The 57,671-nt window shown below is 41.1% G+C and carries 50 protein-coding genes and 1 pseudogene (2 of these 51 running past the window's edge); 15 read left to right on the top strand and 36 right to left on the bottom strand.

Features of this window, described 5'->3' with window-relative positions; translation table 11 throughout:
* The 11 genes from ACQQ5U_RS12080 to ACQQ5U_RS12030 form a co-directional block, all read right to left on the bottom strand.
* On the bottom strand, positions 1-458 hold the 5' end (the start) of the coding sequence (locus ACQQ5U_RS12080; RefSeq protein ID WP_437397836.1) for a YdcF family protein. 778 nt of this gene lie to the left of the window's left edge; the window shows 458 of its 1,236 coding nt (coding positions 1-458); its start codon is at positions 456-458; its stop codon lies beyond the left edge, outside the window.
* Positions 459-522: 64 nt separating this feature from the next.
* Positions 523-2,199 (bottom strand): RagB/SusD family nutrient uptake outer membrane protein, encoded by a 1,677-nt coding sequence (locus tag ACQQ5U_RS12075; RefSeq protein ID WP_437397834.1) that lies wholly within the window; start codon positions 2,197-2,199, stop codon positions 523-525.
* A 7-nt stretch (positions 2,200-2,206) separates the two neighbouring features.
* Entirely contained in the window at positions 2,207-5,575 is a 3,369-nt protein-coding gene (locus tag ACQQ5U_RS12070; protein ID WP_437397832.1) for a SusC/RagA family TonB-linked outer membrane protein, read from the bottom strand.
* Positions 5,576-5,675: 100 nt separating this feature from the next.
* A complete protein-coding gene (locus ACQQ5U_RS12065; protein WP_437397830.1) occupies positions 5,676-6,266 on the bottom strand; it encodes an RNA polymerase sigma-70 factor in 591 nt (196 codons plus the stop codon).
* Complete coding sequence (locus ACQQ5U_RS12060; RefSeq protein ID WP_437397828.1) at positions 6,256-7,242, bottom strand: FecR family protein; 987 nt, start codon at positions 7,240-7,242, stop codon at positions 6,256-6,258. Before ACQQ5U_RS12060 ends, ACQQ5U_RS12065 begins: the two co-directional genes overlap by 11 nt.
* A 924-nt stretch (positions 7,243-8,166) precedes the next feature.
* The gene (locus ACQQ5U_RS12055; protein ID WP_437397826.1) at positions 8,167-9,387 is read right to left on the bottom strand and encodes an MFS transporter; all 1,221 of its coding nucleotides are present in this window, start codon (positions 9,385-9,387) and stop codon (positions 8,167-8,169) included.
* 48 nt (positions 9,388-9,435) lie between these two features.
* Positions 9,436-10,437 carry an aldo/keto reductase gene (locus ACQQ5U_RS12050; RefSeq protein WP_437397825.1) on the bottom strand — a complete coding sequence of 334 codons (1,002 nt, stop codon included), beginning with the start codon at positions 10,435-10,437 and terminating at the stop codon, positions 9,436-9,438.
* Positions 10,438-10,514: 77 nt separating this feature from the next.
* The gene (locus ACQQ5U_RS12045; RefSeq protein WP_437397823.1) at positions 10,515-11,423 is read right to left on the bottom strand and encodes a helix-turn-helix domain-containing protein; all 909 of its coding nucleotides are present in this window, start codon (positions 11,421-11,423) and stop codon (positions 10,515-10,517) included.
* Between the two features lie 84 nt (positions 11,424-11,507).
* Positions 11,508-11,795, bottom strand: coding sequence for a putative quinol monooxygenase (locus tag ACQQ5U_RS12040; protein WP_437397821.1), 288 nt, complete (start codon positions 11,793-11,795; stop codon positions 11,508-11,510).
* A 20-nt stretch (positions 11,796-11,815) separates the two neighbouring features.
* Complete coding sequence (locus ACQQ5U_RS12035; protein WP_437397819.1) at positions 11,816-12,409, bottom strand: NAD(P)H-dependent oxidoreductase; 594 nt, start codon at positions 12,407-12,409, stop codon at positions 11,816-11,818.
* 77 nt (positions 12,410-12,486) lie between these two features.
* Positions 12,487-13,086, bottom strand: a complete 600-nt coding sequence (locus ACQQ5U_RS12030; RefSeq protein WP_437397817.1) for a nitroreductase family protein — start codon at positions 13,084-13,086, stop codon at positions 12,487-12,489.
* A gap of 106 nt (positions 13,087-13,192) precedes the next feature.
* Between ACQQ5U_RS12030 and ACQQ5U_RS12025 the strand changes: the two genes are divergently transcribed.
* The 3 genes from ACQQ5U_RS12025 (at position 13,193) to ACQQ5U_RS12015 (ending at position 15,412) form a co-directional block, all read left to right on the top strand.
* Positions 13,193-13,540 carry a winged helix-turn-helix transcriptional regulator gene (locus tag ACQQ5U_RS12025; RefSeq protein WP_437397815.1) on the top strand — a complete coding sequence of 116 codons (348 nt, stop codon included), beginning with the start codon at positions 13,193-13,195 and terminating at the stop codon, positions 13,538-13,540.
* A gap of 337 nt (positions 13,541-13,877) precedes the next feature.
* The gene (locus ACQQ5U_RS12020) at positions 13,878-14,144 is read left to right on the top strand and encodes a helix-turn-helix domain-containing protein (RefSeq protein ID WP_437397813.1); all 267 of its coding nucleotides are present in this window, start codon (positions 13,878-13,880) and stop codon (positions 14,142-14,144) included.
* Entirely contained in the window at positions 14,144-15,412 is a 1,269-nt protein-coding gene (locus tag ACQQ5U_RS12015) for a type II toxin-antitoxin system HipA family toxin (RefSeq protein ID WP_437397811.1), read from the top strand. Before ACQQ5U_RS12020 ends, ACQQ5U_RS12015 begins: the two co-directional genes overlap by 1 nt.
* A gap of 187 nt (positions 15,413-15,599) precedes the next feature.
* On the opposite strand, the gene ACQQ5U_RS12010 is transcribed toward ACQQ5U_RS12015, so the two are convergent.
* The gene (locus tag ACQQ5U_RS12010; protein WP_437397809.1) at positions 15,600-16,061 is read right to left on the bottom strand and encodes a mobile mystery protein A; all 462 of its coding nucleotides are present in this window, start codon (positions 16,059-16,061) and stop codon (positions 15,600-15,602) included.
* A 160-nt stretch (positions 16,062-16,221) separates the two neighbouring features.
* Complete coding sequence (locus ACQQ5U_RS12005) at positions 16,222-17,550, bottom strand: site-specific integrase (RefSeq protein WP_437397807.1); 1,329 nt, start codon at positions 17,548-17,550, stop codon at positions 16,222-16,224.
* 1,046 nt (positions 17,551-18,596) lie between these two features.
* On the opposite strand from ACQQ5U_RS12005, the gene ACQQ5U_RS12000 reads away from it, so the two are divergent.
* The 5 genes from ACQQ5U_RS12000 (at position 18,597) to ACQQ5U_RS11980 (ending at position 21,310) form a co-directional block, all read left to right on the top strand.
* Complete coding sequence (locus tag ACQQ5U_RS12000) at positions 18,597-19,502, top strand: SAM-dependent methyltransferase (protein WP_437397805.1); 906 nt, start codon at positions 18,597-18,599, stop codon at positions 19,500-19,502.
* 106 nt (positions 19,503-19,608) lie between these two features.
* Positions 19,609-19,965: a hypothetical protein gene (locus tag ACQQ5U_RS11995; RefSeq protein ID WP_437397803.1), complete on the top strand. Its 357-nt coding sequence runs from the start codon at positions 19,609-19,611 to the stop codon at positions 19,963-19,965.
* A 48-nt stretch (positions 19,966-20,013) separates the two neighbouring features.
* Positions 20,014-20,541: an integrase core domain-containing protein gene (locus ACQQ5U_RS11990; protein ID WP_437397801.1), complete on the top strand. Its 528-nt coding sequence runs from the start codon at positions 20,014-20,016 to the stop codon at positions 20,539-20,541.
* A gap of 96 nt (positions 20,542-20,637) precedes the next feature.
* Complete coding sequence (locus ACQQ5U_RS11985; RefSeq protein WP_437397800.1) at positions 20,638-20,994, top strand: sigma-70 family RNA polymerase sigma factor; 357 nt, start codon at positions 20,638-20,640, stop codon at positions 20,992-20,994.
* Entirely contained in the window at positions 20,987-21,310 is a 324-nt protein-coding gene (locus ACQQ5U_RS11980) for a sigma factor-like helix-turn-helix DNA-binding protein (RefSeq protein WP_437397799.1), read from the top strand. Before ACQQ5U_RS11985 ends, ACQQ5U_RS11980 begins: the two co-directional genes overlap by 8 nt.
* A 231-nt stretch (positions 21,311-21,541) precedes the next feature.
* Here ACQQ5U_RS11980 and ACQQ5U_RS11975 read toward each other — a convergent pair whose 3' ends face one another.
* Positions 21,542-21,697, bottom strand: coding sequence for a hypothetical protein (locus ACQQ5U_RS11975; RefSeq protein WP_437397798.1), 156 nt, complete (start codon positions 21,695-21,697; stop codon positions 21,542-21,544).
* Between the two features lie 138 nt (positions 21,698-21,835).
* On the opposite strand from ACQQ5U_RS11975, the gene ACQQ5U_RS11970 reads away from it, so the two are divergent.
* The 4 genes from ACQQ5U_RS11970 to ACQQ5U_RS11955 all read left to right on the top strand — a co-directional run bounded on the left by ACQQ5U_RS11970 (position 21,836) and on the right by ACQQ5U_RS11955 (position 24,630).
* Entirely contained in the window at positions 21,836-22,102 is a 267-nt protein-coding gene (locus tag ACQQ5U_RS11970) for a hypothetical protein (RefSeq protein WP_437397797.1), read from the top strand.
* Between the two features lie 281 nt (positions 22,103-22,383).
* Positions 22,384-22,740: a hypothetical protein gene (locus ACQQ5U_RS11965; protein ID WP_437397795.1), complete on the top strand. Its 357-nt coding sequence runs from the start codon at positions 22,384-22,386 to the stop codon at positions 22,738-22,740.
* A gap of 89 nt (positions 22,741-22,829) precedes the next feature.
* Positions 22,830-23,882: a sensor histidine kinase gene (locus tag ACQQ5U_RS11960; protein WP_437397794.1), complete on the top strand. Its 1,053-nt coding sequence runs from the start codon at positions 22,830-22,832 to the stop codon at positions 23,880-23,882.
* Positions 23,857-24,630 carry a LytR/AlgR family response regulator transcription factor gene (locus ACQQ5U_RS11955; RefSeq protein WP_437397792.1) on the top strand — a complete coding sequence of 258 codons (774 nt, stop codon included), beginning with the start codon at positions 23,857-23,859 and terminating at the stop codon, positions 24,628-24,630. The genes ACQQ5U_RS11960 and ACQQ5U_RS11955 overlap by 26 nt, the downstream gene beginning before the upstream one ends.
* Here the strand turns inward: ACQQ5U_RS11955 and ACQQ5U_RS11950 are convergent, their stop codons facing one another.
* Complete coding sequence (locus tag ACQQ5U_RS11950) at positions 24,631-25,569, bottom strand: zinc metalloprotease (protein ID WP_437397790.1); 939 nt, start codon at positions 25,567-25,569, stop codon at positions 24,631-24,633.
* Between the two features lie 226 nt (positions 25,570-25,795).
* Between ACQQ5U_RS11950 and ACQQ5U_RS11945 the strand changes: the two genes are divergently transcribed.
* Positions 25,796-26,572 carry a sterol desaturase family protein gene (locus tag ACQQ5U_RS11945; RefSeq protein ID WP_437397789.1) on the top strand — a complete coding sequence of 259 codons (777 nt, stop codon included), beginning with the start codon at positions 25,796-25,798 and terminating at the stop codon, positions 26,570-26,572.
* Positions 26,573-26,695: 123 nt separating this feature from the next.
* A complete protein-coding gene (locus ACQQ5U_RS11940) occupies positions 26,696-27,469 on the top strand; it encodes a hypothetical protein (RefSeq protein WP_437397788.1) in 774 nt (257 codons plus the stop codon).
* A 665-nt stretch (positions 27,470-28,134) separates the two neighbouring features.
* Here ACQQ5U_RS11940 and ACQQ5U_RS11935 read toward each other — a convergent pair.
* The 11 genes and pseudogenes from ACQQ5U_RS11935 to ACQQ5U_RS11885 all read right to left on the bottom strand — a co-directional run bounded on the left by ACQQ5U_RS11935 (position 28,135) and on the right by ACQQ5U_RS11885 (position 42,866).
* Positions 28,135-28,305, bottom strand: a complete 171-nt coding sequence (locus ACQQ5U_RS11935) for a hypothetical protein (RefSeq protein ID WP_437397787.1) — start codon at positions 28,303-28,305, stop codon at positions 28,135-28,137.
* Between the two features lie 515 nt (positions 28,306-28,820).
* Positions 28,821-29,666 (bottom strand): annotated as a pseudogene (locus tag ACQQ5U_RS11930) (transposase).
* Between the two features lie 142 nt (positions 29,667-29,808).
* Positions 29,809-30,558, bottom strand: a complete 750-nt coding sequence (locus ACQQ5U_RS11925) for a glucose 1-dehydrogenase (RefSeq protein ID WP_437397785.1) — start codon at positions 30,556-30,558, stop codon at positions 29,809-29,811.
* 384 nt (positions 30,559-30,942) lie between these two features.
* Positions 30,943-31,530 (bottom strand): TetR/AcrR family transcriptional regulator, encoded by a 588-nt coding sequence (locus ACQQ5U_RS11920; RefSeq protein ID WP_437397783.1) that lies wholly within the window; start codon positions 31,528-31,530, stop codon positions 30,943-30,945.
* An 8-nt stretch (positions 31,531-31,538) separates the two neighbouring features.
* Positions 31,539-33,191 carry an AarF/UbiB family protein gene (locus ACQQ5U_RS11915; RefSeq protein WP_437397782.1) on the bottom strand — a complete coding sequence of 551 codons (1,653 nt, stop codon included), beginning with the start codon at positions 33,189-33,191 and terminating at the stop codon, positions 31,539-31,541.
* A 92-nt stretch (positions 33,192-33,283) separates the two neighbouring features.
* Positions 33,284-34,630 carry a TolC family protein gene (locus tag ACQQ5U_RS11910; RefSeq protein WP_437397780.1) on the bottom strand — a complete coding sequence of 449 codons (1,347 nt, stop codon included), beginning with the start codon at positions 34,628-34,630 and terminating at the stop codon, positions 33,284-33,286.
* Between the two features lie 38 nt (positions 34,631-34,668).
* Positions 34,669-37,749: an efflux RND transporter permease subunit gene (locus ACQQ5U_RS11905; protein WP_437397779.1), complete on the bottom strand. Its 3,081-nt coding sequence runs from the start codon at positions 37,747-37,749 to the stop codon at positions 34,669-34,671.
* 16 nt (positions 37,750-37,765) lie between these two features.
* Positions 37,766-38,815 (bottom strand): efflux RND transporter periplasmic adaptor subunit, encoded by a 1,050-nt coding sequence (locus ACQQ5U_RS11900; protein ID WP_437397777.1) that lies wholly within the window; start codon positions 38,813-38,815, stop codon positions 37,766-37,768.
* A 216-nt stretch (positions 38,816-39,031) separates the two neighbouring features.
* A complete protein-coding gene (locus ACQQ5U_RS11895; protein WP_437397775.1) occupies positions 39,032-39,931 on the bottom strand; it encodes a helix-turn-helix domain-containing protein in 900 nt (299 codons plus the stop codon).
* Positions 39,932-40,344: 413 nt separating this feature from the next.
* Positions 40,345-41,424, bottom strand: coding sequence for a mechanosensitive ion channel family protein (locus tag ACQQ5U_RS11890; RefSeq protein ID WP_437397774.1), 1,080 nt, complete (start codon positions 41,422-41,424; stop codon positions 40,345-40,347).
* A 221-nt stretch (positions 41,425-41,645) separates the two neighbouring features.
* Positions 41,646-42,866 (bottom strand): DUF3089 domain-containing protein, encoded by a 1,221-nt coding sequence (locus ACQQ5U_RS11885; protein WP_437397772.1) that lies wholly within the window; start codon positions 42,864-42,866, stop codon positions 41,646-41,648.
* 347 nt (positions 42,867-43,213) lie between these two features.
* Between ACQQ5U_RS11885 and ACQQ5U_RS11880 the strand changes: the two genes are divergently transcribed.
* Positions 43,214-43,396, top strand: coding sequence for a hypothetical protein (locus ACQQ5U_RS11880; RefSeq protein WP_437397770.1), 183 nt, complete (start codon positions 43,214-43,216; stop codon positions 43,394-43,396).
* A 454-nt stretch (positions 43,397-43,850) separates the two neighbouring features.
* Here the strand turns inward: ACQQ5U_RS11880 and ACQQ5U_RS11875 are convergent, their stop codons facing one another.
* The 10 genes from ACQQ5U_RS11875 to ACQQ5U_RS11830 all read right to left on the bottom strand — a co-directional run.
* A complete protein-coding gene (locus ACQQ5U_RS11875) occupies positions 43,851-44,618 on the bottom strand; it encodes a patatin-like phospholipase family protein (protein WP_437397768.1) in 768 nt (255 codons plus the stop codon).
* A gap of 151 nt (positions 44,619-44,769) precedes the next feature.
* Positions 44,770-44,901, bottom strand: coding sequence for a hypothetical protein (locus ACQQ5U_RS11870; RefSeq protein ID WP_437397766.1), 132 nt, complete (start codon positions 44,899-44,901; stop codon positions 44,770-44,772).
* Positions 44,902-45,176: 275 nt separating this feature from the next.
* Positions 45,177-46,115 carry a metallophosphoesterase family protein gene (locus ACQQ5U_RS11865; protein ID WP_437397764.1) on the bottom strand — a complete coding sequence of 313 codons (939 nt, stop codon included), beginning with the start codon at positions 46,113-46,115 and terminating at the stop codon, positions 45,177-45,179.
* Positions 46,116-46,119: 4 nt separating this feature from the next.
* Positions 46,120-47,478: a fibronectin type III domain-containing protein gene (locus ACQQ5U_RS11860; protein ID WP_437397762.1), complete on the bottom strand. Its 1,359-nt coding sequence runs from the start codon at positions 47,476-47,478 to the stop codon at positions 46,120-46,122.
* Positions 47,479-47,527: 49 nt separating this feature from the next.
* The gene (locus tag ACQQ5U_RS11855; protein ID WP_437397760.1) at positions 47,528-49,189 is read right to left on the bottom strand and encodes a RagB/SusD family nutrient uptake outer membrane protein; all 1,662 of its coding nucleotides are present in this window, start codon (positions 49,187-49,189) and stop codon (positions 47,528-47,530) included.
* Positions 49,190-49,203: 14 nt separating this feature from the next.
* Positions 49,204-52,473: a TonB-dependent receptor gene (locus tag ACQQ5U_RS11850; protein ID WP_437397758.1), complete on the bottom strand. Its 3,270-nt coding sequence runs from the start codon at positions 52,471-52,473 to the stop codon at positions 49,204-49,206.
* A gap of 171 nt (positions 52,474-52,644) precedes the next feature.
* Positions 52,645-53,766 (bottom strand): FecR family protein, encoded by a 1,122-nt coding sequence (locus ACQQ5U_RS11845; protein WP_437397756.1) that lies wholly within the window; start codon positions 53,764-53,766, stop codon positions 52,645-52,647.
* Between the two features lie 130 nt (positions 53,767-53,896).
* Complete coding sequence (locus ACQQ5U_RS11840) at positions 53,897-54,484, bottom strand: RNA polymerase sigma-70 factor (protein ID WP_437397754.1); 588 nt, start codon at positions 54,482-54,484, stop codon at positions 53,897-53,899.
* Positions 54,485-54,633: 149 nt separating this feature from the next.
* Positions 54,634-55,377, bottom strand: a complete 744-nt coding sequence (locus ACQQ5U_RS11835; protein WP_437397752.1) for a PP2C family protein-serine/threonine phosphatase — start codon at positions 55,375-55,377, stop codon at positions 54,634-54,636.
* 10 nt (positions 55,378-55,387) lie between these two features.
* Positions 55,388-57,671: the 3' portion of a protein kinase domain-containing protein gene (locus tag ACQQ5U_RS11830; protein ID WP_437397750.1), read on the bottom strand. 485 nt of this gene lie beyond the right edge of the window; 2,284 of the gene's 2,769 nt are visible here — the last part of the coding sequence; its start codon lies off the right edge, out of view; it ends in the stop codon at positions 55,388-55,390.

Here is a 57,671-nt window from a genome sequence, read left to right as displayed (position 1 = left end):
TAAACTTCCAGAACGGTATCCAATCCTTTGGCACACTGTTCCCAGATTTTATAAAGGTATTCATCGTCGGGCGTATTTTCAAAATTGGCATAACGATTGGATTCCCGAAGTTTTTGAATCAAATTTTTAAAACCAACATTTTTTTTTGACAAATCCACCAATCGTTTTCCAACGGTTTGGATATCATTCTCCGACCATAAAAATGGTGCAATGATCTTCGCCCCATTATTAGGTGTTGATTTCAACGACGATGTCATTTTATCCCAGTACAAATTCAAATGTTCATCCACCTTTAAGAGCTCCATAAGCTCCCTATCATTTTCCATGGCCGAAAACAAGTAGAAATTTTTTTCCTGTAACCTTTCTTGGGTCTTATTGGGATAGTTTTGACTTTTGGTCTGTGCATGGGAAATAAAGGCACAACCCATAACCAGTGAAAAAAGTAATAGTTTTTTCATGCTATTGATTTTAAAAAGGGTGGCTCCAATTATTATGGAGCCACCCTTTCATTTAAAATTTTGGTTAGTATCTGTTGTTCTGGGTTATTAGACCATCGTCAACACTGTCAATATATTCTTGTGGTATTGGCCAGTACTCATTTTTGCCTTCGGTAAATACGGCATTGGTCAAGTGGGACCTTCTGGTCCTTTCCACCTCCAAATACTCATCGATCACTTCTTTGGCGACGCCCCAGCGAACCAAATTAAAGAAACGGTGTCCTTCCATGGCAAGTTCCAAACGCGATTCCATACGGACCTTGTCCATGGCATCGGTGGGATCGGTCCAAACAGTATCATAGGTTCCGATATTGTAGTTCGCGGCATCCCCAGAACCGTCCAAGGTTTGGACGTATTGGGAATTGGCGGCACGTTCACGAATTTGGTTTACCAAACTTCTCGCTTCTTCCAGGTTACCCAATTCCACAGCGGCCTCCGCCCTCCACAACAATACTTCGGCATATCGGATGATGTAATAGTTTAGGGCATCCACGTAGGGCCAAACAATGGTATGATAAGGTGAATTCGCAGAAAGGATCCGTTTTTTGGGACCATAAGGCCCATAAGTCGCCAAATCCCTGGCCCAACTGGCATCATACAAAATATCCAAGTCTTTGTAAGGAATCCCAGGTCTTCCGATGGTAATATCCAATCGAGGGTCCACAAAATCGGTCTCGGTCACATCAATATTGTCGTTGACCGGCAAACCGGATGTATCGGTTTTAAAGGCATTCACCAAATTTTGCGAGGGACGGTGAAATCCATATTGGGAATAAAATGGACCTCCGGGGGCGGTCAAACGGTCGCCAATACTACCGTTATAATTGTTTCCTTGGCCATCGTTCACCGAATATTGCACTGCAAAAATCACCTCGGTTCCGTTATCGTTTTCAGGCAGGAAGACCGATTGAAAATCATCCATCAATGCATAGTTCCCTCCCATGACCAAGGTCGTGGCATCAAAAGCGGCCTGCCATTTTTCTTGAAACAGATAGGTTTTCGCCAAATAGGCCATAGCCGCAAGATTCGTAGGTCTGCCCACTTCCTCCTGAGTGCTTGGCAAGACATCGTATGCAGCTTGGAAATCAGCCTCTATTTTGGCCCAAACTTCCGAGGAGGAAAATTCTGTGTTGGAACGTGCATAGTCGGAAACGGTTTCTGCAGTTTCGTCAACATATGGAATATGATTATAGATTTTTTTAAGTTCGAAATAGTAATGACCTCTTAAAAATCTAAGTTCTGCGGTTCTTTGGGTTTTTAAATTTGCATCGAAGTCCTCTGATGCGTTCAACAGTTTCATGGCCTCATTGGTCCTTTTTACACCTTCGTACAATGCCATCCATTTGCGTTCCACATCATAAGTGGCGGGAGTAGTGTTATAAAGTTCCATTTGATGGATTTGGTTCTGATCACCGGTACCACCGCCCCCTTTATAGCAATCATCGGAAACAACGTCTCCAAAGCTCCAGTTGGACGCCGGGGAATTGTAGGCATTACTGGCCCCGTCTATCTGACCGTTCAATACACTGTATGCAGAAATAATGGCTTTTTCCACATTTTCTGCTTTGGTCATTTCTATTGGTGAAACCTCTCCATAGGTCACTTCCTCAAGAAAGTCCTTGGAACAAGATCCTAAAACCGTAAGTGCCAAGGTCGCACCTACCATTACATATTTTGATTTTATTTTCAACATGGTTTTCATGGCTTTTTTAAAGTTTTAAGTTACATCCAATTACAAAAGTCCTGCTCGGAGGATACAATCCTCGATCGACACCGATATCTAGGTTACGGTTGCTTCCCCCATAGTTCTGTAGCCCCACTTGTGGGTTCATTCCACTATAATCAGTAATGGTGAACAAGTTGCTCGCCTGTGCATAGACCCTAAGGCTCATCCCTCCCAAAAGTTCCGGGTCGATGGTATATCCGATTTGAAGATTGGTCAATCGAACATAAGAACCATTTTCCACGTAATAGGTCGAGGGGCGGATATTGTTATTGGGATCATCCAAGGACAATCTTGGAATGCTGGTGGCAGTATTGGATTCCGACCAAGCGTTCAACAATACATTTTCCTTGTTGTATGCTGCTTGGTTAAAGAAATGGTTCTTGTACTTGGTAAAATTGTACGTATCATTTCCAAAACTTCCGTTAAACAAAATTCCAAGGTCAAAATCCTTGTAATTGAACTGAAGGTTTAGGCCCAACATAATATCAGGATGTGGAGATCCAATGAAAGTTCTGTCATCCGCATCCACATCACCGTCCCCATCCACATCTTTGAACCTAATGTCCCCTGCCTGCGCATTGGGTTGCAGACCATAACTGTCAACCTCAGCCTGACTTTGGAACAATCCTTCCGCAACATAACCATAAAAGGAGGCTATGGGCTGACCGACCGCGCTTCTAGAGATTTCCTGATCAAAGTTGACACTGTGCAATGAAGAACTTGGAATCCCCAAATAATCAGATGTGGTCAACTCCGTAAGCTCATTCTTGGCACCGGTCAAGTTCAATCCAATACTATAGCCCAAATCACCCACCATATCGTTATAGTTGATGTCCAATTCAAAGCCATTGTTCTTCATTTTCCCATCGTTGACCCACTGCCCGTCATTGGTGCCTCCATACGTTAATGGTACGGTATTGTAGACCAAGATATCGTCTGTTTTTTTCACATAATAATCAGCCGTAATGTTCAAACGGTCTTCCAAAAGCCCCAAATCCAAACCTATGGATGTTTGGGTAGTCGTTTCCCATTTCAGATCGGGATTGGGAATTCGCGATTGGGTAAGTCCAATATAGACTGATTCCTGTGCTCCATCAATTGCATAATTGGAGTTGGCATTGTTGTTTCGATAACTATCCACAGTAGCGTAATTGGAAATCTCCTGGTTTCCCGTTTGCCCCCAGCTACCACGTAACATCAGGGAAGAAATAATACCATTGGAGTTGAAGAAATCTTCGCGATCCAATCTCCATCCCAAGGATAAGGCAGGGAATGTTCCCCATCGGTTATCTTCATTGAACCTAGAACTACCATCACGTCTAACAGTAGCGGTAAAAAGGTATTTTTCATCAAAGTTATAGTTCAATCTTCCAAAGTAGGAATTCAAGGACCATCCATTGGCACTACCTGAATTCAACATATTCTCAGTACCAAAGCTTAGGTATCTGAAGTTTAAATCCTCGTACAAAAATTCGCTTACTGAGGCACTGAAGCCTTCGTAGTTGTACTCAATGGCCTCTTGGCCAATCAAAGCATCCACATGATGTTTCCCAAATTGCTTTTTATAGTTCAACGTATTGGTAAATGAGAACTGGTAATTAAAGCTATTGGAAGTTGACAAGGAATTGGTATTGTTGGTGGACAATATCTCGTCATATGTGGGTGAAAAACTTCTGATATTATAGTTTTGGTAATCCAAACCAAAGGAAGTTTTAAAGGTAAAATCACTTACATACAGATTGGCATACACATTTCCCAATGCCTGAACTCGTTTTTGCTTGTTGTCCTTGTTTCTGTATAACTGCCCCATCGGATTATTACTATCATTTATTGGGTTTCCTGCATATTCCCCATTGATGTCCTTAACTGGGACGATAGATGGAAACTGCATGGCAGTAAGGATTACACTTCCCAAAGCGGAGTTGGTTCCAACGGACACTTGCTCTTTGTAGTTGGCCGTGAAATTTTCCCCAATGGTAAGGAAATCACCAATATTGTAAGAGGAATTGAATCTTGCCGAATATCTCTCAAATCCGGTATATTTGATCAAGCCTTCCTGATTGTAATATCCTAAGGAGAATATGCTTTGGCTCTTGGAATCGCCTTTGGCCAACGATACATTATATGATTGGATCATGGCAGTTTGCATAATTTCTTTTACCCAATCTACATCAGCACTAGGAATTGTTTGATCGGCATCCAACCATTGTGGGATTACAGCTTGATTGGGGTCATCACCATAAATATCATTGGAAGGTGTCCCCCCATCATTGATGGTAGCTTGCCACAACAAATCCCCATATTGCTGGGCATTGAGCATCCTTGGCAAATTGTATGAAGATTGAAGCCCTGCATAACCATCAAATGAAACCACATATTCCCCTTGGGTATCAGATCCTTTTTTGGTGGTAATGATGACAACACCATTAGCGGCCCTTGACCCATAAATGGAAGCAGAAGCAGCATCTTTCAATACTTGGATGGTTTCAATGTCCGTAGGATTGATTCCATTAAGTCCATTGGAAGCTGGAATTCCATCGATAATCACCAAGGGGTCGTTGCTGTTAATGGTACTAAAACCACGGACCCTGATTGAAGTCCCACCACCAGGAGCGTTATCACTCATAATTTGAACGCCAGGTAGGCGTCCATCCAACATTTCTACCACGTTGGCCTTGGGTTGGGTCACAATTTCCTCCGGGGAAACCGATGCGATGGCCCCGGTAATGTTTCTTCTGGCCTCGGTACCATATCCGACCACCACGATCTCGTCCAGTTGGGAAGCACTTTCAAGCAAGGTAACCGTAACTTGGCTCAATTGATCAATATTGACATTTTGTCTTTGATAACCGATATACGTAACGGACAACAACTTAAAGTTCGAAGGGATTTCCAAACTAAAGTTCCCATCAAAATCAGAAACGGTACCATAGTCGGTTCCATCCACAAAAACGTTGGCTCCGGGAATCGGGGCACCGGATTCATCGATGACTTTTCCGGAAATGTTACGTTGTTCTTGGACAAATTTCACTAAGATCCCTTGCTCGGTCACTTTAAAATCCACATTGGCCTTATTTTTAAGGTCTTCCAATACAGCTTCCAAATTCACTTTGTTGGCATCAATACTGATACGTTGTTGCAGGTTTTGGGCATCTGCGGCATAAATGAATTTTTTGCCCGTTTGCTTTTCGATAAGATCGAACACCTTTTCCAGAGCAACACTTTTAAGGTTAAGATTGATGATCTCAAAATTTTGGGTGTTTACCGCTACGTTGGCCGATTTCGGAACAACAGTTGCCCGACCCAACAATGGCAAACACAACAGCAGCGCTAAGAGGTTTGATTTTTTCATTTTAAAAGAGTGATTTACTATTGGTTTTCAATAATTTTTTAGTTTTCAATTCAGGGTTACAGTCTGGTTTTTGTCATATAATGATTTTGTGAGGTGGGGGTTAATATTGCTTGTTCTTGACAACCATATTTCTAATGGTTTTGAGGGCTATGGCCATGTGGCTTTCAACGGTCTTCACGGAAACCCCAAGGATCTCGGAGATTTCCTTGTACTTGAGTTCATCCAGTCGGCTCATCTCGAAAATCTGACGGGATTTATTGGGAATATGGTCTAAGATTCCTTGTATCTTCCTGACATACATTTCCCTTTGTTCTTGATCGATGATCTCTTGTTCAATACATGGACTCGTGGCGTATTCATCCACCAATCCCTGATTTAGTGATTGTTTCATTTTTTGGTACGAAACCGGCTCCATGAGTTTATTCTTGACCACTACAAAGAGGTATGGTTTGGGCTTTTTGATCTCTTGGAGACGTTCATGGGCATTCCATAACTGAATAAACACATCTGACACTTTTTCCTCCACAACATCCAAATCATCTTCGTAAGCGATTCCAAAACGACAGAGACTTTCATAATATCGGTTGAAAATGGCCTCCAGCGCCCCTTTGTTCCTTTCTTTGATCAATTGGAACAGTTCCAAATCTGTTTTTTGATTCAAATCCTTGTATGTAGAAGACTTACTTTTCATCACTTGGGGCTATCGAAAATTTTTTCGGTGCTATTTTTGAAATCTTCGCATCAGCTATAAACTCCAATGTTTGGATGAACTGATCGAGGTCTTGATTTTCGAAGGCAGCATTGATTCTTTTGTTGGCGACCAAACTGTCCGAAACCATGAACTCGGCACCATAAAATTCATTGATGGTAAGTAATGCCTCTTCCAAGGTAAGGTCGTGCAACAAAAGAATGTTGTCTTTCCATGCAGTGGTTTTGGAGACATCAAAGTTGCGTTTTATCACTTCTCCAGTTTCTATGTCCCATGAAAGTTCTTCGCTCGGCCTTAATTGAATCTTATCGCCGGATTCCTCCAAGGTCACCTCCACCTTCCCGCTTTCCAAGGACACGGTTTTTGCTTTCCCCTTGGTGTTGACATTGAACTTGGTTCCCAAAACCTGCACTTCCAATCCATTGGTGCTCACCGTAAAAGGTCGCCCTTCATCCTTTTTAATCTCAAAGTAGACTTCTCCCTCCATCCAAACCTCTCGCTTGGCCTCGGTAAAAACTTCTGGATATTTGAGTTCGGAATTCGCGTTCACCATGACTTGTGAACCATCCGGAAGCGTAACCTGTTTTCTCTCCCCTTTTAGGGCAATAATATGGTTGGTGTACCTCGATTCGTTATCCTTGGTAAACAGAAAAACACCAAAACCGACCAAAACAGCAGCTGCGACCGCAACCAGTGTTTTCATTTTGGTACTGAGGAAAATACGTTTGGATCTTGTTTCTTGTGAAATTTCTTCCCGAACCCGTTTTGCAAAGTGCTCTTTTCGCAGCGGCAGGGAAGGTTTTGGGTAACAGTCCCATACTAGTTTGTAGTCTTGAAATCGTTCGCGAAAACTATCATCCAGCAGTAGGTTCACCTCAAACATGGATTGCTCTTGATCCATGCCCAATTCCCCCGAAAGCTTACGAACACACTTAATATCCTCCTTGGATATTTCCATACTTTGTCTTTTACCTATAGGAGGGTAAAAAGGTAGAATTACCCCTAGATCAGTATGTCATCAAAACGGTAAGTGTGGATTAACTAAAGGTTAATATCTAAGAAAGGTATCAATGGGTTATATTTTTATGAATTTAGTGATATCTTAAAAGGGGGAAGGTTACATTTTTAGGGAAGGCTTCATAAGGAGGAGGCAATTAAACGAAACCATTACCGGTTTTCATATAACGAAAAGCACCAATTGGTCTTTGTTTCTTTTTTTAACGGAAATACCCCCAGAAATCCCAACCATACAGCTAACCTGTTTACGCTTGCACGTCCTATGAAATTCAAATATACAGAGGAATCGGAGGCGGTTTTTTCCTTCTTTAACACCCAAGACGAGCCAGATGAAGTCCTTGGCAACTGTAGCCGTTTCGTGTATACCTTTAACGACTTGGGTTTCAGGAACGGGCTTTATTTTCTAAAAAAAGATAATCAGCGATTAACAAATAGCTGGGGGATCTATGAGTATAAATGGGATCAGGGCCTATGTGGCAAGTACTTGCTCCACCAGGAAAGTTTGAATTTACTTTTTTGACGGCTCTCCGAATCAGTATGGAGGGTATGGTTATGGGTTTAAAATCAAACCATATAAAAGAAATAATGATTCTGAAGGAAAATTAGTGAGACTCGGTGGGTCCATGTATGGTTTTATTTATAATATTCATAGTTATATGGATGATCAAGTGACAATTATTGTTCTAGGTAATATTCGGCCCTATCCAGTTATGGAGATTACTGAAAAAATCGAGAAAATATTGTTAGACAACTCTTATTTTTCGGTAGCTTTTTTAAAGTACGAAAACAGAACTCGATTGGTGTTAACAGTGTACCGGTCAAATAGTTTCATACCGTTTCAACGAATGAAAAAGTATCTCGATGCCTAATTTTCTGAGAGGTTCTCCGGCTTTACCAAAAACAACAGGATGACCATGATCAACATGCCCATGCCCAAATAACTGATACCGAGACCAGCTTGATCCTGCGGGTGTATGAGTCCCACAATGGCATAACTGGAAATGGAGGTGATGAAAAAAGCGGAACCCCCAATGAAACCACCTGATATGCCCGCCATTTTTGGAAACCTTCCGATACAATAGGCAAAGTAGTTGTTGAAGATGAACCCAACCCCTAAGTGCACCAAAAAGGCAAACAACACCAAGCTGTATATATTTTCCCAGATCGTGGCACTGAGAATCATCAGGATGATCACCATTATTTCCAATAGATTGGCGATTCTCAACTTGGGCATGAAAGGTTTGTCAATAAGCGTCTTGCCCAAAAAACCACCCAGCAACCAAGCGATTCCCATGATCAAGGAGGCATACCCCGCAACCACTGGAGGAAAACCCATGCCGTGTTCCACAATAAATGCACCTGAAAGGTTAAATATCATAATCGTTCCATAGCACAGACCACTACAGATGACCCCATAAATGAACATGGGCGTCCGCAACATAATGCCATAATCCCTCAATATGGCCTTTCGTTTGAAAGGTCTGAATTCCGGTACCGTTTCCCCAGAATAGAACAATTCCAACAATAACAGTACAAAGGCATATCCTGCCAAGACATAAAAACTGGCCTGCCAATTGAAATAATGCTGTAGATACCCCCCGATAAAGGGTGCCACAATAGGAGCTATGGACCATACGATGGACATAATGCTCAAGTAGTGCTTCCGCTTGTCCCCTTCATGTACATCCACAAAAAAACTCCGTTTGGAAACCCCGATACATCCAATGGCCACCCCTTGCAAAATCCTCATGGCATAGATGGGGGCCAAACTAGTGGACAGGGCAATGACCACATTGCTCAGAATGAACAGCACAAGTGCGATGAGCGTTATCCGGTAGCGTCCGTAACTGTCCATAATGCTGCCCGCAAAGAACTGTACCAAGGCATAGCTCAGCAAAAAGAAGGTCAGCGTCAATTGGACAGCTCCTTCGGATTGGTTCAGTTCCAAAGCCATGGTAGGCATGGAAGGAGCATAAATATCCGTGACCAATCCGGACATGGGAATCATTAAAAAGGAGATGAGGGTCGCCTTCCTTTTATGGTCATCGTGTAGTCGCTTTACGTCAGTATACGATTTTGTTACCAATTGTAAATTTTTTAATAAATGATTTTAATTGAATTACATCGGGGAATTTTAATTGTTCACCAAGCGCATGGCCCCTTCATTGTATCGCTCCCCCACATTCGGGTATTTTGCCAAAAGCTGTTCGATGGTCCGTAAGTCCCCTTTGGAAAGGTTCACATCCACGGCCAAAGCATTTTCTTTCAGCCTATGGATTTTACGGGTTCCGGGTATTGGGATGATATCGTCACCTTGGTGCAAGACCCAGGCCAAGGCCAATTGGGCCATGGTGATGCCCTTATGATGGGCCAATTCCTGTAATTCCAATTTAAGACGAAGATTGTTGTCGAGTTTGTCGCCCTTGTACCTTGGCAGTGTCCTTCTAAAATCCTTTTCATCCAGATTTTCCACTTTAAAGGTATCCGTGACCAATCCCCTTGCCAGAGGAGAATAAGGGACCAAGGACATGTTGTAAGCTCTGACGGTTTCCAGAATTTCACCTTCCACACCCCGGGTTAGCAACGAATATTCGCTTTGCAACGCAGAAATGGGATGTACGGCATTGGCCCGTTTAATGGATTCCGGGGATGCCTCGCTTAAACCCAGGTATCGTACCTTTCCTTCCTTTACCAAATCCGCCATGGCCCCCACGGTGTCCTCTACAGGTATATTGGGGTCCACCCGGTGGGCGTAATAGAGATCGATGACATCGACACCCAATCGCAGTAAACTTGCCTCCACAGCTTGTTTTACATAGGCAGGGGAGCCATCAAAATAGGTGTTGGGTGAATTGCTGTCCGAAGCTTTGTCCGTCCGAAACCGAAATCCGAACTTGGTGGCCAAAAATACTTTCTCCCTGTTATCTTTCAGAACCTGAGACAACAAACGTTCATTGGCCCCATTGCCATACATATCTGCCGTATCCCAAAAATTGATGCCCAAATCCAAGGCAGTGTGAAGTGTTTGAATGCTTTCGTTGTCATCGGAAGGACCATAGGCAAAACTCATTCCCATACAGCCCAATCCCAATGTGGACAACTGTTCTTCCGTGTTTCCTAATTTTCTATATTTCATGATACTTGGTTTTGAAGACAAAGGTAGGCACCATGCCAAGGGCATGCTTATAAAATTCAAAGCATCACTTATAAAATTCAAGCACGTTCCCCACGGGCACGATTGGGGGACACGCCCATTTTACCTTTGAAAAAATTGGTGAAGTAAGCCGGATTATCAAACCCAAGGCTATAGGCAATTTCCGAGATGCTGTGGTCACTATGTTGCAGTAGGGCCACCGCCTCTCGCAATACACGGTCCGCAATATGTTCCGTGGTCGTCTTATGGGTTTGTTTTTTGACCATTCTGTTCAAGTGGTTCACATGCACGGACAGATGTGTTGCAAAATCCTTGGCGGATTTCATTTCCAAAGGAGCGTTGGGAAAGTCAACCGGAAATTGCCGTTCCAACAACTCCAGAAAAAGGGAGGCTATGCGTTCTGACGAATTATAGCTTCTTTCAAAGCTATTGGCTGGATTGTACCTCATGGCCTCATGGATGATCAAATGCAGGTAACTTCGAATCACATCATACTTGAACTGATAGTCGGACTGCATCTCCCTTTCCATCTTTTGAAAAATATCGGATATCCCGGCCAGTTGATCACCATCCAAAAAGAAGACCGGGTCACTGCCCACCCTAAACAGTGGGGATTCCCTCAGACTTGTGGATGGTGCACCGTTGAAAAGAAAGGATTCTGAAAACAGGGCAAACCAACCCTTTTGTTCCTCTGTGCGAGCTTCCCACGCATAGGGCACCATGGGATTGGAAAACAACAATGCCGGACGGTCAATGGCAATCCACTTGTTGGCATATTGCAAGGTTCCCTCGCCAATGATCAGGGTAACCTTGTAAAAATCCCTTCGCATATAAGGACTGATCAATCTACACTTATCCCTGGAGAATACATTGATGTGGCCCGCCCCTGAATTGTTGAGCTGATCCGCACGGGCCCCTAATTTGGGCACCCGCTGATAAAAATCCTGTAAAGACTCTTTTTTATCCATACCACAAAATTATAAAATTCAAATCGGATGAAGACACCGAAAACCATCCTACCCAAACAGTCTTTACAGGAATTTAATCGACAATCAGAGCTTTGTGGCCTTGTACACTTCCACCGGTTCCATCAACTTGCCTTGTGCAAAGTCCTGAAAAGCCTTAATGTGAGGTTGGCCATTATGCTTGTCCAATCCCTTGTGATTCTCCCAGATTTCATAAAAGAGGAACCTGTTTTCTTGGTCTATATCCTGATGTAGATCATACATGATACAGGCTTCTTCTTTTTTGGTGGCCTTCACCAATTCCAGCAAAGCCTCCTTTATTTCCTCCTGGAATCCTGGTTTACTGGTAATGATTGCGGAAACATAAACTTTCATACTATTCTTCGTTTTTTGGTTTATACAAGATGGGTTTCCAAGTGTTGTCTGTATTCGCTCAGATATTTCTCCACTTGGGGATCTTTGATCACATTGAAACAATGGTACTGGGGCAACACCTCAAATCCACAGAACCGGTAATTGACACCCACGTTATACATGACATCGTCGGCCGTTTTACCACTTAACAGATATTGATTCTCATTTCCTGAAAATTCTTCCGGGGCATTCCATGAAGTGACCATGGTCATTTTCCTGCCCTGCATGAGCCCACCGGTACCATAGTTTTTTGAAGGATCTTTACGGGTACGGCCATCATCCTTCAACAATTTCCCGGCAGCCAATCCGGCATTAAAGACCTCGTCCACATATTTTTTGTGGATCCACGGGGTGTTGAACCAATAGACAGGGGTATGCAATACCACATAATCGGCTTTTACATAAAGGTCCACTTCTTTTTCCGGAGTATATTCCTCTTCTATATTGGTCATGCTATAGCTGTATCCCTTTTCCTCACAAAAGACCTTGGTCATGTCCGCCAAGGTTCGGGTCAAGGTTCCCTCAGAGATTCCTTCATAAAATTGATGGGCGTTGATAATGTGTACGTGTTTCATTGTAAAAATAAAATAAAGGGTTAGGACAGATTGAAAAAACAACCTATCAAAGTGATACTATTGATTGAATAAAATGATTAAATGGTTTGAATGACCTCCGCTTCCGCCCTACGGGATTTTGTCCGCATAGAAGGCTGATTGCTATCTTCCTTATCCCTATAACCGATGGCCACGGCCACCAAGGAAGCATATCCTTTCAAATTTAAAATCTCGTCGTAGGCAGCATTTTGGATGCCTTCCATCGGTGTTGAATCTATACCCATGGTGGCACAGGCCCCCAAAAAGAATCCCAAAGCCAAATACACCTGTTGGGATAGCCATGATTTTATTTCTTCATTGGAAAGGGATTTCAAATGGTTTTGATAATAGGCCAGGCTCCCCTCCGCCAAGTAACCTTGCATGTGTCTTTCAAATGCTTCTTTACCGTCCATCACAGAAAATACCACCAAATGGCTGGATTCCTTAATGCGTTGCTCATTAAAATGAGATTGTTCTGCCAGCCTTGCCTTGGTTTTCTCATCTGAAACGAAGATGAATTTCCAGGGTTGGCTGTTGATGGAAGATGGGCTCAACCTCAAAATATTTTTCAGGTCATCAATTAAGTGTTCTGGAACTTTTCTGGTTCCATCATACCTTTTGGTCGTATATCGTTCCTTGGCTATATCTATAAACTCCATTGAAATAATTAACTATACTTTTTATAGTTACAAACGTATGTATAGTTTTATATCTTTGCAATAACGGTCAAAATGTATAGCTTAACATTTTTTAAAAATTTAGCACATGTACTGTATCAAAGACAAAAAATATCCCTGCACAACAAGCCTGACCATGAAGTACATAGGAGGTAAATGGAAATCCGTTATCTTAATCCACCTTACCCGTGGAAAAAAAAGGTACAATGAACTTAAAAAGGAAATACCCACTATAACAGAACGTACATTGAGCCTACAACTAAAAGAAATGGAAGCCGACGGTTTGGTTTCCCGTAAGGTTTATACAAGCAAGCCGCCCCTGAAAGTGGAATATGACCTGACTTCTTTTGGCAAGACCCTGATACCCGTATTGGAAGCCATTGCGAGTTGGGGAAAGACAACAGCGGACACCCATAAGGAAATCAAGATTGAATGACCATACACCACCTACTCAGTTTTTTTTAATATAGAAGTATAGAACCTAATAAAAATCTGAGTGAAAATGTCATGCAGGATAATGCCTGCGCAATAACCCCATTTGACTATATCCTCCTTTGATTTGACCAAACCCAAAACTGTTTTGGGATGCACTATGAAGTGATATGGGAACAACTATCAATTGAGCAAAGGAGAATCCAAAAGGTAGGGTACCAAATTAATATTATAATGTTAAATATAATTTACAAAAAATACTATATTTGTAAACTATAATTTACGTTATGTCAAAAAAGAAAATAATAATATTGCCTAAGACAAGAAAAATCCTTGAGGAAATGGGAGAGAATTTTCGGTTGGCCAGACTTAGGCGAAAACTAAGTTTGGAACAAGTTGCGGAAAGGGCCAATATCAGTAGGCCCACCTTGACAAAGATTGAAAAAGGTGCCCCCACTGTGAACATGGGCTCCTATTTATTGGTTCTCCAAGTTCTCGGCCTTGAAAAGGATTTTCTGCTCCTTGCAAAAGATGATGAATTGGGAAGGAAACTGCAGGATGCCCAAATTAGCACCTCAGAAAGGGCCCCTAAACGAAATAGAAAATAATGGCAGAGTCCAAAACAAAGAGATCCATACTTGTCTATGCCCACTGGAGAGGAATAGCGGAACCCCTTTTAATGGGGACACTTATCTCCGATAGGCTCAAGGGAAAGGAGATTTTCTCCTTTGAATATGATGAGGATTGGTTGAAAAACGGACCATCCCATTTATTGGATCCCGGGCTTCAGTTGTTTTCCGGTCCACATTATGTTTCCCAAGAACAACAAAATTTCGGAATATTCCTGGATTCGTCACCAGATCGTTGGGGGCGGATTTTGATGCGCCGTAGGGAAGCAGCACTGGCACGTGTCGAAAAAAGGGAAGAGACAAAACTCTTCGAGACAGATTATCTGCTCGGCGTCTTTGACGGTCATCGAATGGGGGCACTTCGGTTCAAACTTGAGGAAGATGGTCCTTTTCTCAACGATAACAAACAAATGGCCACCCCACCCTGGACCTCCATCAGGGAACTTGAGCAAATCAGTTTAAAACTGGAAGAGGGGGATATCATGGATGACCCCAAATACCTGAAATGGCTGGCCATGCTCGTGGCACCGGGATCATCATTGGGAGGTGCCAGGCCCAAAGCAAGCATCACTGATGCCAAAGGGGATTTGTGGATTGCGAAATTTCCGAGCCAAAACGATTCAGGGGATGTTGGGGCCTGGGAGGTGGTAACCTATGAGTTGGCCCTTGAAGCAAGGGTACAAATGGCTGAATCCATGGCTCAAAAATTTTCATCCCATCACCATACTTTCCTGACAAAACGGTTTGATCGCACAGCAAATGGGGAACGGATTCATTTTGCCTCTGCCATGACCATGCTCGGCCACAGTGATGGACAGGATCACCAAGACGGCATCAGCTATCTGGAAATTGCCGAATTCATCCAAAATCATGGGGCCAATGTCAGCGGTGACCTTGAAGAGCTCTGGAGGAGAATCGTTTTCAGCATCTGTGTATCCAACACCGATGACCATCTAAGGAACCATGGTTTTTTATTGACCGACCAAGGATGGTTGTTATCTCCTGCTTATGATATCAACCCAGTGGAAACGGGCACAGGTCTTAAATTGAACATTTCCGATACCGATAATGCATTGGACTTGGACTTGGCCCTTAAGGTGTCCGAATTCTTCCGTTTAAATCTGTCAAGGGCCAAGGAGATTATTGACGAAGTGAAGAATGCCGTGGCAAAATGGCCGAGCATTGCAACAAAATACGGTATTTCAAGAACAGAACAGGAATTGAAATCCAATGCATTCCGGTTTTGATTGAAAGAAAGTGGTGATTTCACAAACTCACACTTCAAATTCGACCAATTTCGAATCATAAATATATCGTTCCATGGGAATCAACATCTATAGTTGAAGACTAACCCTTGGCAAAACTTACCAAGGGATCGATGTTTCCGTTATTCGAACTCATCCAATGGGGTTTGCCCATGCACATACTCGAAGTCTAATCCCATAGTGATTTTCTCATTTCCCTTTTGATCTCAAAGGCCAAATCCTTTATGGATTCCTTGATTTTATCATCTGAAATCCCCTGGTCTTCCAACCGCATGTTTTGATTTGTCCTCAAAACGATGCTCTTGGCCAATTCCTCTGCCTTCCTATCGATCATTTTTTCAATACTGCCATCAATGGGCACAAAGCCATAAACGAATTGCATATCCAATGCCAGACCAACCTCTCGTAAGCTATTTATCGTTATCTGTCCACCTGCCCCATTGATCTCTAGCTGTCTGACTCCTTGCCTTGTTATATCAAGTCTACTTCCTAGTTGAGCCATGGTCATGTTCAGGGCTGTTCGGATTGAATTTATCCAACCTGTGCTCGGAACCCGAACGGTTGCCGCTTCCTGAAAAAGTTTCAATTTACGATTCAACGGTTGTATCAATAATCCTCTTTTATTTCTCATTTATGTAACTGTTCCAGTTTACACAATAGTAATAATGTAAACCTGTTCATTTACAAAATTGAATGAATTGTTTTCCGAAATAATTGTCATCCCTTTGAACCAACAATTCTTATTACAGTTCCGATCAGAGCGCCATGATGAAATTAAATCCCAAACAAGTCTATTTGACTATTCGTAAATGTGACACTCTTGCCACTTTTTCCGGTTCGTTTTCGACGGTATTGGAACCGGATAACAGTTCATCCTTTTGATGTTTCCCGGTTCCCTCACCCAACACCTTTTTAAGCGCATCCATATCACGGCTTATTTTCTGTTCGATTACCCTGGAATATCTCTTGGTGGTGGACAATTTGGTATGGCCCAAAAGTTTTGAGACCGTTTCCATCGGGACTCCGTTCAAAAGTGTTACCGTGGTCGCGAACGTATGTCGGGACACATGAAAGGTCAAGTGCTTTTTGATACCTGCCATGGCGGCTAAATCCTTGACGTCCTTGTTAAGGGTCACATTGGCCGGGGTCGGGAACAGCAATCCAGTACTCTCTGTAACAGGATGATCGACATACTTTGAATAGATCTCCTTGGCCTTTTTAAGCAATGGGACCTTGACCGAAGTCTTGGTCTTTTGCCGGATCACATCGATCCACTCATCACCATCGATGCCAATGACAATGTTCTTTGGCAGTAACTGCTTCACTTCTACATAACTCAGACCGGTATAACAGGAGAATATAAAAAGATCTTTACTGACCATTAATCTTGGATCACTGGGCATAAGGTTCTCAAAGGCCTTCAATTCATCAAGTTCTAAAAAATCGGAATCATATTCCTCAAATTTCAACTGGTAACGTTTGAAGGGATTCTTTTCCACCCAATCGAACTTAACGGCCAATCCATAGATTTTTTGGAACCGCTCCATATGTTTCATGATCCCGTTATTGCTCAAGGGCTGGCCGGAGCGAAGGGGTTTACAGGTTCTCAGGTAATTCTCAAATTGAATGATCAGGGCATAGTTGATCTGTGCCAGATGGATATCATCCGTCTTGAGCTTTTCCCGCAGGAAATTGTCCAAATAGACTTCCGTGGCGTTATAGTTCTTTGCGGTCCCAGGAGAAAGTTTGGAGAGTTCCTCTTCCCTATGGTACTTAATGACCCCTTTCAAGGTACTGACATCCTCTTCAAGGCCCAGATACCGTTTCTTGACCAATTGGGGACTGACATACTCCTTTTTGCGCTCAAAACTGTCGAAGGTCTCCCTTACCTCTGTCGCCACCTTATCCAATAAGGGGTTCAAAGTTTTTGCAACGGGATACTGTCGGATGATGCGCCTAGATCGGCTGCACCATTCTTCTTCGTAAATAAATTGGTTGAGGCTGAACTCACTGCGACGGCCATCGACGGAGATACGGCCATAGATGGGTACTTTTCCGTCACTCCTCCTTTTGGAGGTCTTGATCATGAAATGGATTCCGAAGGATTTTTTGTTTTTCATGTCTTTCGTTTAAGGTTAACAAATCAGTTAAAACGAAAGCCAAATGCTGAAAAAAGTGAAGAAATCGGCGTTTTCTGCTAAAAAGGTCCCTTTTTTTTGGGTTTGACCTTTGGCAGACCTTGATTTTACTCAATTATTGGTCGCCTTTTAGGTCTCCTTTTTTTTCGATTTTAACAGTTTTAAATGAAATCAAGGAAAATGTAAGTCCTTGATTCCATTTAACTTACTGTTTCTTAGGGCCTTTTGATGACCCTTCTGTCGGGGTGGCAGACCTATTATAGGAAAGCCAATGCACTGTACTTTAATTACTTACAACACTTTTCAAAGCTTGCACACCTATTTGCACAACAAACCCAAAAAAGAGCTCTGGAGGATATAATTTGACCCCCAATGATTTGTTTAAAGTACTAAAAAAATGTTGAATGGATGTTTAAGTGAAATTAACCCCTAATTGGATAAGATTTTTGCAACAGGAGTCCCTTTCTGGGCCAATATTATATTTTTATGTTGTGCTGAAATAATGTTTTTATGTTAAAGCATACAATTTCAACTAATTAAAACCTGAAATAGTTACTTGAAACCCTTGATTTAAACCCAAGAACACTCTTATATTAAGTGGAAAAAGAAAAGTCCTAACCGTATAACAATTTAATTATCGGCAGTAAAGCCCAATTATAATCTCAGCATTAGAGGTGCAATACTGTGGCCGTTATATTTTATATCAATTAATAACTGATATTTTGAATCTTGCCAAGATATATGGTCTGAGAGAACAGTTTAATGCCTATCTTTATATGAATATTTTTTGTTCAGACCCTTTTCTAAAGTCTTACTAATATCTTATTGCCAGTAGAGAAAAGGTTTTTTGCACATCTATTTACAAATACTTCACAATTCTTCAGGGTACGGGAATCAAAAGAAAAGTTGTGTTTCCTTTTAAGCTTTGATGTTTTAACATAGAATTGACATCTGTAGCATGATTCGAGAACATAATGTTTTGAGATAATGTGCTGCGGAAATGAGTAATTAAACCTAAAATAAATAGAATGGCAGACAAGGCAGATTTGGATTTTACGTACACCACCATAGACAAAATATTCCGTTTAAGCATGGGTGAAACCGCTGATTACAGCGGTGCCAAATATGATGGTGATTTTTCAATGTCCTTGGATGAGGCGCAAAAGGAAAAGAACAGGTTTATAGCGGACAGCCTCAATATAGATGGGGAAAGCAAGGTGTTGGATATGGCATGTGGCTGGGGTCCATTCTCCCATTTTATCACAAAGGAAAGGGGAGCCATCAGTATTGGATTGACCTTATCGAAAGGGCAAGCGGAGGCATGCCAAAAGAATGGACTAAATGTGTTTGTAAAGGATTGCCGGTATGTAAAACCAGAAGATTTTGGAACCTTTGATGCCATAGCCTGTATAGGAGGTTTAGAACATTTTTGTTCGGTTGAGGAGTGGAAAGAGGGGAATCAAGAAAAGGTATATAGTGATTTTTTCAGAACCCTTAATGATTTATTGCCAAAAGGAGGTAGGTTCTACATGCAGACCATGACGTTTAGCAAAAACATGATCGATTTTGAGGAACTGGACGTCAAGGCCAAAAAAGGCTCAGCAGCCCATGTCATGGCACTGATGGTCAAAGAATTTCCGGGTTCATGGTTGCCCTACGGCCCGGAAATGGTGATACGAAATGCCGAACCAAATTTTAAATTGATCTCACAAAGTAGTGGAAGGCTGGACTATATTGAGACGATAAGCCAATGGCGAAAGAAGTTCAGGAAGTTCAACCTGAAAAAATATTGGCTCTACTTATCCCTAGTACCCAAATACGTTATGGACAAGGAATTTAGACATCAAGTGGCCGTCTTTAAAATCAGCCCAAACAAAATATGCTTTGAAAAGGAAATAATGGACCATTATCGGTTGGTGTTTGAGAAAATTTAGACAGTCAAAAGTTTATTGATCAAATCCTTGGAATTGAGAAAGACCATTCAAAATGAATGAATGAAATTATATATAAAATACATGGTCAGTCTTCGCTGTAAAATGTTTGGTAAAGGAAGAATTGACAAAGTTGGGACTGGATTATGTTACATTGAATCTGGGCATGGTGGAAACTAAGGAGGAAATTACCCATGAAAAGAGAATCCAACTCAAAAATAATCTACTGAAGTCTGGATTGGAATTATTGGATGACAAGAAGAGCATATTGATTGAAAAAATCAAGAACGCAATAATCGAAATGATCCATCATACCGATGAGATCCCAAAAACCAATTACTCCGGGTATTTAAGTGAAAAATTAGGGTATGACTACACGTATTTGTCCAACACGTTTTCTGAAGTGAAAGGAATCACTTTACAGCATTATATCATTAAACACAAAATCGAAAGAGTAAAAGTGTAGATACCCCAAAAATTAGGGCAGTAAGTTTAATCATTAAATTTACTGAATATGACACGAAGAAAGTTTACCCCGAAGTTCAAGACCAAGGTTGTTCTGGAAGCCTTGAAAGAGCGGCATAGCCTTGCCGAACTTGCCCAGAAGTACGAGATACACCCTACCCAGATCAGCGCATGGAAGCGCGATTTCCTTGATGGGGCCGAGCAGGTCTTTGAATCGGGCAGGAAGGATGCCCAATGGTGCAGGGAAACATTGGAAGAGGCCATAGGTGAGCACGGGACACCTGAGATCCTCAATACGGACCAGGGAAGCCAGTTCACCGCCGAGGAGTTCGCCAATTATGTTTTGGGTCAGGGAATACGCCTGAGCATGGACGGTAAGGGAAGGGCCACGGACAATGCCTTTATCGAAAGGCTATGGAGAAACGTGAAATACGAAAAGATATACCTGAACCCTCCAAGGGACGGTATGGACCTTTATCTGTTATTGGCAGAGTACTTTGATTATTACAACCATGAAAGAAGACACCAGTCCATCGACTATGAAAGACCCATTGATCTATTTAAAAGAGTAGCTTGATAATTATATTAGTTTTGTAGAAATCCTGTCCTAAAGATTGGGGTATCTACAGCTCTGGAAAGATTGGTGTCGGCCAATTTGCGATTCGTTGTTTCCGTGGCGAAACAATACCAATCAAGGGGTCTAAATTTACACGATCTCATTAACGAAGGGAATATTGGTTTGGTCAGGGCGGCATCCAAATTTGATGAGACGCGTGGCTTCAAGTTTATTTCCTATGCGGTATGGTGGATACGCCAAGGGATTATACAGGCGCTTACGGAAAAATCAAGGATGGTCAGATTGCCCTTGAACAAAATAAATGTGATCAACAAGATAAACAACGTCTCTTCCCATTTCGAACAAATGCATCAAAGGTTGCCAACCGCAGAAGAAATATCAGAAATGATCGATTTTTCGCTATCAGAGATCCAAATTTGCTTAAAACACTCTTCTTGGCCTTTCCATGGATGAACCATTCAAAATTGGAGATGGAGGGTTGAGCTTACACGACACAATGCATTCCAATGAGTTTGTTAGTCCGGAACAAAAGTTGTTAGATCAATCGTTGCAGCTGGAAATCGATGATATTTTGGAGATTTTGTCCTATCGGGAGGCCTATATTATCAAAATGTCCTTTGGGATTGGAGCAGAAGATTCCATGGGACTGGAAGAAATTGCCTTTCATTTAGACCTCACAACAGAAAGGGTAAGACAAATAAAGGTAAAGGCTTTGAACCGGTTAAAGAGCTCTTCTAAAATTGAAATTTTGAAGCAGTATTTGGAATAAGTGTTTTTTGAGCAAAAAACTAAATTTTGGTTCTGTTTTATATGTTCATTCCCCACGAAATTGCACTGGTGATAGACCTTCCCTCCTTTTAAAAAAATGACTGAAGTGGTTGGACTCTGAAAAACCAAGGTCAAAAGCCTTTAAGGTTCCCTCATATCCACGGGACTGTATCCATAGTTTGGTCGTGATGAACAGATTCTCCCTGCATACCCCAGTTTTTTTGATGGTGGCCTAGTTAAAATAAGAAGCTGCGGTATCGATCAAGCGATATCCGGTATCAATGGCATTGAGCACAATTTGTTCACATTCCTCCAAATCGGGTATTTGAAAAACCCCGAATCCCAAAAGGGGTATTTCGACCCCATTGTTCAATTGTATCTTCTTCATGATACAAATGTTGGAACAGAAAGAGGCTCATTTTGTACCAAAAATACTGGAAGTAGTACCATTTTTACTGAATTCCAATCCCTTGATATGCAACCCTTTTGAAATTTCTAACTTTGTTAACAATAAATAAGATAGGATATGGAAGGCATGTACAGATTCGAGAGCATTAATGACTATAATCTGCTGAGTATTCACAAAACGTTACACCCTTTGGTGAATGTTTTGGATATGTCATTGGCCAATCCAAGGGATTGGGACGGCAACAAAAAGGTACAGCTCTATTTTGGTTTCTACTGTGTTTTCCTCAAGGAGTTCAAAGGCTGTGACCTTCGGTATGACCGAACCAATAAAAATCCAGTATACCACTATAAACCAATATGTTACTTTATTTTTCCAAAAAGGTAACCGAATAGGTGACTTTTGCTTAAATCTCCTTTCCGTTATCAAAATTAAGAATCATTTTCAATTAAAAAATAAATATTCTTTTTCCAATAACTTTATTGATTTTTTAAACAATGGAAACTTCTTTACTTTTTATTTTATATGATTCTTTTCGCAATTGGATATTTCAAAAATTTAACCTTATTAAAATAAGTTTGACCCCCCTCTTTTTTCCACCTCAACCATTATGGCTCTCCTTTGCACCTGATTTTAAGCTAAAATTATACTAACTTAATTTCTATATCATGAAAAAATTAGTACTTACATTTTTGCTATTCACATCCGTCTTGGGCCTTTCCCAAGAGGACAATGAGGTTTATTCCGAATCGTTAGAACAACAGATCAAAACCTTGGGTTTAACGGGAGAAACGAAAGAAATCTTTATCGAAATCAGCAACATATATCACGAAAAAATGATGAATATACGGGAAGGTGAGGGTTCCAAAATTTCAAAAATAAAAGAACTCAAATCCTTGCAATCCAACAAAAACAATGAGATGAAAAAACTTCTAAACAACAATCAGTACAAGGCCTTTAAGAAACTCCAAAAGCAAAACCGAAGTATGCTCAAAGATCGTTACAAACAAAATAACAAATCATAAAATAAAAAGCGGTTGTTCATTCTTAATCCGAGGCTTTCCGATCTACTGGTTTTGATCCGGGAAGCCTTTGTATTCTTACAAAAATGAAAATGATCAAAACAGAAAAAAGGGTATTGTTGCTAACTTCCGTTTTTGTGGCCATTACATTAAATGTCCATCGGTTGTTTGTTTTGTTACCCGGCGAGGCGAGGACCATTGGACCACCTTGGGTGTTCAATGCCCCTGAACTTGCCTTTCAAGTTTTGTTTCAATTTGGTTTTTGTATTTTTTTCGGCTATCTGAACCTCAAATTGCTCAACTGGAATAAGAGCAAAAACAGAAGAAAAATGCTAATGTACATTCTTTCAAACTCCCTTTTTTTCATACTTCTTCTATTTATCGGAAGTGCAACCCAAAAATTTCTCTTCCAAAATGTGCTCAACCTCAAGTTGTTCTTATGGGGATATTTCTTTAGACTTGTTACCAGTCTAGGGCTCATTGCTATTTTGGTTAAAATATTACTTCTTAATCGAGTTCAGAAAAGAAAGGAACAGGAGAACGAGCAATTGAAAACGGCCTATTTTGACGCAGAGATCAAAAACCTAAAGGCCCAGATCAACCCTCATTTTTTGTTCAATGCCCTGTGCAGTCTTTCGGCATTGGTCAGGGAAAATCCGCAAAAGGCCCAAGATTATATTACCCACCTTTCCAAGGTGTTCCGATATTCCCTTGGCAACCACCAAGAGCAACTCATTGGTCTGGACAAAGAGTTGGAGCTGTTGGACTCGAACATCCAATTGCTTAAAATGAGGTTCGAGGAAGCCCTTCAGGTCCATATTGATGTCCCAAGGACCAAAGGCATCCGGTTGCCCCACATGTCCTTGCAACCCTTGTTGGAAAATGCAGTAAAACACAATTATGTTTCAAAGGAAATGCCCTTGCAGATCGATATTTTTCAGGAAAACGGGGCCTTGCATTTTAGGAACACCCTCAATGAAGCCGTGTACAAAGAACCTTCAACAGGAATTGGACTGTTGAACTTGAACGAACGCTACAACATCCTGATGGGCCATTCCATTGAGATTGAAAAAACAGAAGATCATTTTACCGTAAAACTTCCCTTAAATCCTTTATCACATGTCCATAAACATCGCCATTATTGAAGACGAACCGGCCATTGCCAGAAATCTGGAGTTTACCCTTAAAGAGCTGAATCCGGAAATCCAGGTGTTGAACAAAATGGACAGCGTGAAAAGTTCTGTGGATTGGTTGCAGGAAAATATGGATGCCTGTGATCTACTTTTTATGGACATTCGGTTAACGGATGGGCTCTCGTTCGACATCTTCAAAACCATAAAGCCCTCCGTCCCTGTCATATTCATTACCGCCTATGATCATTATGCATTGGAGGCCTTTAAAGTAAACGGGCTGGACTATATCCTCAAGCCTTTTGAAAGGGATGAAGTGGCCAATGCCCTCCAGAAATTCAGGGATGCTCGGGGCATTAAATCAACTGGCAACGACAAGATCCAAGAACTGTTGAACTACCTCCAGACCAATGAGAACAAATCCTATCGCGAGGCCTATTTGGTACACTTCCAAAATAAATTGATCCCTCTACCTGTGGAAAAAATCCATTGGTTCTTTACCGAACAGGAAGTGGTCTATGCCCATACTTCCGATGGCAAAAAATACATCATTGACTCCACATTGGACAAAATATTGGCCGAGATTTCACCAAAACTATTTTATAGGGCCAACCGCCAGTTTATAGTGCAACGTTGGGCAGTAAAGGACATTGATTTTTACTTCAACGGCAGATTGATCATCAATGTGGAATCCAGGCCCCATGAAAAAATCATTGTGAGCAAGGCCAAAGCCCCTGAATTCAAGAAATGGTTGGATGAATGATCAATACATCGGTTCTTGAACCAACACCACGAGTTCTTTCCTCCTTGGACAGGTTTCCAACACGGCATGCATGCGATCCATTTGATCTAGAGTGAAGACATTCATGCAACCATCATCCGTATAGTCCATATAATTTTCGGTCATTTCCAATTCGGTGCAGGTGATTTTATCCACCGGGCAACCATAACTGGGTTCGGCCGATAAAGGTGTATCGAGACAATAGTCATCATAGGTACAGTCCCCATCGCCCCAAATATGTCTTAAACCCAACCAATGGCCAACTTCGTGGGTGGTGGTTCTTCCCAAATCGTATGGAGCGATCAAATCGGGAAAATTGCCCTTTTCGCTAGAGCCAAAATATTTGTACCCGATCACGATTCCATCTGTATTGTCGGGTCCATTGTCCACATTCAACCCTGGCAGACCGGACTCATCCGGAAATTGTGCATATCCCAACAAATCCCTACTGGCAAATCCACCAAAATTTACGGTCCAAATGTTGAAATATTTTTCGGGATCCCAAATGGTGAACGGTTTCAAGCTGGTTTCAATCGGATTCCTTAAAAATCCCTTGGGCCATTCGGAACGCCCCCCATCCACACGATCAATACCCGGTTCTTCCAAAGCGCTACCGTTCGGGTCTTCGGTGGCCAGAAAAAACTCTATCAAGGTATCTGCACCGGCTTCATTTTCGTTGAACGCATTGCTTCCAATCCTCCTTCTAAAATCCTCATTGAGTACTTCAATTTGCGATTGGATTTGGGCATAACTGATGTTCGCGCCTGATCCAACAGCTTCCCCGTTATGCACTATGTGCACCACAACGGGTATCCTATAAATGGTTTGGTATTGGGTTTCATCCCCATTGAAATTTTCCGAATCGCTAGAACATGCGGAAAGCAACAGCAATAAAAATGTGGTTGCAAAAAGTCTTTTCATGATTGTTGTTTTGCTCCAAAAATATTTCCAATCCTATAGGATTGGCCATGAAAAATTCCTTCAAAGAGGGTATTCGGGGGGCAAGCCTGCAAAATTAAAGGTTGAACCAAAATGCCAATTTGTTAACCGACCTTAAAGGAAATTTCAACGCTAACATTTTCAGCCTCACCTACTTTGCTCCCACACAGCTTTATATTTCGAACCAACTTAGCCCTAAAAAGAAATCATGGACAACAATTTTCGTGCTGGATTTGGGGGTATTGTATTCTTGTTCTTATTGGCTTTGGTGGTAGTGGAGATCATTTGGAGTTGGCGCAAGGATAAAAAGGCGTACAGCACCAAGGACACGTTGGCCAACTTGGCCATTTTTATCGGGTTTCAATTATCGAAGGTCCTCTTTTTTGGATTTCAATACACGATTATGGGCTATCTATCCCAGTTTTCATTGTTCCATTTGAAGAGCACCGCTGTGGTGTTCCTGATCAGTTTTGTGGCCGTGGACTTTGTATACTACTGGTACCACAGGCTATCGCACAAAATAAAATTGTTGTGGGCGTTCCATTTGGTGCATCATTCCAGTCTGTTCATGAACCTTACGGTATCCTATAGATTGAATTGGCTCAGTGCCCTGCTCACCCCTTTTGTGGTAGCCCCCCTCATACTAATTGGCTTGCCGTTTGAGTTTATTGCAGCTTCCTTTGGTCTCAACCTGCTCTATCAGTTCTTTCTCCATACCGAAGCCGTGGGCAAGTTGGGTTTTATAGAAGGTATACTGGCCACACCGTCGGCACATCGGGTACACCATGGATCCAATGAGCAATATATCGACAAAAACTTCGGGGGCGTGTTTATGGTATGGGACCGATGGTTCGGCACCTATCAACCTGAAACCATTAAGGCCACCTATGGGGTGACCACAGGCTTTATCAGTAACAATCCCTTTGTGTTGGTCTTCAAGGGGTTCGTGGATTATTTCAAAGGAAAAATGGACTACAAGGGATAACAACAGGCTCACCCCCAGAATTGGCAGGTTCGCCTTTTTTCTGCCTCCCTCACCCTAAGGACATAAGTAGTTTAGCCAAAAAATAACAACAAAAAGAAAATTAATCTTAAACCTTTAAAAATCATGAAACATCTAATCTTACCCAAAACAACAATGAAAAGAAACAATCCCATTATGCTTGGATTGGCCGTATTGACCCTGACCTTTGCATCATGTAGTGATGATGATGACTCCAATGATGGCACCGAAACTTCCATTACAGAGGAAGAAGCTGCCGAAGCCATCGCCATGGCCGTATCCCCAGAATCCGGAGGAATGGTGGAGCAGACCAATCAGGCCATTTACACAATGGAGGAAGATAACTCCGCTTCCGATAAAGCCGAGGATTATGAATGTGGTGTGGAATATGGTTCTTCCTACAACATTTCCGGTCAGTCAGCCAATGTTACCTATAGTGCCAGTTTGATATGGAGTTGGATCATTGACTGCGGTACAGGAATCATTCCTTCAGCGGCCGATTTTGACCTTACCGGAACCTCCAGCTATGATGGTCCAAGAATCTCTTCGGAGGCCAGCACCAGTGCGAGTATCAATATCCAAAACTTGGATGATGCACAATCCAGCTATGTTGTAAATGAAACGTTCACCGTTTCAGGATCCCAAGAGTCGAATGTGAGCAGCATCAACTCGTTCACCAGTACTATGGAATTCACCACTACAAATCTTACCATCTTGAAGGCCAACTATAATGTGACCTCGGGAACAGTTTACGCCAGCTTTGTAGGCAAGGCTTCCAATGGAAATACATACGATTATTCCGGCACTTTGGTATTCACCGGAAACCAGACTGCAACACTGACCATGGGCAGTGGGAACACCTACGAGTTGGCTTGGTAGTACCACACTACCCCTCTTCTCGATTTGTTTGGTTGGCCCCCTTAAAAAGGGGCTTTTTTGTTTGTAGTAACAAACTGCTCTTAATAAAACACAGCTGTTTTCAATCTTTTCATTGAAATTATTATAATCCAATCTGAAGATTGTGCTTTTTCAATGAGCTGTCCTAAAAAGAAAAAGGGGAAATAAACCTTATAATACTTGATACAAAAGACTGCGTCTCCATTTAAAATATTCTCATAAATCAGTGTCTTTGCAAGACACAATTTAAAATTTAACACACAAATGTCACGAATTGGATATGGACTTGGAAAACCATCATCTCCATTTTATTCTCTCAAAAACAAAAAAACACACTTGAATCAAAAGCTAAAACACCTTCAATCTCTTTCCAATTACTTAAATTGATACCGTTTGATATCCCCACAGAACCCCATATTCTGCGGAACTATACCAAGAATCACATCCGAAAGTGACATTCCATGTAAGCAAGTGGATCTATTTAAAATTTCAAGAAAGTCGCTCAAGAACAAATAGTCTCTGCCCACTTTGATAGAACTCTGGTAATACATTGATATGTTGGTGCAGAACTGGCTTTTGTCCAACCCCTTCTTATATAGCCAAGATATAACTCTTTTACTTATTTTCCCATTCCAATAATGAACCCATTAATCTCTGTTATCCTTCAAATGTGCATAAAATCCTTCTTCCAAGCCCTCTGGTTTTTCTTTAAGGTCTTTGCTGAACATTGATGGAAAATTCTTTGGTTCTTTCGGTTGAACAGAAAGAAGAATTCCTTCAATTCCCAAAAAGATAAAAGCCAAAGTAGTAAGTACCATCTATGAAATCCCTATAAGAAAAGAATTGGACAAAAACCGTATGGAGAAAACAATTCCCAAAACACTAACAATCGGCAAATTGCCACAAATTATCACACCGTGATTTATAATCTCAAATGCAAATCCAAGTCCTTGAGCAGAACCAAAAAGCAGAGTGATTCCCACAAAAAAGGGTAGAGCTTCATAGCCAAGATCTTAAGTCTTGTTAGCAAAACAATGCCAATAAGAGTTTAGAAAACATAGCCAAATACTAGCTCCAACCATCTAATTCGTCTTTGTTTTGAATAGAAAATGAATTCCCTAAACCAAAAAAAGATAAACTGAATAAAATAATCAAAGCCCCATATGTTTCCAACGGAACGTTGAAAATGTAAATTCCCAGTATTATCTGTAAAATTCCTATAATGGTTGAAACATACTATTATTAAGGCGTGTTATTGACCATCTCAATAAATGTTGGGTACCACGATAATCATGTAAGTTGAAAATAGCAGGGGTTTGGCTTTTTTACAGCCTTACCTTCTTTCGTAGGTCCTAAGGAACTGGTTCAGGATGACGCCTCCGTTCTTGGTGGCACCGAACATCTTTTATGGTCTCCGTACCGTAAAATATATGGAATCCACTGCATCTTGGGTCGGGAAGGAAAGCTTATTATCCCTGTATTTCTCATCTTCCCGTTCACGTTATCGATAAGGTTGGTCATGTAGTGAATCTACATCTCCAAGGGGATATATAGAGTACGGCCAGTTCGTGCCAGTTGTCCCTCCAGGGCAACCCTTACGGCCTCCTCCTTGAGAACGTAGTAGATGCCCATCATGCCGGAAATTCCTTTTTGTCCTTCCATACCTTGTACCGGTAGGCAATGCGTATCTGGTGGACCATACATATTTGAATCCTGGACCCGGAAAACACATTCTTGATGGTATCGGTGAATCAGTTAAGGTAATCGATGTAGTGAATCAGTATATAGTGGAAGTGGATACCTCAAAGCCATAGCCTTCATGTATCTACACCCCGATATCGCTTACCGATATGCCCTTGGCATAAAGGGACACAATAATGTTTTCCAGTTCGTCTATCATAATGCCCCGTTTGGGGACGAAGGACGTATCCCTGTATCTTGGTGCGGCAATCCTGGACGGACTCTCCAAAAAAGGTTCCCATTCTCTTTTTTGAGCGGCCTTTTCGGGAATTAGCGCTGGAGGGGCGCTCATGCTTTTCGTAATTCAAAGGCCGTCAAGTCTCTCTTCGAGAACCTTCTCGATACTTTATTTAGGGCTTCTTCAAAAAACGTTCAACTCGCCTCCGGTCTTGAACTGCTTTAGGAAATCGTCGTTGAACAATTCTTCTTTCTTCCTAATTCGAAAATATTTAAAATTGGACAAAAAATTAGCGGGGGCATGCCCCGCTAATTTACTATTTGCACACTTTGTGAGATAGTCATAAATGTTGCCATAATTTGTTTTACTTTGAATATTTAAATAATTCAATATGGTACATTTTTTATTGTATACTCATCCCTCCATCAATAATTTGCTCTGTACCAGTCAAATAGGATGATTCGTCAGATGCAAGAAAAACAACCAAATTGCTCACTTCTGATGTTTCAGCAAGTCTACCCAATGGAATAAACTGAGTCGCACTGCCTCCTTCTTCATCTGTGGCTTGTGCCATCATCGGTGTTTTGATGAATCCTGGATGCACGGAATTTGCCCGGATATTATTCTTGGCGAACTCCACGGCTACCGCTTTGGTCATTCCTCTTATAGCAAATTTACTTCCCATATAGGCCAAGTTTGGATACCCATAAATAGCAACAATTCCAGCAATGGATGAAATATTGACAATGGAACCAATCCCTGCCTTGAGCATAGAGGGCAAAGTGTATTTCATTCCATAAAAAATACCATTTTGATTGATATCAATTACCTTTTGATACGCCTCATCCTCTAACTCTAGTGCGTTGGCAACTGGACCTAGGATCCCTGCATTGTTCACCAGAACATTAACCGGACCAAATACTGTCTCTGTTTGTAAAACGACATTTTTCCAATCATCGACCTTGGCCACATCCTGTTTTACGAACAACGCATTCTCTGTACCCAATTCATCCGCTATCATCCTTCCTCGTGCCTCGTTAAGGTCCGTTAATACCACCTTGGCTCCTTCTGCGACAAATTTCCTCGCATGTGATTCTCCCATTCCTTGGGAAGCTCCCGTAATAATTGCAATTTTTCCTTTTAAACGCTCCATAGTCTATTGTTTAATTAATTTTTACTAGTGAAAATTCTTACTTCAAGGTTTTTATATATTGTTAGACCTATTCATTTTTTAATCAACCTATTAATCCTATTATTCATCATTCCAAACAAGGGAAATGAATTGTTTTTGTAGTTATTTTTAATTGTTTTACATTATAAATTACATTTCTCTTTCCTGTTTTAGGGTATTTTCAATGAAACACTCCTTTTTACTTCATTTGGATATGTCGTGCATCTGCTTGAAAATGCATATACCTAAATTTAAATTTTGCTACCATATCATTAAATGTTTACTTATATACCTAGTCATCGGTAACTTCAAAATCCATACGGAGCCTCGCATTGTTGTCACTATATGTAATTTTTCATTCCCTGACTACCCTGCCAACCTATCCAACCCCTTGGTAGTAACCAATCTATGTATAAACAAATTGTTCATAAATGACAAAGAATTCATATCCTCCTCCACCTGTAACATGTCCCCATCTTTCAATAGGGCATCCAATGTTTTTAAATAGGTTTTGCTCATTTCCCCAACATTTAGACCAGACTTGTATAGGTCATCCTTTTTGCCTCTTTCAATATTCTTTTCCATAAAGGGTAGAATTGTGGATTTCTTGAATTTGGCCAGCTTGATGTATAGTTCAATATGAAATCTTTTAACATCTCTTAATACCGTTGGCGAAAGAGAAGAAAAAAATGTTTCTAAATAATTGAAAAAACACAACAATTCTGCTATAGCATTGGGAGATTCCTTTGTAATTCGCTCCAATCTTCTTTTGGAATTATCCATTTCAGCCTCCACAATTTGTCCGAGAAGGTCACTCTTGTTTTCAAAAAATTGGTATATCGTCCTTTTTGAAACACCACATTTTGTTGCGATATCATCCATCGAGACCGTATGGATACCATATTTTAAAAACATATTTTTCGATTCCCGCAAAATCAAATCCTTCTTGGTCATCTCTAAAGTCAATTATTTTTTTTTCGTATCATCGATATAACGATCCAGATTCCCAAAATAAAGGATATCAAGAATCCAAAAAATCCCAATAGTGGAACACCATATACTTTTGGGGGCATATCTGCCAAGACCAAAATGGAGGAACCGACCGACAAAGCAGAAATAATCATAGCCAACACAAGACGGTCCAATGTGGTCTTTATCCCTGAAAGACCGTCCAGTTGGTGGTTGATCTTCAAAGTATTTTTCTTTACTTTCTTGATTAAATCCAGAATTTCCCCAGGCATTTCCGTCCATGTTTCCGCAATGTCCTTAAAGCCCTCAATCCCTTTAAGAATACGGTACTTTGGGGAAATCCGTTTTTTTACAACCCGCATGGCGTAAGGGCGCATAAGTTCAAGAATGTTCAGGTCGGGATCCAATTTTCTACCGATTCCCTCTATCAGGACGATTCCCTTGATCAACAGATACACGTATTGTGGAAATTCCATTCCATTTTTCCGGAAAATCGATTTCAATTTTTTAGAAATCGATGCCACATCAAGGCTCTTCAAGGATGATTGGTCTATCATTGCGAACATTTCATAAACATCACGTTCCAACTGGTCATCATTATCAATGGAATGTTCCAGTGACATTTTCTTGATCGTGGCTATTAAGGAGGATGCGTTCTTTTGGACAAGGAATTGAGTGAAATCTTCAACATGTTCCTTATCCGGAGGGGACATTGTCCCCATGATCCCAAAATCGATAAAGGCTATTTGGCCACTATAGGTTACCAGTATGTTGCCCGGATGCGGGTCGGCATGAAAATATCCATGCTCCAAGACCTGTTGCATATATAGGTCGTAGCCGACACGGGCGACCATTTTAGGATCAAACCCCCTTTGGAGCAATTGCCCAATATCCGTAACCTTAATCCCCCCAATATATTCCAGACATAATATGTTGTTGTTCGACAACATTCTGAAGATTTTGTGCACATAGATTCCCTGATGTCCCCTAAAATTCCTTTCGAAGCGTTCAATGTTGTCGATTTCCTGCAAAAATGAAAGTTCTTGATTAATGGACCTTTCAAATGTCTCGACGATTTTCAAGAGCCCAATTTTCCTTAACTCATCACTATGGTTTCCCAAAATACGGGCCAGATCCTTCATGATCAAAAGATCGGCCTCAATGATCTCTTCTATATCCGCTCTCTTTATTTTCAAGATTACCCATTCGCCATTCAGCAATTGTGCCTTGAACACTTGGGATATGGAGGCGGAGGCAAAAGGAACATCCTCAATCAGATGAAAATAATCGTTGGGGTCTATACCAAGCTCATTAGCAATCTTCTCTTTGACATCCAATGCTTCCTGTGCCACATCATTCTGAAGTTTTTTTAGTTCGGCCGTCATGGCAACAGGAAGAACATCGTCCCTATCACTGAAAAGCTGCCCCAACTTAACATAGGTGGGGCCCAGTTCCTCTATCGCCATTCGGATACGTTCATAAACAGAAAGGGAATGAATATTGCTCGCTCCCCCATTTTTATCATTTGATTTCAATGACACCCATTTTTCAATCTTGTACCGGGCCATAATATCATCAAACCCATACTTGGCCAAGACGGCTGCCATCTTCATGGTCCTTTTCAGTTTTCTGGAATTTTCTTTCATCTTTTCAGTTTATCAATTGAGCTTGAATACCTCCCTTCCATATTCAACAATATTTCTGAAGGCCAGAAACAACATTGCCACATTTTTTCAACTCATCTTTGTATAATTCCCAACGCCTTTAAGTATTCTGCCACCTTAATTTTATACTGGGCCCTGGCATCTGTCAACGAGTCCATGGCTTCTTGCGACATGGCCCTAGCCTCGAGAAAATCGGATAAAGTGGTCATCCCTGCATCATAATGGTCTTCCAATTCCTTTAAGTATTCTGTGGAATGGACAACCATGGTACGGGCAATATCTATCTGCTTGTAGGCTTCTTTTAGGTTGTAATAAGCTTGGGACATTTGCAATTGTAACAGTTCGGAATTTTCCTTTAAATTGTTTTCCGCAATCTTTATCTTAATATCTTTCTCTTGTTTTTTATAGGACTTCCCCCACCAATCGGAAATAGGAATGGACAATGATGCAAAAGCAATCCCGTAGGTATTATCTTGGTCAAGAATGTCCAAGTACATGCCGCCGATACCTACACCCAATTCTGGCAACATCTCCCCTACTATCATCTTCTTTTGAAATTTTTCAGCGGATACTGCCTTGTTGAGGATGTTGTACTCTTCCCTATTTGTCAACGCATAGTCTGTTTCCATGTAGTAAGTCTCGGGAGGGAGCAATTCTCCCCCGATGGAATCCTGAACATCAAATTCTTGCCCATAAGATATACCCAGATGTTGTTTGAAGGCCATTTTCAGAATCTCGGTACTGTTGGCAAGTTTAAGTTTATTGCCATTGACCTTAATAAGTTCAAGTTTAACTTGCAGCAAATCACTTTTTTTGATCAATCCCGCATCATAAAAATCCCCCACCTCTTTCTGCAAAGTCAATAATAGACGCTCATAGCCTTCCAAAGTGGTCTTTTTCTCCTTTAAGGCCACAAGGCTCCAATAGTGTTTTTCGGTAACGATCATTATTTCATCAGCTGTAAGATCATATTGGCTTTTTGTTATCTCTTGGTTCAGTTCAGCGAGCTTGTTCCCTGTTTGAATACGTCCACCCGCATATAATGGTTGAACGGCAGTTACAATACCAAAGTTGGCATAGTCCAAGGTCTCTATACTAAAAGAGGGTACATGGGCAAATTGTGTGGCATTTTCCAAATTGGCAAGGTTTCCATCATACACAGGTAGATCCATACCCGGTGTTTCTAACTGGATAAGCCCCTTTGAGGATCTAAACAAAGAACCCGAGGCACTTATATTTGGAAAGTACTCGGTAAAAGCACTTTTTTTGACCTTCTCAGCTGCTTGGATGCTCAACCTGGCCGTTTTTAACTTTTTGTTGTTTTTCAGTGCAAGCTCTTTACAAAATTCCAAGCTATAGTTCTGCGAAAAGGCTGACAGACCTAAAAATAGGGTGGCAATTGTTATGAAAATTTTTCCCATTTTGTTATATGTTCAAATAACCTGATACGGTTCTTCCTTTAGCTTCTGTTAATTTTTTCCTCGGTATTTCCAACTGATTTCCAGTATAGTACGGGCAACACCAACAAGGTGAGCACCATTCCAGTAAGCAGCCCGAAACAGATGACCGTTCCAAGTGGGCCCCATAAAGGTGAATTACTTATGATCATCGGTATTACGCCCACGGCTGCGGCCAGCGAGGTCAAAAATATGGGTCTCATCCTGCGTTTACCGGCCGCTAGGGCCGCATCCCTATAGGACATATTCTCAAGGTGTACCAATTGACTTGCATAATCAATCAAGATAATACCATTTCTTACCACGATTCCCATAAGTCCGATGACCCCAATAAATGAGGTGAAACCAAATGGATACCCCATAAGCATAAGTCCCAGACCGGCCCCGAAAATGCTCAAAAGCATAGTGGACATTATCAACAAAGATTTCCGGACCGTTTTGAACTGGAACATGAGAATAAAGAAAATAAGGATGATACTAACCCCTAAGGAAATAGACATGGGCACATAATTCTCTGTGTTGGCCTCATCCTCCCCTCCATATGTAATGGTCACTCCTTCCGGAAGCTCCAAAGAATCAATTACTGGCCGCACAGCCCTAAATGCTGCGGTCCCGACCGATCCCCTGGAAATATCAGCCTTTACGGTAAGCGTACGAACTCCGTTTCTCCGAGCCACGTTCCCTTCGGTCCATTCTGGTTCCAGATTCCCAATTGCCCTAAGTGGGAGCGATTCTAAAGTCAATGGAGAAGTCACATATACATTCTCAAGATCATCGATGCTGTTTTTCAAATAGTCTTCTTTTGACAACAATACGGTTATGGGGTAATCTTCTTCCCAAACGGTTGTTAAGGGAAGTCCATCCAGGGAAATAAGGAGGGAGGATGTAATCAAGGATTTGGCATAACCCAATTGATTGGCTTTGTTTTTCTCCAAACGTACCGAGATCCCCTGTCTTTTTTCATCCCAATCGTCCCGTATCCAAGTCAGGTCCCCATTTTCTTGAAGAATTTTTTTTACCTGTTCACCAACTTTTTTCATGTTTTCTATATTGTTGGAGGCAACCCTTACCTCGATTGGAGCGTTGAAGGACTCCATGGACAATTGTTTCCACCTAATGTGCGCTTTTGGAAATGCATCCTTATATTTAGCGGAGTACTCATCAATAATATCCACGGTTGCCTCATTGGATATGGTGTTCAATAAAAGCTGTCCATAATTTTCCGCTGGCAAATGCGGTGCGTACAATGCATTGAACCTTGGTGATCCATTTCCGACAAAACTGGCAATATTGGTGATGCGGTCGTCTGTGGTCAAAATGCTCTCCAGACTATCGACGACCTTTCCTGTCTTGGTTACCGATGCCCCTTCCGGTAGGTAAACCTCTATGGCAAACTGTTTCCTTTCCATATCAGGGAAAAGTTTTTGGTCCACATTCATGAAAAATAGTATTCCAAAAATCACGGATATCACCCCTAGGGCTATCGTCCAACCTGGTTTGGAGAAACAGAGGCCCAACACTTTGTCAAAAACATCCTGCACATGGTCCAGAGCATTCTTTTTATGTTCCTTCCCCTTTTTCCCATCGTGAAGGCCTTTTTTAATGAACATATAGCACATAAAGGGCACCAACAACACAGCGACCAACATAGAAATCAACAGTGCAATACCAATGGTTACCGGAAAACTTCCGACAAAGTCATTTGCCATGCCCGTAAGGAAGAACATCAGTGGAAAAAAAGAAGCGGAAATAGCCGCAGAGGCTGACAATACTGGAATGAACAGCTCCGTGGCAGCTTTCCAGGCCGCGTTCCAAGGTGTATCTCCTTGATCGATCTTTTCCACATGGCTGTCTATTACCACAATAGCGTTGTCAACCACCATTCCCAATACCACTATCAAGGCCGCCAATGATACAATATGAAGTTGTATGCCCATCATTTGCATAATTCCCAACGTAATCAATATGGATACCGGTATCGAGACTCCGGCTACGGCCGCTACCCTAAAGGGCAGTAGTATCATGGTCACAATGATCACTGCAACAATGGCAATGGCAAATTCTTTCAAAAAGTGTGAAATGGAATCATCGACGACCTCGGGCAGATTGGATATAGTCTCCAAATTGATATTTCCCCCGATTTTTTGGGAGAATGTATCAAGGATTTCCTGAATATCATTACCGAAATGGACGATGTTGTTACCTTTTTGCATCTCAAGTGAGAGCAATAGGGCGTTGTTTCCATTGTTTCTGATATAGTTTATAGGTTTTTCGTAACGCCTTTCAATATGGGCCACATCCTTGAGCCGTATGATATTCCCTTCTTGATCAGAAAAAACGATTTGCTCCTCCAGGTCTTTCTCCGATTCAAACCTTGGCGGTAGGTGCACTGGGAGTACTTGATCACCATTATCCAGTGTCCCGGAATAGTTAAGGGACTCCTGCAATTTGAAAGATGCCAATATATTGGAGGGCTTGAGGTTAAACTGTATCAGTTTTTCAGGCCTGATGTAAATATAGATCTCTTCCTTTTGGATCCCATACCTCTTGATCTTGGACACGGCGGGCACTTTCCGTATTTCCGCCTCCAAATCCTTCAGTATGTCCTCCAACTCCCTATACGTATGTTTTTCAGAAGATATTGTAATCAACAGGGCCGCTGTATCACCAAAATCGTTATTGCCTATCAAGGCCAAAACACCGGAGGGAAGCTGCATTTGCAACTCGGATAGACCGTGACGTAGTTTGGACCAAAATTTATCTGCATTTCTTACATTGTCATTAAGCTCAACATAGATGATCATTTGTCCTTCTTTCGAATGGGAATAGGTCTTGAGTTTATTCACCTCCTCGTAACCGAAAATATAGTTCTCAACAACCGTGGTCAATTGTTCTTCAACTTCCAAAGAAGTGGCCCCTGGAAACACTCCTACTATAACCCCTTGTCTAATAGTGAATTCAGGGAACTCCCTTCTAGGCATATTCTCCAATCCAATGATACCCAAAACCATCATTACCACTACAATGGACACCACGACTTGATAGTGCTTCATTGCAGCCTCTATAAGATTTATTTTCCTCATAATAAACTGTGCCTTCTTACATTTTTGGTTGTGATGAACTGGAGACAACGTTACCTTCGGTAAGCTTGTGTTGCCCTTCGGTAACAATTACATCACCGCTTTCAAGACCTGAGAGAATTTCTACCTCATTGCCACTGAACCCCCCAAGCTCCACAAAAACTTTTACGGTCTTTTCCGTGTTCCCATCCACTTTAAAAACAAAGGCATTCCCTTTTTCATCCTTTAGGACAGATTTATAGGGAATGGTTAATTCTTGTTGTTCCGGTTTTGTTTTGATGGTCGCATCACAGGCCATACCTGATTTTATCAATAAATCAGGGTTCTTGACGATTACTTTTACCTCGTAGGTCTTGGTCAACATGTTGGCTATTACACCGATTTTTTCCACCTCTCCCATGAACACTTTACTGCCCAGAGCAGGAATGGTCACGGATACTTCCAATCCTTGTTGGATGTCATTTATCTCATTTTCAGGAACCGATATCCTGACATATACTTCGTTGAGTAAAACCAGGTTGAATACTGGAACTCCAGGAACGGAGGTAGCTCCTACCTCGATATTTCGGATTCCTATAAATCCATCTTTTGGAGCCTTCAATGTACAATTTTCCAAATTCCGAAGTGCAACCTGATTGGCCGATTTGGCCTGCTCAAGTTTCGATATAGCATCCTGCATCTGAATTTCGGGAAGACTGCCCTTGTCATAAACTGATTTTAAACGGTCATAGGCATCCTTGGCCTGGTTAAGGGCCGCCAATGTTCCATTATAGGTATTGGTTTGTGAAACGGAGTTCAATGCGGCTAGCACCTGCCCCTTTTGTACATGATCGCCTTCTTCCGCATTGACGGAGACCACCGTTCCAGGCAAAAGGAAACTCAATGGTGTGGACACCTTGGGCACTATGGTACCGCTATAATTCAATTTATTGCCATAGGTGCCTGCATCAACTTGATACACTTCTACCATAAAGGTGTTTTTTACACCATCCTTTTGGATTTCCGGCTTTCCCTTGTTGTTACCACATCCGAGCAATAGTATCGACAGACCAATCAATGGCAATTTCATACCACATATCATACCAAGTGTTTTTATTAAAATGAACTCTGCAATATTATCCTTTATCCCAATGGCAAAGAAGGGTCATAAAAGGGTAAAATTGGTCTAAATCTGTTATTTTGGAATGAAAGATTACATATGAAATTCAACAACACATCATAATGAGGTTCCTACAAAATCCAATATCCGACGGGCAAGGAGTTCTATGAAATACAATGGGAGGCCTCAGAAACCGGTTTTCCGATAAGAAGAAGGGGATATTCCTGATTTCTTTTTGAAAAATTTACCAAAACTGGACTGGTCACTGAATTCAAGTTCATGGGCGACCTGCCCTATGGTCAGGGTGAAATCTGCCAGGAGCAACCGCGCTTCCATCATTACGGCATCATCGATCCATTGACTAGCCGTTTTCCCCGATACTTCCTTTAACACCTTGGAAAGATGGTCAGGGGTTATAAAAAGAGTGTCGGCGTAAAACTTCAATCTACGTTCTTTCTTAAAATTCTCGTCCAAGATTCTCAAAAAACGATATGTCAATTCTTCCTGTCTTGAGATTTCCATTCTCATGTCAGGGAAATTTTTCCTGAAAACAGACACATAATGGTACATTAACAATCCAAAACTATGGTGTATGATTTCTTTCCCGAACAATTCATTATCGGTCGTGTTCTTTTCTTCCAACACCTTGGAAAGGGTTTTAAAGAGCGACATTTCCTTTTTGGTAAAGTGAAGCTTTGGCGGATTTTCCGAAACAAAAAATTCCAATGCATCCAACTCGAGTATCCGGAATGTATTGTTAAGGATAAAGTCTGCCGTGAAAGCTATTCCAATAAACTCAAGGTCACCCTCCATTTCCAATACTTGGATGACCGTTCTTGGAGTGATGGCCACAATTTCATTTTCCAAAACTTGGTGTTTAACCAAATTGAGCCTGATTTGGACGACACCTGATACCACAACCAATAATCCAAAATTATCCGACCGAAAGGGATAGGTAAAGGGCGCTTTTTTAAATTGCTTTTTTGAGAAAATCACATTTAGGCCATCAGCCTGTATGGGCTCCTCCAGAATTTTAAGTATGTCATTTATCGAATGTCTTTTTATGGAAGAAGACGTGGTGACCATAATTTAATATTGTTAGGGTATCAAGCTTTATCTATCCAATATACCAAAGATATTGTTATTCGCATTGAACAATTTGATAAATGAAAAGCGGTATTTTCCCATCTACACCCACTTATTTAAATTCAACCTGGTTTTGCAGTTTTCATGCGGTCCTGAAAGACAAATAAGATTATTCCCCACAATACCACCAAAATATGTTATCATTTCTTCCAAAGCCTATCAACAACCAATAGGAGTACGTTTTGTGGCTGTAAAACCAAAATAGCCAATATTTGAATGAAGAGAACCCAAGGCTACACGCACTTAATCCATCCATGTATTGAATCACAAATCCATTCTGTTGTCAGGCTTTCATTCAAGACTAAAAATAACGGACTTTGTTCAATGGTGGAATACAAATAAATGAAAGCGACTCATTCTCTTTTCAATATCAGTGTGCGATAGGGGAAAGGAATCTCTATGCCTTCCTTGTCAAAGCGTTTTTTTATACTTTCAAATAGATCGCATTTCATACTGAAAGCTTCATCAAAATTGCGTGCCCATGCCCATGCTCGAAGTATCACCGCGGAATCTTCCAAGCCTATAATCCGTGTTGTCACTTTTGGCACTTGATTATAAATATCCAATTCAGACCTATGATCGACAATGTTAGGATGTGACTCGCACTCCTCTCTCACAATATGTTTGGCCAAGTCAATATCACTATCGTATGAAACACCAATATCAATCCATTGGCAATACATACGATCGCCCAAATCATAATTAACAATTTTTTCCTTGTTGATAATGGAATTGGGAATCACTATCATGTTGTTTTGATAATTACGGATAATGGTATGCCTAAGTGTAATATCTGTTACTGTTCCTGTCTTGGATTCATCTATCCTTATAATATCCCCGATCTTAAAGGGCTTGAACGAAATGATAAAAATACCACTTACTATATTGGCCAAGGCTTCCTGTGAGGCCAGCCCTGTAATTATAGCAAGTATCCCTGCTCCGCCCAAAGCGGTCTGGGCAACACCTCGGAGGGATGGAAACGCCAATATGATCAACACTCCACCCATAAAATAGATGCTATAAACAACAAGGTACCTTAAAAATTTTTGATTGGTGTAATCCTCATTCAATGCTGTCTTTTCTTTTATGGAGTGGCTGTACCAAACATTTGCACCAGAGGCCAAAACGATTGTTATCACTGCCACGATACCTATATACAGTGTTAGATAAAAATTTTCGATGGCCGACTCATAGTATTTTTCATCAATAAAAATGAAACTGATTGCAATGACCCCCAAAATGACCCAAAGGATTCCATTGATTTGCCTTATCAATGTGATGGAAGATATTTTCTCATCCGGATACTTGATTCTGATCTTTTCAATTAGCCATTGGCTAAATCGATTCGTCAACCATACAAGTACAACAACTATGCATACAACTATTCCAACCCATATAAGAGCCTGTTTATGTTCATTAATAAAGTTTGTCATAGGGTTTTTATTCCATCTATATGTTTCAATTATTACCGTCTTTAATCTCAAAGTAGATAAATATAGCAATCCCTTTGATGTCTTTGCAAGACTTCTTGGGCAATAATTTCATTGACATCGGTGAAATTGGATGTGAATTTCAAAGACTTTGCATCAACTTTTGTTTTGATTCCAATAATACATCCGTCCTTAAAAACCAGAGTGGTCACTCTTTTGTTTGCTTATTGGCAATTAACAATTTTTGAATCTATCTGTTGCATCAACGCCCATAAATAGATATGATAATCTTTTATGTGATAGCCCCAGTTTTCATAGTTGGGACTAAGAACCTCGTCAGCCAAATCATTTGGTCTTTTGTCATTAGGCAGAGGGGCATATTCAACACTTAAAACAACCTTCTGTAACCCTTCCCTTCTATACCTTACATTATATAAATCATTGAACGCGATAAAATTATTGCCACCCCCCATATTATAATTTGGATCTGGCGTAATATAATATTGCAACGGTTGCATCTGCTCCGTATAATAGGAAAAGTCTTGGAGAAACCAATCCTTATTTTGATCAAACTCTCTATAGACCAATCCCCCTTTAATCAAATATGGATTGAATTCGGGCAGACCATAGTTTATTTCTGGAATGTTCTGCCCTTCATCAAAACTCGCCCAGTTTTGCACGCATCCGCACTCCTCGATCATGGTACATAAGGGGATATTTTGCCACCAGCCCCCCAAATATTCATCTTTAGCGGCAAATACATAACCCATCCCTCCCAACGCAGCGGTTACCAGTTTACCTTGCAAATTGTTATCGTTGTCAAAAATATCCCTTAGTAACAATGCCAATAGATACGAACCTTGAGAATGACCGGCCAATATAATTTTATTGCCATTATTATAATGCTCCAAATAGTTCAAGAATGCGGCCTTAACGTCACTGTAAGAGACGGCTATAATCGAAGCCTGTAATTTTTTGTCTGTTGCATCTTGATATGTCTTTCCGGTGGACTGCCTGTACCTTGGAGCAAACATTCTACCATATTTTGACAACAAACCTCCCTGCACCATTACTGTTCCTGATATAAATAATTCCGGTTGGTCTTCTATCGGGATATTTTCAGGAATGGAGTTTTGCGTTAAAATCGTTGGGTGCACAAAAAACACATCTATACCTGTGTTCGTATCCGAATTGTTAGTGATAGGGATTATACTTTGGATTTGTAGATTTTTGTCCACAACAGATACATTCAAATTATAATTTGATAAAATCGTAGTCTTATCAGGATGAAAGACCCAATTGTCCATTGAACCATAGTCTACTGTGGAAGCGGGAATCTCTATTGTTTCTTCTTGCCCTACCACGTCATCATCATTGTCATTGTCTTTTGAGCAATTTAAAAATGCCAAAACGGCAAAAAGAAATGGGACGGTTCTATTTTGCATCGGTGCTGTATTTAAGGAATTTTTTGATCAGATGGTTTCTCATTCCATACTATAAACTCATTTAAAAGTATTTTCTTATAAAACAACATAAGATAAAATCAATCATGGATATCATGGACAGGGTAAAAACCCAAAATTGAGTATTCTACATGCATTTTAAGCATTGTTCACGACATGGGGGTGTATGGATTTCCAAAAGGTGACGCACCTCAAGTAATTCATTATATAAAAGATGGACATAATGGGGATTAGCAGTAAATGCCCCACCTACATCAGTTCAAGATATTATCGGCAAGTCAGTAGATAAGTTTGAAACCATTACTTGGAGGTATTTAAAAGACAACCCAATGGTAAAACAATCTATCTATAACAAGCTGAAAATTATGGGGATTATGATAAAGGCCATGGTGCCTCCAAAATGGGATATGGACAAATATGAAATAGAACAGGGATTTCCAATATTTGAAATGATGGTGTCTTCCAATGTTTCGAAAGAATGGAAATCGAAATATTTAAAACAGATCAAGTAAAAGTTTTTACCGCAACAAATTGGCCTATAAGTCAAATTGTCAAACCAATGTACCTGGCCACACCATAAAAACAACTACGATCTTCCACCTGTTTAAAATTGAATCTTCCCTTGCACAAAAGAAAATAAAGAATTACCGGGGTACGATTAAGAACATCAATATACCAGGTCACTACTACCATCATTGGAGCTAAAAGAAGTGTTACAAGAGTACTAAGGCTCATTGGAGCAACTGAGGAATCGTCGAACCTTCTTATTCCTGCCAATGTGTGCCCTGAATGGAAAAGATATTTCGTAAAACCTAGCTGTATGACAATAAAAAATGTTGAAAACAAGGGAAGAGAACCAAAATCAAAACTTGGAACCATGACCCAATCTTGGGACAAATCAGTTCAAATTCTTGTGAAGATACACCCTGTGGAGGATTCTGGACCAGCACTAAGCTGGAAAATAGTTTACTTGCCAATTGCAAATTCAGATTCTTCCAAAATATTTTTTGTCGTTGAATAACCAATATCAAAAATGGCATCCATCCCATTCATGTTGAAGGTACCATATCTGCTAAGCTCCTCTGGGTGGACAACCAAATCACAATCCTTGAATTTTTGAATGGAATCGGCCGCCATTTTAATTTTATACGATCTCTCGACCACACTGTAAGCATTCTTTAAATCCTTGACATTGATACTTCTTAATGGATTAACATATACTCCTAGAATCTTATCGCAAAATGGTTGTAAGGGTTCCAAGGGAAAGTTGTTCAACACCCCGCCATCCACATAATACGATTTTCCAATTTTGGTCGGGGTAAAAACGCCAGGGAAAGATGCCGAGGCCAGTACTGGACGGATAACTTCTCCTGAATCAAAGATCTTCAAGGTACCTTTAACCACATTGGTTCCCGTCACAAACAAGGTTTTCTTGAGTGCTCTAAAATCATCATCCGGGAGCAACTTTTTAAAATCCAGATAGAATTTCTCCGTATCAATGAAACCTGGTTTTCCCCTAGCATATTTTTGGGTATGAAAAATGGGGATGGTCTTGAAAAAATCCAATATTTCAGCCCATCCGAGACCTCCGGCATAAAGAGCTCCGACAATGGCCCCTGCACTTGTACCTGAAATATGTGTGGGAAAGATACCGTGTTCTTCCAAGGCTCTGATAGCCCCGATATGGGCCACTCCCCTAGCACCTCCTCCTGATAAGACCAATCCTATGTTCATACCATTCTATTTTTATATATTCCACGGATGGATAAGAAAAAGAAGTATGTTTTGGAAACTCTCTTCTAAACAATCTGTTGTAATTCTCAAAGATGTTCGTGAATTTTGAACTGAATACTTTTCAAAGATAAAAAACCAATTTTTATTTTATTTAAAAATCCTTTTCCGGGATTGGATTCATTTTCCCTTGCTTTTCAATATCCAGACCTAAAATTTCAATATGTCTTCCCAACTCATCATAAACAATAATCTTTTGGGTACGGGACAGAAAAAATTGACCCAAGCCTTCAATAGTTTCCCAAAGTAATAATGTATCTTTTATTTGGCATAAAACAAAAAAATCAGTACCGCAATCAATGTTTCCACGAACACTCAAACCCAATTCCACGAAACAGGTAGCAGCCTTTATGACTTTAAGAGTTCAGTAATGTTTTACTACAATACTCCACTATCTTCCAAAGAAGAAACATTGTACCTAGAGTATATTTTCCCTCCAACCTCTGAATCATCATCTATACTTTGGGTACACCTGCCATATCAGTCGTTTCCTACCGAAGATCATTTAGATTGGCTTTCCCATTTGTAATCAATGTAATGCCATGAAACTTTCTCATGTTCCACATGTATCACCATAAAACCTTCCTCATCATATTGGATGCCGTCGCCCCTATTATCTTTCCTTTTCCAACTAGGTCTACCGGCCACTGAGCCTCCAGTAATGAACCAGGTCTTATTTTGAATGTTTAAATCCTCAATCCAGTGCATGTGTCCTTGCAGTACCAATCTCAAATCAAGATTATTGAAAAGTTTAAGAACCTCGTCCCGGTTATAGATCCAAAGCTCATTGGGTACCTCTGTGACCTTGTTTTTTGGATACCGTTGGCTATAGGTGGAAATAAAGGGAATGTGGGTTAACACCACTATTGGGATGTTGGCATCCAATTGAGCTAAGTCATTTTTAAGCCATTCCATCTGTACATCATCAATCATACCTATATATTTATGGTCTTTTTCTTCAATGGAGCATAATGAGATAAAATGCCAGCCTTTATGGTCAAAGGAATAGTATCTTTTTCCCAAATAGCGCTCATACATGCCATATTTATAATCTGGATGACTTTCTTCAATGTCACTTTCCTTATAGATTCCAAAGAGTTCATGGTTCCCTATGGTATTATAAACAGGCACATCAAACTTTTTGATGGTGTTGTGATAGGTTTGGAAGAGTGAGTCTGATCGACCAAAATTGCCTCTCAGCACATCATATACCAAATCACCCCCGGTAATCACAAAATCAACATTGAGTTTATTGACCGTGTCGATTACTTTTTGAAATGCTTCTTGTGCTCCAAGTTCTGGTTGTAGATGGATATCGGTCATAAAGACAAAGGAAAAAATTTCCTGACCCCCATATGTCGAAGTAATGGGATTCTTGTTTTGGGCAGCAATGCCCGATGAAACAAATAGCCATATCAGCACTAGTCCTCTTGTTCTCATACTTTCACCGGTTTTTTCTTTGTAAATATTTGGCCTTGTCGGCTTCATAGGTCTTGACCAACTCCTTGTCATATCTTTTTTCAAAGTCCTTGGTGGGGATAAGGGATTCGGCAGGTAGATCCGGTGCTTCTTCAAACTGCATTTCACCATTTTCATTTTTGGTAATGGTAAACGCATCATACACTTCGCCCAAGACCGTCCTTGCCACGTACCTCAATTTATTTTCGGAAACATATATTTCCTGGTACAGTTGCATCGAGGTTCCCGCACGCTCGATCCAATCACTGAACTGGATCGCATTTTGATATGGGCCTGCAACCGACACCACATGAATCGGAAAATCCATGACCATCCTCCCCCTTGCATAAAGGTGCTCATGTCCGGTCAAGACCAGGGGAACCTTGTATTTTTCATAAAGTGTCTGGAATTCTGGAAAACGAACCCCGGAATCTCTGTTTCTGGCCAGCCCGCGCATGGCATGGTGGTGGGTGATAAAAATCCAGTCCCCTTCGTATTCTTTAAGCCGTTCTTCGGTCCACTCCAGGATTTCCCTACGATCTTCGGGGTATTTATATCGATTTAGATTCAAGGAAATTACCCGAATATTATTATAATCCACATAGAAGGTCTCTTCTTCATGTCCCTTGGGCCCATTTTTTGGAAATGCGAACGTATTGGCCCACAACGGGGAAATATCAACTCCACTGGACGCCTTTAGATGCTCATGGTTTCCCGGGGTTGCGATAATCGGTATATTGTTGAACATCCATCCCCCGGCAGGGAAAAATTCATTCCAATTTTCCTTGTTCAACCCTCCTCTATGGACCATATCCCCTGCAAACAACATGAACTTGGAATCCGGATTGGCCAAAACCGCTTGTCTCAGGGTCCTGCTTCCCAATGAATGGATGTATCGTTGTACGTCACCGAAGTACAAAAATTTGAAAGGTTCGTTCTGTCCGGTCGCCGTTTTAAATTCGGACCACTCGGACCAATGGTCCTTGTTGCCCACTCGATAGGAATATTGGGTATTCGGTTTCAAGTTCCGAAGATTTACAGTATGATAATACCATAAACCGTCATCCGATGTATAGGATTGTGTGGTCGCCCCTATTTTTATTGTCCGCTCTTCAAAAAAGGGGGAAGCCGTCGCTTCCGCATATTCTATATAGTTTTTTGATGCGGACGATCGTGTTCTCCATGTAACTGCCTGACTGTGATCGGGAGAAGTTTCCCATGACAGTTTGATGTGATGGGGCAGTTGTTCCAAAAGGCTGTTGTCGTACCCTTCTTTTTTCTGTCCTTGGCAATGAAAAACGAGTACTAAAAATGATATAAGTAGAAAAGTGTTTTTTTTCATCATACTATGGAAATAAAAGCCCCTACTTGATTATGGTCAGGGGCCTTTGTTTTTAGAAGCCTGGGTTTTGGGGCATTTCTTTCTCTAAATTGGAATCTATGACAGACTGCGGAATGGGCAGCAAAATATCACGCTGTGGATCAATGGTACTTGACCCGCGATTGTTATACTTCATGGTACGTTCGGCCCATTTTCCGGTTCGCAAAAGGGTATATCTCCTAGGTTCCTCGGCCATCAGTTCCCTAGCTCTCTCATCCAGTATAAAATCAATATCGATATCGCTTTCCGTAATATTGGAAGCATGGCTCCTTGTCCTAAGTGTGTTTATGGTATTGGCAGCGGCCCCTGCATCCCCCAACTTGAACTCCGCTTCAGCTTTTAATAGATATGTGTCCGCTGCCCTAAGGTAAATTTGATCGTAAAACGATTCCCTGTTCCCAATGGGATCAATGGGATCGGCCCAATCGTATTTCCTACTGAAGGGCCATTCTTCAATACCATTATGGTCATCGGTGATATCCTCGCTCCAATCCAAATAGATTTTATCCCCATAATTTTTACCTTCGGGGAGATTGTCAGCTGGATAAGGCGCATTCCCTGCCGCATCCCGATAGGTGAAGGCCTTTCTAATGGCATATTCCGAAAACCTGTCATCGTTGGGGTCATCAAAATTATCCAGTGCCCACTTGGTCAAAGAAGACCTACCATTTCCATATCCCCCTCTATCAGCCGTAACGGTCAAATCCAGATCACCACTCCTATATCTAGAGGTATGGTGCATTGCCATAATGGGATATTCCCCTCCACCAAGAACATTGTTTTTGAACTGGAAGACCCATAAAGCCTCTGAATTTCCTTCTTCGCGATTTGTGTTCCCATCCTTGAACATATCCATAAAAGCGATACCGTCTTGGCCAGCCTGAACCCCATAACGTTCGGTGATTAGGGCATACGCTGGATTGTTGACCACTTTGCTCGCCCAAAACAGTGTGCTATCCGGTTTGTTCAAGGTGAGATATATTTCCGCCAGATAGTGCTGCACGGCCCCTTTGGTCATTCTACCCGTCAAAGAGCCCTCAACAGGGATAAGGGGCTCTGCAAAAAGTAGATCTTTGATCACTTGTTGCCTTACTTTATCCACAGGGGTACGCTCCCAGTCGGTTCTGATTATTCCATCACTTGACGGGCTCAAATTCAAAGGAACATCGCCCCAAAGATATGTAAGGTGACGATAGGCAAACGCCCGGGCCACTCTTGCCTCAGCAAGAATCAAGTTTTTGTTTTCAACTTCACTTAGCTCATTACCGCTCCAATCAATGTCATCCCTTTCTTCAACATTCTTTATGATCTCATTGGAAGAGTTTACAATTTCATAAAGCCATAGGAAAACACCTTCATATACATTATAATCCGGTTTGTTTCTGGCTGTCCAATCCACAGATACACGGGATACCCCATTACCACTATGGTTAGCGGCAAACATATCGGTACCGGACATGGTAACATCCGTAATTAGGGAGGAACTGGCATTCAATCCTTCCCGCTCATAGCGCATCAGGGAATAAAGACCGTTTATTCCTGCTTCCAGCCCAGATAGCTCAGAGTATAATTTCTCTGCATAAATTACATTGGGCGGGTTTTCGTTCAATAAATCATCACTGCAACCGCTAATGAGGAGTACAGTGGTCATAAGGCTTATTATTATTTTTTTCATTTCTTCTTTTTTACTTAAAATTCTATTGTTAATCCAAGGGTCAACTCTCGTTGAAGAGGAAGAATGCCCGCTTGACTGCTCGGGAGTTCCAGTTCGGGATCTCCGGCTGTCCAATCTGTAATGGTAAGTAGGTTCCTTCCCGATGCAAACAATTGAAGTTTATCCAGCTTGATTTTAGAGAGAACCTTTTCAGGGAAACTATAGGAGAGGGTAATATCCTTTAACCTGATAAAACTGGCATCTTCATAAATTGAGCCTCCCTTTACCTCATCATTGTTCCTATAGTATTCATTGGTGGGGTTATCTGGTGTCCACCAATTCTTTTTAAGGACGTTTCGCCTAATTTCAGCTGCTGTATTGTCCCTCAGTAGATTATTAAACCGCGTAGCGCCGTGGGAACCAATAAAGAATATCTCTAACCCCAGGTTTTTATACTGAAAGGCATTGCTCAGTCCCCATGTATATTTTGGATCTTGTTGCCCTATGATCTGACGATCATCATCATCCAAAACCCCATTATTGTCAACATCCTCTATTTTAGCATCACCGGGAACCCTGTCATAAATGGCAGCTTCTTCCTCTTCCCCCAATTGCCAAACCCCGATCATCTTTTGGTCAAAGTTGACGCGAATGGGCTCCCCGACAAACCAAGCATTGGCCAAATCATCGATTTCTAGCCCATCCCCGTCCAAATCACCATACAAGGAGACTATCTTGTTCTTGTTGGTTGCAAAGTTTCCAGATATTTTCCAATTGAAATTTTGTGTGGCCAAAGGAACAACAGAAAGGGAAAGTTCAAGTCCCCGAGTTTGTGTTTCCCCAATGTTCTGGGTCACTTGGTTTATTCCGTGAACGGAAGATATGGTCCGGTTCAACAATAGATCGGAGGTGTTGGTCTCATATAGGTTCACATCCCCTGAAATCCTGTTCTTGAAAAATCCAAAATCCAATCCCAAATTATAGGTTTCACTCGATTCCCATCCCAAATCCTTATCGCCAATGACACTGGGGACATACCCTACTAAGGACTGGTCACCAGATAAAGTGTTCCTGTCCCGCAATCTTGTTATTGATGAATAGGGGTCAACCGCCTGGTTTCCATTTACACCCCATGACAACCTTAATTTTAGTTGGTTGATAGTGGACGAATCTTCGAGGAAAGGTTCTCTTGAAATGTTCCATCCTAATGCAACAGAAGGGAAAATACCCCATTTATTATCAGGCCCAAAACCTGAAAAACCATCCCGTCTTCCTGTCAAAGTCAACAAGTAGGTATTGTCAAAGGAATAATTGAGGCGCAACATTTGTGAAATAAGCGCGGTGCGTTGGTAATCATTTTGTGCCACCAGCGAAGTTGCTTGTGAAACTCCAAAATAGGAGAACTCGTCGTTAGGAAAATTGACCGCTGTGAGTTCCTCAAAATACTGCTCGTTTTCCTCATAGCTAAAGACACCGGTAAGAAATACATTGTGCTTGCCAAACTCCTTGCTGTAGGTGAGTATATTTTCCACTACATTATTTTTAAACTCGGTACTGGAAAGATATGCATAGCCCGAGTTGGCTATTCCCACTACTGTATTGTTTCCGGCATATGTTTTACGTTCAGACCACCTTCTTCGTATACCAGTGTTCAACCTATAATTTAATCCCTTTAAAAAAGGAAAGGCTATATTGATATAATTGTTCGAAACAATTTGATTGGAGTAATCCTCATCATCATAATTTTGGGCCTCTAAAGGATTTTCATCAGGAAACTCTGGCCATGGAAATAGATTGATTTCTCCATTTTCGTCAAAAGGATTGGCCAGAAGTGGGTTAATCTCAAAAACAGCTTCATAGTCAATGTCATAACCTCCCCTATCATCATAAGTGAATTGGCTTCTGGTTCCAAAGTCCAACCAATCTGTTATTTTGGCATCGATGTTCACCCTTCCCGAAATTCTTTGGTACTGATCGGTGACAGAGAGCCCTTTTACATCCAAAAAATTACCACCAATGTAGTATTGGATGTTATCACTTCCCCCAGCAACGGAAATGTTATGGGCCTGTGTATAGCCGGTCCTTAGGGATAGGTCTATCCAATCCGTCTCCAATCCAGCCTCATAGTTCGCAATTTCTGTGTCGGTCAACAGTTCGGCGTTACGGGTGGATTTAAATTCGTAGAACTCTTTTCCGGTCAAGAAAACTGGTAGATTGATAGGTTCCTGGATACCATATTTTCCTTGATAACTGATTTTGGCCTTTCCTTTCGTGCCTGCTTTGGTCGTGATCAAAACAACACCATTGGATCCTCTGGAGCCATAAATGGCCGATGCAGATGCATCTTTCAACACCTCCAAAGAGGCAATGTCATTGACATTGATATCATTCAAATTCCCATAATAGGGCACCCCGTCCATAACTATGAGGGGTTCGTTGCTGGCCAAAATGGAGTTGCGGCCCCTGACTATGATTGTTTGCTCCCCTACTGCTCCTGCCGTCGTTTGGCGAATGGTAACACCTGGCAAGGCTCCTTGCAAAACTTGTGCGATATTTCTATTTGGAACCAAATCCAATCGTTCCTGGGCCACAGAAGTGACGGAACCTGTAACATCACTTTTCTTCTGTGTACCATATCCGACCACGATCACTTCATCCAGTTCAGCATTATCCGGCAGTAATTTTACATTGATGGTGGTTTGATTCCCAATTTCTATTTCTTGGGTCACGTACCCAACAAATGAGAATTGCAGTATTGCATTGGAACCATCTATTGTCAAGGAAAAGTTGCCATCAAAATCCGTAGTGGTGCCATAGGTAGTTCCTTTTACGGCAACTGTGGTCCCCAATAGGGGTGTTCCAAATTCATCCACAACTTTTCCGACGATGGTAAATTGTGGTGGTTTGGGTACGGTAATTGGTTTGTGAACGATGATAGGCTCCTTTTTTTCAGTCAGGAATATCTGCCGATCAATAACGTTATAAGAGGTCGAGGTATTTGTAAAGATCCTCTCCAATACCTTTTCTATCAACTCTTCCTTTACATGAATGGTGACTTGGCGTTCCAGGTCCACGGCCGTTACTTTATAAACGAACCTAAATTCAGTACTGTTTTCAATGTTATCGATAAGTCGCTCTACAGAAACATTGTTCAGATCCAGTGTAAGTTTAGTCTGCTGTCCATAAGAAGTGTTCGCCTTTATTGTCAAAAGTGCAACAAACGTGAACAGCACACTAAGTTTCATTTTTAAATCAAATTTCAATAAAGGGTAAGGGCTTCTTGTATGGTAAAGAAGTTTTTTCATACTTTTATAGTGTTAAATTGTGGTTATTCTCCTAATGATCACTGTAACCCAATCGGGAAATGTGCAACCATTTTCCGATTTTTTATTTCTTCAGATTCAAGGAAGAAAACGAGTGGTTCTTATTTCAGTCAAGTCTGGTATCTATCTCATTGGCTTTGTAGTTTTAAGTTGTCAGTAAATGGTTATTTGGTTTTTATCGACTTCAAAATCAATTCCATAGGTGGCCTTTAAATTTTCCAGGACTTGAATAAGGGAATCATTCCCAAAATTGGCATTGAATTTTTCGGATGATAGTTTTTTGTTGTTGTTGACAATGACCACATCATAATGCCTTTCCAACTTTTTAAGAATGTTTTGGAACGACATGTTCCTAAATACCAATTCTCCATTCATCCAAGATGTATAGATCCCTGTAATCACCTCCCTGGTATCTATATCATGGGCGTTTTTGTCATAGCTTCCTTTGAAACCCGGTTTTAGTACTACGGGATTCAAATCGCCTTTATCACTATCCAATTTCACGGAACCTTCCAACAAAACAACATCTGATGTATCGTCTTCGGGATAGGCGGTAACATTGAACTTGGTACCCAACACTTGTATGTTTAAGTTATCCGCATTAACAATAAATGGGTGGGCAGAATCCTTTTGGACATCCAAAAACACTTCACCCGATAGGAAAACCTGTCTTACCATACCCTGTAAAAATTTGACCGGATATTTAAGTGAGGATCCCGCATTCAAATACGCTTTTGTGCCATCGGACAATTGGAGATTGAACTTTTTGCCATATGGTACTCTAAGGGTGTTATAGACCAATTCCTCGGTATCGGTTTTATTATCATAAACCAATTGATTACCATTTTGACTGGCTATGACACTACCGCTGGAATTTTTAATATTGATTTGGCCATCTTCAGCAATGATCTTTGTATTCCCGTTTTCCATTTCTAGGGTAATGGAATTTTCATCTTGAATGAGCAAAAGGTTCTCATTTGTATCCAGCAGCATGCTCTTAAAGAAGTAACCTGCGCCCAACAGTAAGATTCCAATAGCTGCATATTTTAGAATCTCTTTGTTCCACAACTTTCTGGTCTGCTCTTTTTCTACTGTTTTTTGGATATTTCCTAAAATGTTCTTTTTTCTTTCATCCGAAACTAAAAAATCCATTTCTTCTTCACTGTCTTTCGTTTGAAAGCTATTGTAATACCGTAGAAGAATTTTTTGTTCCTCGGGAGTGGCTTTACCTGATAGATACTTTTCTACAAGATTTAAGAATTGTTTTTTATTCATTTTTTGAAATGGCTCACATCTTTATGTGTCCCATTAATATAGTGTCCTAAAACTTGTTCATCCCCGGATAGATTTCTCACTTTTTTTAAAAATAAGGATATTTTCCAGGTTACTTGGGTCCAAAAGGAAACTAAGGAAATAATAAGGTGGATAAGAAAAGTAAGCTTAGAAAACCTCCCAAGGATGTCCTCAATATACCAAGTGCTCTTGTAATATGGTCCTCAACCGTTTTCGGGGAGATGTTCAATCGGCTGGAAATTTCTTTGTGGCTCAGTTGTTCTTCGCGACTCATTTTATAGACCAAGCGACATTTTTCTGGTAGCTCTTCTACAATGGAGTCAACTTTTTGAGCAAGTTCTTTATACAGCACTTCGCTTTCTGGGTTTTCGTAGGTACAGCGCTGTTCTAAATTTTCAAAGAGTTCTGCCCTTAAATTTTTTTGATTTTTACGAAATTGATTGAACACCTGATATCGAACACATGAAAAAAGGTATTTTTCCAAAGAAACTTTGATTTCAAGATTTTTTCTATTTTTCCAAATACCAATGAAAATATCTTGGACAATCTCCTCACAGATTTTTTGATCTTTTAAAATATTGAAGGCAGATTTAAAAAGGGGTTTCCAATAGGTGTTGAATAATTTGTCATACGCATGTCTTTCGCCTTGCTTTAATTGCAGGATAAACACGAAATCGTTCTCAAGACTGGAATTGGTCACCTCAACTTTAATTGGTATCCAAATCTATCCAAACAACGTATCGTTATCTGGGCTTAATTTTTAAGTAATTGTTAAGAATTAATTTTTGTATTGGGACTCCCCAATATCCAAGCACATCATTCCTATGGAAACTGCCCCAAATCTTGTTTTCATACATCTTTTATTTTTATGATATACATGGAGTAATTGTCTTTGGTACCGTCTTTGGCATTTTCCATGATTTCCGATTTGATTCCCTGCACCGATGCTTTGTCCCTGAACCATAAAGAAATCCTTTCTTCGTCAAGGTGCTCCAAAATGCCATCGGTACAAAGAAAAAAGAAATCATCTTTCTTGATATCCGTAATGACATGTTGATCGATTCTTGTTGGATTGGTGCCATTTATCGCCCTTGTGATAATATTCCGTTTGGGATGTGTTTGGGCTTCTTCTTCGGTAATTTCTCCCATATCCACCATTCCCTGCACCACGGAATGATCTTTGGTTTGAAAGAGGATCTTACCATCCCGTATGTGGTATACCCTACTATCGCCTACCCACCCGATCAAAGCCTTTTCTTCCTCATCTGAAATCAGCAAAAAAGTGAGCGTAGTGGCCATGCCCTTCGCTTCGGGATGGGTTTCGAGGTATGTACCCAAATTTTGTTCGACACTTTGCAGGGCCAAAGGTAAGTACATGCTGTTTTCTATGGTCCCGATTGGATTTTCAGAGACATATGCAGCGAATCCTTGACAAACCAAGGAAGAGGCCACTTCGCCCTTGGCCTGGCCACCGACACCATCGCAAACCATAAATAATCTGGTTTTTTCTGATGCCTCCTTAGGGTAAATGGCGTCCTCGTTGTTCGTACGTTGGCCAAGTTCATGGCAATGCACCGGTACATAAAGCTTCATTACAACCTATTTAATAATTCTTCTTTAAGAAATTGCAAGCTGATTGATAGCCGGCGGTGCAGGATTTATCAAACCAATTCTTGGCAATGGTTTTGTTGACGGTTACTCCCTTGCCGTAATAATAACATAGCCCTGTATTGTACATTGCCAAACGGTTTTGGTTGTTCGCCGCCTCTTTATAATAGTTGAAGGCCGTGTATGGATTTTTGGGAGATCCATATCCGAGCTCGTACATGACCCCTAGATAATTTTGTGCATTGGAGTTGTTCTGTTTTGCCGCCTTTAAAAACCATGTTTTTGCCAAACTGTAATACTTGTCATTATAATCTATCAATCCCACCATATATTGGGCATCGGCATCCCCTTGGTCTGCTGCTTTTTTGTACCAAGTACGGGCCACTATCTTTTTTTGTCCGGGAATTTTGCCATTGTAGATCAAGCCGCCCAATGCCTTTTGGGCTTTCAAATACCCTTGGTTTGCCGATAGTTTGTACCATCTTTCGGCTTCCACATAATTTACGGTGCCCTCTATGCCGTTTTCAGCCATCACTCCCAGCATGTACTGTCCCAAATAATAGTTTTGGTCCGCTGCCTTGATGAAATATTCCTTGGCGGTCTTACGGTTTTTTGGTTTCCCCTTTCCATCATAGTATAGCCTGCCCAAAGCATATAGGGCAGGAACATTATTTTGAACCGCGGCAAGTTCGTACCATCGTATGGCTTCCTCAAGATCAACCTTGCCATCATCTCCATATTCCAAAATATCACCCATTTTATATTGGGACTGTGCATATCCCTTTTCAGCTGCGACCAAAAACCATTTTTTTGCTTCGGAGATATCTTTTGGGGTACCGAGACCTTGGTAATAAATCAATCCAAGATTATAGGCGCCAAAGGCATTTCCTTTGTCAGCTGCCATCTGGAACCATTTTCTCGCTTCAGTAAACTTCTTTTCTTCATAAAAGATGATGCCGAGTTCATTTTGTGCGTTCAAATAGCCACGTTCCGCTGCTTTTGTATACCATTGTACGGCCCTCAACCTATCCTTCGCGGCCAAGATTCCCTTATAATAGAAATTGCCCAACGAATATTGTGATACTAGGTCATTGTTTTCAGCGGCACTGGTATATAATTCGAGGGCCTTGACGGTGTCCTTGGGAACAAAGTGGCCGTAACGGTACATCTCGGCCAGGCCACGGTAACAGGAATACCTATTGAGATCTTTGCCCTTCTCGTACATTTTAAAGGCATCCTCGTATTTTTTCTCTAGCTTGTATAGGATGGCCAGGTTCTCTATGGCCGCCGGATGGTTCTGTTCCGCAGCCATTTTGAACATTTTTTTTGCTTTGATAGGGTCTTTTCCCACGGCATACCCGTTCAATTCCATTAATCCATAAATATTCTGTGCTTCTGGATTTCCTTTCTCACTTTGGTTTTTGACCCGATCCAATACCTTTTTGAAATACACGAGGGCTTTTACCGTGTCCCTATCCACTCCGAAACCATTCTGATAGGCCCAGGCATATTGAAAGTCCGCCATTTCATATCCAGAATCCAAGGACTTGCCTGTATATTGCAAGGCAATGTCGTAGTTGACTTCGGTACCAAATCCATAATTGTTCATGGTGGCCAAAAAGTAATTCGCCTCACCAGAACCATATTCAGCGGCATCCTGGTAAAGACCATAGGCTTTTTTATGGTTACCATGTGTATAGGCATCCCAGGCTTCTGATAATATGGATTTAACCTTGGAAGCCTTGTAAAAGGCATATCCCGCATATCCTGCACCCAAGATTAAGATAGTGGCCAATAAAATAGGCCAGACTTTTTTCTTCTTTTTGGGCTTGGATTGCGGTGGGGAAAATTGTGTTTCGCTACCTCCCAAGAACACAGTGCCACTTTCATTGCTTTCCCCATTGATGTCCCGGATGAAATCGGATACGGAAGCATACCTATCCGAAGCATTTTTCTGCAAACAAGTCTTTATGCAATTCTTAAATCTTTCGGGCACCTCGGAATAATCGGGCTCTTCCCCAACGATACCGTCCCGAATGAGTTCATAGTCCTTCTTGTCATGTCCAAAAGGCAACTTTCCGGTCAATATTTTGTAGAACATGATGCCAAGGGCCCAGATATCGGTACGCTCACTGATATCCCCATTCAGTCCGAATTTCTTTTTAAAGAATTGCTCCGGAGCCATGTAGTGAGGTGTTCCCACCCCCTCGGTCATGGACTGTTGAATGGTCTTGTCGGATAGAATGTCCTGACTGATCCCAAAATCGGTCACCTTGGGC

The organism is Flagellimonas lutimaris, assembly GCF_051494225.1.
GTDB lineage: Bacteria > Bacteroidota > Bacteroidia > Flavobacteriales > Flavobacteriaceae > Flagellimonas > Flagellimonas lutimaris_A.
This window is presented reverse-complemented; position numbering and strand designations above follow the sequence as displayed.

Coding starts and splice junctions, on each gene's coding strand:
- ACQQ5U_RS12075 (WP_437397834.1), bottom strand. CDS start 2,199: ATGAAAACCATGTTGAAAATAAAATCAAAATATGTAATGGTAGGTGCG.
- ACQQ5U_RS12070 (WP_437397832.1), bottom strand. CDS start 5,575: ATGAAAAAATCAAACCTCTTAGCGCTGCTGTTGTGTTTGCCATTGTTG.
- ACQQ5U_RS12065 (WP_437397830.1), bottom strand. CDS start 6,266: ATGAAAAGTAAGTCTTCTACATACAAGGATTTGAATCAAAAAACAGAT.
- ACQQ5U_RS12060 (WP_437397828.1), bottom strand. CDS start 7,242: ATGGAAATATCCAAGGAGGATATTAAGTGTGTTCGTAAGCTTTCGGGG.
- ACQQ5U_RS12050 (WP_437397825.1), bottom strand. CDS start 10,437: ATGAAATATAGAAAATTAGGAAACACGGAAGAACAGTTGTCCACATTG.
- ACQQ5U_RS12045 (WP_437397823.1), bottom strand. CDS start 11,423: ATGGATAAAAAAGAGTCTTTACAGGATTTTTATCAGCGGGTGCCCAAA.
- ACQQ5U_RS12040 (WP_437397821.1), bottom strand. CDS start 11,795: ATGAAAGTTTATGTTTCCGCAATCATTACCAGTAAACCAGGATTCCAG.
- ACQQ5U_RS12035 (WP_437397819.1), bottom strand. CDS start 12,409: ATGAAACACGTACACATTATCAACGCCCATCAATTTTATGAAGGAATC.
- ACQQ5U_RS12030 (WP_437397817.1), bottom strand. CDS start 13,086: ATGGAGTTTATAGATATAGCCAAGGAACGATATACGACCAAAAGGTAT.
- ACQQ5U_RS12025 (WP_437397815.1), top strand. CDS start 13,193: ATGTACTGTATCAAAGACAAAAAATATCCCTGCACAACAAGCCTGACC.
- ACQQ5U_RS12020 (WP_437397813.1), top strand. CDS start 13,878: ATGGGAGAGAATTTTCGGTTGGCCAGACTTAGGCGAAAACTAAGTTTG.
- ACQQ5U_RS12015 (WP_437397811.1), top strand. CDS start 14,144: ATGGCAGAGTCCAAAACAAAGAGATCCATACTTGTCTATGCCCACTGG.
- ACQQ5U_RS12010 (WP_437397809.1), bottom strand. CDS start 16,061: ATGAGAAATAAAAGAGGATTATTGATACAACCGTTGAATCGTAAATTG.
- ACQQ5U_RS12005 (WP_437397807.1), bottom strand. CDS start 17,550: ATGAAAAACAAAAAATCCTTCGGAATCCATTTCATGATCAAGACCTCC.
- ACQQ5U_RS12000 (WP_437397805.1), top strand. CDS start 18,597: ATGGCAGACAAGGCAGATTTGGATTTTACGTACACCACCATAGACAAA.
- ACQQ5U_RS11990 (WP_437397801.1), top strand. CDS start 20,014: ATGACACGAAGAAAGTTTACCCCGAAGTTCAAGACCAAGGTTGTTCTG.
- ACQQ5U_RS11980 (WP_437397799.1), top strand. CDS start 20,987: ATGGATGAACCATTCAAAATTGGAGATGGAGGGTTGAGCTTACACGAC.
- ACQQ5U_RS11975 (WP_437397798.1), bottom strand. CDS start 21,697: ATGAAGAAGATACAATTGAACAATGGGGTCGAAATACCCCTTTTGGGA.
- ACQQ5U_RS11970 (WP_437397797.1), top strand. CDS start 21,836: ATGGAAGGCATGTACAGATTCGAGAGCATTAATGACTATAATCTGCTG.
- ACQQ5U_RS11965 (WP_437397795.1), top strand. CDS start 22,384: ATGAAAAAATTAGTACTTACATTTTTGCTATTCACATCCGTCTTGGGC.
- ACQQ5U_RS11960 (WP_437397794.1), top strand. CDS start 22,830: ATGATCAAAACAGAAAAAAGGGTATTGTTGCTAACTTCCGTTTTTGTG.
- ACQQ5U_RS11955 (WP_437397792.1), top strand. CDS start 23,857: ATGTCCATAAACATCGCCATTATTGAAGACGAACCGGCCATTGCCAGA.
- ACQQ5U_RS11950 (WP_437397790.1), bottom strand. CDS start 25,569: ATGAAAAGACTTTTTGCAACCACATTTTTATTGCTGTTGCTTTCCGCA.
- ACQQ5U_RS11945 (WP_437397789.1), top strand. CDS start 25,796: ATGGACAACAATTTTCGTGCTGGATTTGGGGGTATTGTATTCTTGTTC.
- ACQQ5U_RS11940 (WP_437397788.1), top strand. CDS start 26,696: ATGAAACATCTAATCTTACCCAAAACAACAATGAAAAGAAACAATCCC.
- ACQQ5U_RS11935 (WP_437397787.1), bottom strand. CDS start 28,305: ATGGTACTTACTACTTTGGCTTTTATCTTTTTGGGAATTGAAGGAATT.
- ACQQ5U_RS11925 (WP_437397785.1), bottom strand. CDS start 30,558: ATGGAGCGTTTAAAAGGAAAAATTGCAATTATTACGGGAGCTTCCCAA.
- ACQQ5U_RS11920 (WP_437397783.1), bottom strand. CDS start 31,530: ATGACCAAGAAGGATTTGATTTTGCGGGAATCGAAAAATATGTTTTTA.
- ACQQ5U_RS11915 (WP_437397782.1), bottom strand. CDS start 33,191: ATGAAAGAAAATTCCAGAAAACTGAAAAGGACCATGAAGATGGCAGCC.
- ACQQ5U_RS11910 (WP_437397780.1), bottom strand. CDS start 34,630: ATGGGAAAAATTTTCATAACAATTGCCACCCTATTTTTAGGTCTGTCA.
- ACQQ5U_RS11905 (WP_437397779.1), bottom strand. CDS start 37,749: ATGAGGAAAATAAATCTTATAGAGGCTGCAATGAAGCACTATCAAGTC.
- ACQQ5U_RS11900 (WP_437397777.1), bottom strand. CDS start 38,815: ATGAAATTGCCATTGATTGGTCTGTCGATACTATTGCTCGGATGTGGT.
- ACQQ5U_RS11895 (WP_437397775.1), bottom strand. CDS start 39,931: ATGGTCACCACGTCTTCTTCCATAAAAAGACATTCGATAAATGACATA.
- ACQQ5U_RS11890 (WP_437397774.1), bottom strand. CDS start 41,424: ATGACAAACTTTATTAATGAACATAAACAGGCTCTTATATGGGTTGGA.
- ACQQ5U_RS11885 (WP_437397772.1), bottom strand. CDS start 42,866: ATGCAAAATAGAACCGTCCCATTTCTTTTTGCCGTTTTGGCATTTTTA.
- ACQQ5U_RS11880 (WP_437397770.1), top strand. CDS start 43,214: ATGGTAAAACAATCTATCTATAACAAGCTGAAAATTATGGGGATTATG.
- ACQQ5U_RS11875 (WP_437397768.1), bottom strand. CDS start 44,618: ATGAACATAGGATTGGTCTTATCAGGAGGAGGTGCTAGGGGAGTGGCC.
- ACQQ5U_RS11865 (WP_437397764.1), bottom strand. CDS start 46,115: ATGAGAACAAGAGGACTAGTGCTGATATGGCTATTTGTTTCATCGGGC.
- ACQQ5U_RS11860 (WP_437397762.1), bottom strand. CDS start 47,478: ATGATGAAAAAAAACACTTTTCTACTTATATCATTTTTAGTACTCGTT.
- ACQQ5U_RS11855 (WP_437397760.1), bottom strand. CDS start 49,189: ATGAAAAAAATAATAATAAGCCTTATGACCACTGTACTCCTCATTAGC.
- ACQQ5U_RS11850 (WP_437397758.1), bottom strand. CDS start 52,473: ATGAAAAAACTTCTTTACCATACAAGAAGCCCTTACCCTTTATTGAAA.
- ACQQ5U_RS11845 (WP_437397756.1), bottom strand. CDS start 53,766: ATGAATAAAAAACAATTCTTAAATCTTGTAGAAAAGTATCTATCAGGT.
- ACQQ5U_RS11835 (WP_437397752.1), bottom strand. CDS start 55,377: ATGAAGCTTTATGTACCGGTGCATTGCCATGAACTTGGCCAACGTACG.